The 57671-nt window shown below is 40.0% G+C and carries 47 protein-coding genes and 3 pseudogenes (1 of these 50 running past the window's edge); 40 read left to right on the top strand and 10 right to left on the bottom strand.

All coding sequences use genetic code 11. The features are described 5' to 3' along the window. From DXA18_RS10435 to DXA18_RS10355, 16 genes are all read left to right on the top strand, one after another. Positions 1–133, top strand: the final stretch of a protein-coding gene (locus DXA18_RS10435; protein ID WP_029730832.1) for a PcfB family protein. It extends 386 nt beyond the left edge of the window; only the last 133 of its 519 coding nucleotides appear in the window; the start codon falls outside the window, past its left edge; it ends in the stop codon at positions 131–133. Next, entirely contained in the window at positions 130–2067 is a 1938-nt protein-coding gene (locus tag DXA18_RS10430; protein WP_118383836.1) for a VirD4-like conjugal transfer protein, CD1115 family, read from the top strand. The genes DXA18_RS10435 and DXA18_RS10430 overlap by 4 nt, the downstream gene beginning before the upstream one ends. A gap of 147 nt (positions 2068–2214) precedes the next feature. Next, positions 2215–2427, top strand: coding sequence for a Maff2 family mobile element protein (locus DXA18_RS10425; RefSeq protein WP_005421639.1), 213 nt, complete (start codon positions 2215–2217; stop codon positions 2425–2427). A 27-nt stretch (positions 2428–2454) separates the two neighbouring features. Further along, on the top strand, positions 2455–3324 hold the full coding sequence (locus DXA18_RS10420) for a VirB6/TrbL-like conjugal transfer protein, CD1112 family (protein WP_055282538.1): 870 nt from the start codon (positions 2455–2457) through the stop codon (positions 3322–3324). Positions 3325–3348: 24 nt separating this feature from the next. Then, positions 3349–3717, top strand: a complete 369-nt coding sequence (locus DXA18_RS10415) for a PrgI family protein (protein ID WP_029730837.1) — start codon at positions 3349–3351, stop codon at positions 3715–3717. A gap of 93 nt (positions 3718–3810) precedes the next feature. Further along, positions 3811–6522 carry a VirB4-like conjugal transfer ATPase, CD1110 family gene (locus DXA18_RS10410; RefSeq protein WP_330424533.1) on the top strand — a complete coding sequence of 904 codons (2712 nt, stop codon included), beginning with the start codon at positions 3811–3813 and terminating at the stop codon, positions 6520–6522. Between the two features lie 16 nt (positions 6523–6538). Further along, complete coding sequence (srtB, locus tag DXA18_RS10405) at positions 6539–7309, top strand: class B sortase (RefSeq protein ID WP_118383835.1); 771 nt, start codon at positions 6539–6541, stop codon at positions 7307–7309. After that, complete coding sequence (locus tag DXA18_RS10400) at positions 7299–7745, top strand: hypothetical protein (RefSeq protein WP_055282532.1); 447 nt, start codon at positions 7299–7301, stop codon at positions 7743–7745. Before srtB ends, DXA18_RS10400 begins: the two co-directional genes overlap by 11 nt. 5 nt (positions 7746–7750) lie before the next feature. Then, positions 7751–10180 carry a C40 family peptidase gene (locus tag DXA18_RS10395; protein ID WP_118383834.1) on the top strand — a complete coding sequence of 810 codons (2430 nt, stop codon included), beginning with the start codon at positions 7751–7753 and terminating at the stop codon, positions 10178–10180. A 16-nt stretch (positions 10181–10196) separates the two neighbouring features. Then, the gene (locus DXA18_RS10390) at positions 10197–10532 is read left to right on the top strand and encodes a DUF4315 family protein (protein ID WP_029730842.1); all 336 of its coding nucleotides are present in this window, start codon (positions 10197–10199) and stop codon (positions 10530–10532) included. Beyond that, entirely contained in the window at positions 10522–11187 is a 666-nt protein-coding gene (locus DXA18_RS10385) for a CD1107 family mobile element protein (protein WP_118383833.1), read from the top strand. Before DXA18_RS10390 ends, DXA18_RS10385 begins: the two co-directional genes overlap by 11 nt. Before the next feature lie 72 nt (positions 11188–11259). Next, positions 11260–13374: a type IA DNA topoisomerase gene (locus tag DXA18_RS10380; RefSeq protein ID WP_118383832.1), complete on the top strand. Its 2115-nt coding sequence runs from the start codon at positions 11260–11262 to the stop codon at positions 13372–13374. Between the two features lie 27 nt (positions 13375–13401). Further along, positions 13402–21855: a DEAD/DEAH box helicase family protein gene (locus DXA18_RS16985; protein ID WP_330424532.1), complete on the top strand. Its 8454-nt coding sequence runs from the start codon at positions 13402–13404 to the stop codon at positions 21853–21855. Between the two features lie 58 nt (positions 21856–21913). Beyond that, the gene (locus DXA18_RS10365) at positions 21914–26650 is read left to right on the top strand and encodes a DUF3849 domain-containing protein (protein WP_118383831.1); all 4737 of its coding nucleotides are present in this window, start codon (positions 21914–21916) and stop codon (positions 26648–26650) included. Then, positions 26647–26880 carry a transposon-transfer assisting family protein gene (locus DXA18_RS10360; protein WP_029730849.1) on the top strand — a complete coding sequence of 78 codons (234 nt, stop codon included), beginning with the start codon at positions 26647–26649 and terminating at the stop codon, positions 26878–26880. The genes DXA18_RS10365 and DXA18_RS10360 overlap by 4 nt, the downstream gene beginning before the upstream one ends. After that, the gene (locus tag DXA18_RS10355) at positions 26877–27728 is read left to right on the top strand and encodes a YodL domain-containing protein (protein WP_117650084.1); all 852 of its coding nucleotides are present in this window, start codon (positions 26877–26879) and stop codon (positions 27726–27728) included. Before DXA18_RS10360 ends, DXA18_RS10355 begins: the two co-directional genes overlap by 4 nt. 82 nt (positions 27729–27810) lie before the next feature. Here DXA18_RS10355 and DXA18_RS10350 read toward each other — a convergent pair whose 3' ends face one another. Beyond that, the gene (locus DXA18_RS10350) at positions 27811–27993 is read right to left on the bottom strand and encodes a helix-turn-helix domain-containing protein (protein ID WP_278337070.1); all 183 of its coding nucleotides are present in this window, start codon (positions 27991–27993) and stop codon (positions 27811–27813) included. A 121-nt stretch (positions 27994–28114) separates the two neighbouring features. Between DXA18_RS10350 and DXA18_RS10345 the strand changes: the two genes are divergently transcribed. Then, positions 28115–28552, top strand: a complete 438-nt coding sequence (locus tag DXA18_RS10345; protein WP_055282517.1) for a hypothetical protein — start codon at positions 28115–28117, stop codon at positions 28550–28552. A 63-nt stretch (positions 28553–28615) separates the two neighbouring features. On the opposite strand, the gene DXA18_RS10340 is transcribed toward DXA18_RS10345, so the two are convergent. Both DXA18_RS10340 and DXA18_RS10335 read right to left on the bottom strand, forming a co-directional pair. Next, a complete protein-coding gene (locus DXA18_RS10340; protein WP_118383829.1) occupies positions 28616–30268 on the bottom strand; it encodes a relaxase/mobilization nuclease domain-containing protein in 1653 nt (550 codons plus the stop codon). Beyond that, entirely contained in the window at positions 30240–30632 is a 393-nt protein-coding gene (locus tag DXA18_RS10335; protein ID WP_118062420.1) for a plasmid mobilization protein, read from the bottom strand. Before DXA18_RS10335 ends, DXA18_RS10340 begins: the two co-directional genes overlap by 29 nt. Positions 30633–31011: 379 nt before the next feature. Between DXA18_RS10335 and DXA18_RS10330 the strand changes: the two genes are divergently transcribed. The 7 genes from DXA18_RS10330 to DXA18_RS10300 all read left to right on the top strand — a co-directional run bounded on the left by DXA18_RS10330 (position 31012) and on the right by DXA18_RS10300 (position 39666). Then, entirely contained in the window at positions 31012–31272 is a 261-nt protein-coding gene (locus DXA18_RS10330; RefSeq protein ID WP_226843799.1) for a DUF6870 family protein, read from the top strand. Between the two features lie 174 nt (positions 31273–31446). Continuing rightward, positions 31447–33102, top strand: coding sequence for a recombinase family protein (locus DXA18_RS10325; RefSeq protein ID WP_118383828.1), 1656 nt, complete (start codon positions 31447–31449; stop codon positions 33100–33102). Then, positions 33090–34589, top strand: coding sequence for a recombinase family protein (locus tag DXA18_RS10320; protein WP_118383827.1), 1500 nt, complete (start codon positions 33090–33092; stop codon positions 34587–34589). The genes DXA18_RS10325 and DXA18_RS10320 overlap by 13 nt, the downstream gene beginning before the upstream one ends. A gap of 3 nt (positions 34590–34592) precedes the next feature. Beyond that, positions 34593–36305 carry a recombinase family protein gene (locus tag DXA18_RS10315; protein WP_118383826.1) on the top strand — a complete coding sequence of 571 codons (1713 nt, stop codon included), beginning with the start codon at positions 34593–34595 and terminating at the stop codon, positions 36303–36305. Further along, a complete protein-coding gene (locus DXA18_RS10310; RefSeq protein ID WP_158567120.1) occupies positions 36280–37890 on the top strand; it encodes a recombinase family protein in 1611 nt (536 codons plus the stop codon). The genes DXA18_RS10315 and DXA18_RS10310 overlap by 26 nt, the downstream gene beginning before the upstream one ends. Further along, positions 37887–38225, top strand: coding sequence for a DUF6050 family protein (locus DXA18_RS10305; protein WP_118383824.1), 339 nt, complete (start codon positions 37887–37889; stop codon positions 38223–38225). The genes DXA18_RS10310 and DXA18_RS10305 overlap by 4 nt, the downstream gene beginning before the upstream one ends. A 121-nt stretch (positions 38226–38346) precedes the next feature. Beyond that, entirely contained in the window at positions 38347–39666 is a 1320-nt protein-coding gene (locus tag DXA18_RS10300) for a hypothetical protein (RefSeq protein ID WP_118316768.1), read from the top strand. 121 nt (positions 39667–39787) lie between these two features. On the opposite strand, the gene DXA18_RS10295 is transcribed toward DXA18_RS10300, so the two are convergent. Next, positions 39788–40366, bottom strand: coding sequence for a helix-turn-helix domain-containing protein (locus tag DXA18_RS10295; protein ID WP_118383823.1), 579 nt, complete (start codon positions 40364–40366; stop codon positions 39788–39790). Between the two features lie 251 nt (positions 40367–40617). Here DXA18_RS10295 and DXA18_RS10290 point away from each other — a divergent pair, with 251 nt between their 5' ends. The 4 genes from DXA18_RS10290 (at position 40618) to DXA18_RS10275 (ending at position 42592) form a co-directional block, all read left to right on the top strand. Further along, the gene (locus tag DXA18_RS10290; protein WP_118383822.1) at positions 40618–41022 is read left to right on the top strand and encodes a hypothetical protein; all 405 of its coding nucleotides are present in this window, start codon (positions 40618–40620) and stop codon (positions 41020–41022) included. 38 nt (positions 41023–41060) lie between these two features. Continuing rightward, on the top strand, positions 41061–41552 hold the full coding sequence (locus DXA18_RS10285) for a ParM/StbA family protein (protein WP_243007098.1): 492 nt from the start codon (positions 41061–41063) through the stop codon (positions 41550–41552). A gap of 12 nt (positions 41553–41564) precedes the next feature. Further along, positions 41565–41924, top strand: a complete 360-nt coding sequence (locus DXA18_RS10280; protein ID WP_117636444.1) for a hypothetical protein — start codon at positions 41565–41567, stop codon at positions 41922–41924. A 122-nt stretch (positions 41925–42046) separates the two neighbouring features. Continuing rightward, entirely contained in the window at positions 42047–42592 is a 546-nt protein-coding gene (locus tag DXA18_RS10275; protein WP_117636445.1) for a hypothetical protein, read from the top strand. Between the two features lie 58 nt (positions 42593–42650). On the opposite strand, the gene DXA18_RS10270 is transcribed toward DXA18_RS10275, so the two are convergent. The 3 genes from DXA18_RS10270 to DXA18_RS10260 form a co-directional block, all read right to left on the bottom strand. Then, positions 42651–43019, bottom strand: a complete 369-nt coding sequence (locus DXA18_RS10270; protein WP_118383820.1) for a hypothetical protein — start codon at positions 43017–43019, stop codon at positions 42651–42653. Between the two features lie 221 nt (positions 43020–43240). Beyond that, complete coding sequence (locus DXA18_RS10265; RefSeq protein WP_158567119.1) at positions 43241–44011, bottom strand: caspase family protein; 771 nt, start codon at positions 44009–44011, stop codon at positions 43241–43243. Between the two features lie 97 nt (positions 44012–44108). Then, entirely contained in the window at positions 44109–44462 is a 354-nt protein-coding gene (locus DXA18_RS10260; RefSeq protein ID WP_117636447.1) for a helix-turn-helix domain-containing protein, read from the bottom strand. Between the two features lie 176 nt (positions 44463–44638). Here DXA18_RS10260 and DXA18_RS10255 point away from each other — a divergent pair, with 176 nt between their 5' ends. From DXA18_RS10255 to DXA18_RS10215, 9 genes and pseudogenes are all read left to right on the top strand, one after another. After that, positions 44639–45610 (top strand): AAA family ATPase, encoded by a 972-nt coding sequence (locus DXA18_RS10255; protein WP_118383818.1) that lies wholly within the window; start codon positions 44639–44641, stop codon positions 45608–45610. Continuing rightward, a complete protein-coding gene (locus DXA18_RS10250; protein ID WP_158567118.1) occupies positions 45607–47460 on the top strand; it encodes a recombinase family protein in 1854 nt (617 codons plus the stop codon). Before DXA18_RS10255 ends, DXA18_RS10250 begins: the two co-directional genes overlap by 4 nt. Then, a complete protein-coding gene (locus DXA18_RS10245; protein WP_118383816.1) occupies positions 47453–48172 on the top strand; it encodes an integrase in 720 nt (239 codons plus the stop codon). Before DXA18_RS10250 ends, DXA18_RS10245 begins: the two co-directional genes overlap by 8 nt. A 43-nt stretch (positions 48173–48215) precedes the next feature. After that, positions 48216–48587: a hypothetical protein gene (locus DXA18_RS10240; protein ID WP_118383815.1), complete on the top strand. Its 372-nt coding sequence runs from the start codon at positions 48216–48218 to the stop codon at positions 48585–48587. 131 nt (positions 48588–48718) lie between these two features. Continuing rightward, positions 48719–48909 (top strand): annotated as a pseudogene (locus tag DXA18_RS17450) (sugar transferase); the annotation flags it as partial. 24 nt (positions 48910–48933) lie between these two features. After that, the gene (locus DXA18_RS10230; protein ID WP_118383814.1) at positions 48934–49209 is read left to right on the top strand and encodes a hypothetical protein; all 276 of its coding nucleotides are present in this window, start codon (positions 48934–48936) and stop codon (positions 49207–49209) included. 132 nt (positions 49210–49341) lie between these two features. Beyond that, complete coding sequence (locus DXA18_RS10225) at positions 49342–49692, top strand: type II toxin-antitoxin system RelE/ParE family toxin (protein ID WP_118383813.1); 351 nt, start codon at positions 49342–49344, stop codon at positions 49690–49692. Next, positions 49679–49981 carry a helix-turn-helix domain-containing protein gene (locus DXA18_RS10220; RefSeq protein ID WP_044952070.1) on the top strand — a complete coding sequence of 101 codons (303 nt, stop codon included), beginning with the start codon at positions 49679–49681 and terminating at the stop codon, positions 49979–49981. Before DXA18_RS10225 ends, DXA18_RS10220 begins: the two co-directional genes overlap by 14 nt. 217 nt (positions 49982–50198) lie before the next feature. Continuing rightward, a pseudogene (locus tag DXA18_RS10215) lies at positions 50199–50720 on the top strand (AAA family ATPase); the annotation flags it as partial. 108 nt (positions 50721–50828) lie between these two features. On the opposite strand, the pseudogene DXA18_RS10210 reads toward DXA18_RS10215, so the two are convergent. Then, positions 50829–51536: pseudogene (locus tag DXA18_RS10210) on the bottom strand (helix-turn-helix domain-containing protein); the annotation flags it as partial. A gap of 274 nt (positions 51537–51810) precedes the next feature. Between DXA18_RS10210 and DXA18_RS17640 the strand changes: the two are divergent. Genes DXA18_RS17640 through DXA18_RS10195 form a run of 3 tightly spaced genes read left to right on the top strand, consistent with a single transcriptional unit; the run spans position 51811 to position 55018 of the window. Then, positions 51811–52350: a hypothetical protein gene (locus tag DXA18_RS17640; RefSeq protein WP_243007096.1), complete on the top strand. Its 540-nt coding sequence runs from the start codon at positions 51811–51813 to the stop codon at positions 52348–52350. Positions 52351–52403: 53 nt separating this feature from the next. Continuing rightward, on the top strand, positions 52404–53465 hold the full coding sequence (locus DXA18_RS10200; RefSeq protein WP_118383811.1) for a toll/interleukin-1 receptor domain-containing protein: 1062 nt from the start codon (positions 52404–52406) through the stop codon (positions 53463–53465). A 26-nt stretch (positions 53466–53491) separates the two neighbouring features. Next, positions 53492–55018 carry a sel1 repeat family protein gene (locus tag DXA18_RS10195; protein WP_118383810.1) on the top strand — a complete coding sequence of 509 codons (1527 nt, stop codon included), beginning with the start codon at positions 53492–53494 and terminating at the stop codon, positions 55016–55018. A 375-nt stretch (positions 55019–55393) separates the two neighbouring features. Here DXA18_RS10195 and fliB read toward each other — a convergent pair whose 3' ends face one another. Together fliB and DXA18_RS10180 are read right to left on the bottom strand one after the other, a co-directional pair. Next, positions 55394–56494: a flagellin lysine-N-methylase gene (gene fliB, locus DXA18_RS10190; protein WP_118383809.1), complete on the bottom strand. Its 1101-nt coding sequence runs from the start codon at positions 56492–56494 to the stop codon at positions 55394–55396. Between the two features lie 359 nt (positions 56495–56853). Continuing rightward, the coding region (locus tag DXA18_RS10180) for a tyrosine-type recombinase/integrase (protein ID WP_207661820.1) at positions 56854–57671 on the bottom strand (818 nt) is incomplete at its 5' end.

The following is a 57671-nucleotide window of genomic DNA, read 5'->3' as shown; positions in this document are numbered from 1 at the left end:
CGGAAAGACACTGAATAAAACCAAGAAACCATCTGTCCGTAAGAAATTACAGCAGGCAATCACAGCCCGTAACCAGGACAAACAGAGAGAACGGGAGAAATCAAAAGAGAAGCAGAAGGAGCCAACATTATGAGTGGGATAAAAAATATAAAGAAAAAACTGAAAGGTTTTCAGGTGCGTCCCCCGAATGTGGAAGTAATAAAAAAGGTTCTGCTACATATACCGTATGTGATTGTGTTTTATGTGGTAAATAAATGTACCTGGCTTTATCAGTATTGCAGGGGCAGTACAGTAGTAGACAGGCTGATGATTCTTCTTATGAATTATCCATTAGCTTTTAAGAAGCTGTTGCCAAGCATGAAGCTGAAAAGTCTGGTTGCGGGAACAATCGCAGCAGTTGGCATATGGGCAGTGGTATATTTCAAGGGAAAGAATGGAAAGAAGTTTCGCCAGGGGGAGGAATATGGTTCTGCCAGGTGGGGAAATGAAAAGGATATAGCACCTTTTATTGATCCGGTTTTTGAGAATAATATTCTGCTGACACAAACGGAACGTCTGACCATGAACAGTAGACCAAAGAAACCGAAGTACGCCAGAAACAAGAATATTATAGTGATAGGTGGATCTGGTAGCGGTAAGACTCGATTTTATGTAAAACCGCAGCTTATGCAGATGCCGGACAATGTAAGTTTTGTGGTCACCGATCCAAAGGGAACGATTATCGTGGAATGTGGTAAAATGTTAGCAAGAGGGACACCGAAGAAAGATAAAAACGGAAAAATTTTGCGTGATAAAAATGGCAGGGTGGTAATGGCTCCTTACAAAATCAAGGTGCTGAATACCATCAATTTTTCCAAGAGTATGCATTATAATCCATTTCATTACATTCGTTCTGAAAAAGATATTCTGAAACTGGTAAATACAATCATGGTAAATACCAAGGGCGAGGGAGAAAAATCTTCCGAGGATTTCTGGACGAAAGCGGAACGTCTGCTGTATTGTGCTTTGATTGGTTATATCTATTATGAAGCACCAGAAGAAGAACAGAATTTCTCAACCCTGCTGGAATTTATCAATGCCAGTGAAACCAGGGAAGAAGATGAAGAGTTTAAAAATGCTGTGGATCTGTTATTTGAGGAGTTGGAAAGGGACGAGCCGAACCACTTTGCAGTAAGGCAGTATAAAAAATACAAACTGGCTGCAGGAAAAACGGCAAAGTCGATTTTGATCAGCTGTGGTGCCAGACTTGCTCCGTTTGATATTGCGGAACTTAGGGAACTGACTTCTTATGATGAAATGGAACTGGATATGATTGGAGATCAGAGAACGGCACTGTTTATTGTAATTTCGGATACAGACGATACTTTTAACTTTGTGGTTGCTATGATGTACAGTCAGCTTTTCAATCTGTTATGCGACAGAGCCGATGATGTTCATCATGGAAGACTGCCTTATCATGTGAGAATCCTTTGTGACGAGTTCGCAAATATTGGTCAGATTCCGAAGTTTGACAAGCTGATTGCAACGATCCGAAGCAGGGAAATTTCTGCTTCCATTATACTCCAGTCCCAGTCGCAGCTCAAGACAATTTACAAGGATGCAGCCGAAACCATTACGGGAAATTGTGACACAATGTTGTTCCTGGGAGGTAAGGAAAGTACCACTCTGAAAGAAATTTCAGAAACACTGGGTAAGGAAACCATTGACTTATATAACACTTCTGATACAAGAGGACAGAGCAGATCTTACGGTTTGAACTATCAGAAAACAGGAAAAGAATTGATGAGTCGGGATGAACTGGCAGTCATGGACGGTAACAAGTGTATTTTACAGCTTCGTGGTGTCCGTCCGTTTTACAGTGATAAATTTGACATTACAAAACATAAACGGTATAAGCAGTTATCCGATTATGATAAAAAGAATGAGTTCCATGTGGAAGAATACATGAAACATCAGATGGAAGTCCGGTTAGATCCGGAAGAACAGTTTGACCTTTATATGTATGAAGGCAGTGAACTGGAAGAACAATCAAATAATGAAAATGAAGGCACAGGGCATGTAACGTAAAACATACATAGCTCTTTTTTTATGCCCTTTTGGGAGGTAGCGATATGCACAAGCATGAAAGACCGCCCATCAGGGCGGAACCCTCCGAGTAGTAACCAGTAAAAAATCACAATGAAAAACAGGAGTTACGAAAGGAGAACATAGATTATGGCGTTTTTTACATCAGCAATTAATATTTTACAGACACTCGTTGTCGCAATCGGAGCGGGACTTGCAGTTTGGGGAGTTATCAATCTTCTGGAAGGTTATGGTAATGATAATCCGGGTGCGAAGTCACAGGGAATCAAGCAGCTTATGGCAGGTGGAGGTGTCGTTTTAATCGGTACACAGCTTGTACCATTACTGGCGAATTTATTTTAGCCGGGGCAGTAAGAAAGGAGAACACGCATGGATAAGATTTTTGAGTCCATAGAAGAATGGATGCGTAACCTCCTTACAGGCATGGTCAGCTCAAACCTGACGAACATGTTTACCGATGTAAATGAAAAAACCGGTGATATTGCAAGTCAGGTTGGGCAAACGCCCCAGGGATGGAATGGCAGTATATTTAGTCTGATTCAGAATCTGTCAGATTCTGTGATCGTGCCGATTGCCGGGATGATTATAACCTTTGTGCTGTGTTATGAGCTGATTTCCATGCTCACAGAGAAGAACAACATGCATGACATTGATACATGGATGTTCTTCAAATATTTTTTTAAAATGTGGGTTGCAGTCTGGTTCGTAAGTAATGCATTCACAATTACTATGGCAATTTTTGATGTGGGACAGAATGTAGTGAACCGGGCATCAGGAGTGATCAATCATCAGACAGCAATTAATATTGATTCGGTGGTCACTTCAATGGAAACGGCAATGGAATCAATGGAAGTAGGGGAACTAGTCATACTGGCACTGGAAACACTTCTGGCAAGCCTGTGTTTAAAGGTTATTTCCGTTTTTATAACGGTCATTCTTTATGGACGTATGATTGAGATTTACTTGTATTCGTCAATCGGTGCAATTCCGTTTGCAACAATGAGCAATCGGGAATGGGGACAGATTGGCAGCAATTACTTAAGAGGATTGTTCGCATTGGCATTCCAGGGATTTTTTATCATGGTGTGTGTGGGCATTTATTCCGTACTGGTTGCTAATATACAGGTATCAGATAACGTGCATACAGCATTGCTCAGTGTAATGGCTTATACGGTTGTACTTTGCTTCAGCCTTATGAAAACAGCCAATTTCTCAAAGAGTGTGTTTAACACACATTAAATATAAAAAAGGAGATGATAGAAAATGGCTTTTGTATCAGTACCCAAAGATCTGACGAAAGTTAAAAATAAGATTATTCTGAACCTCACAAAACGTCAGCTTATCTGTCTTGGCATTGCAGCAGCAGTAGGGCTTCCATTTTATTTCCTGGCAAGAGGATTGATTGGTTCAAGTAATGCGGCAACCGGAATGTGTTTGTTGATGCTTCCGGCTTTTTTGTTTGCCATGTATGAGAAAGACGGACTTCCTTTAGAAAAAGTCCTGAAAAATATGATTACAGTAAAATTTATCCGTCCTCCGTTGCGAAAGTATGAGGTGGAAAATATGTATGAGAAAAGAAAAATTATAACAAAATCGAAGGGAGGTACAGTTCGTGGAAAGAAGAGAAAATGATAAATTGCTGCCAGAACATGCCAAAGATGCTTCTTATCCAGAGGCTGGTGGTTAGATGAAGCAGATTCTGCTGATGGTTTACCAGTGTTTGCCATGGATGAAGCAGAAGATTTTGTCAAGGACAGACAGCGTTTGAAGGGAGTACCTATGGTTACAGGGTATGAAGCACTGGAGCGACATCGGGGTATCCGCAGACCAAGACGTAAATTAAGCAGACGAGAGCAGCGAGCCTGGGAAAAAGCACAGAAGTATGAAGCAAAACTTCATAAGGCACACGAAAAAGAAGATAAAAAACGTGCAAAGCAGGAGGCAAAGCTGGCAGCTCGTGAAGAAAAAGCAGCAAAGAAACAGGCGAAAAAAGAGAATAAATATAAAAAGAAGACGAAACCAGCAGTGTCATTTTCTGTAAAATCCAATGGTAAAAAGGGAGCTGTAAAAAAAGTAAACAGGAATACGAGTGGTGGAAATAAAGAAAAGAAGATTACCGCACAACAGTCTATTCCATACAGAGAAATGGGAAAAGACGGTATCTGTCGTGTGGAAGATGGTTATTATTCCAAGACCATCCGTTTTTATGATATTAACTATCAGTTGGCACAGAACGAAGATAAAAATGCGATTTTTGAAAACTGGTGTGATTTCCTGAACTATTTTGACAGTACGATTCATTTCCAGTTGTCCTTTATCAATCATCACAGCAATATGGCAGAATATGAAGATGTGATTCGCATTAAGAAGCAGAATGACAGTTTTGATGATCTGCGTATGGAGTTTGCTCAGATGCTCAGAAACCAGTTGGCAAAGGGAAATAATGGTCTTGTCAGAACAAAGTATCTTACATTTGGAATCGAAGCAGACAATATCCGGGAAGCAAAACCGAAACTGGAGCGTATCGAAACGGATATTCTCAATAACTTTAAGGTATTAGGGGTGTCTGCTTATCCGTTGAATGGCGTGGAGCGTTTGCAGATTATGTATGAAACGTTCAACCAGGACAATAAAGTTCCGTTTCGGTTCAGCTATGACGATGTGCTGCGTACCGGACTGAATACCAAGGACTATATCGCACCATCCAGTTTTGTGTTTAAGAACGGAAAAGATTTTCAGATGGGAGATACTATCGGGGCAGTATCCTACCTGCAGATTTTGGCACCGGAGCTGACTGATAAAATGCTTGCGGAATTTCTGGAAATGGACTGCAATCTGCTTGTGAATCTTCACATCCAGTCCATCGACCAGATGAAAGCGATTAAGTTGGTAAAAGCAAAGGTTACAGATATTAACAGGATGAAAATTGAGGAGCAGAAAAAAGCAGTTCGTTCCGGATATGATATGGATATTATCCCGTCTGATTTGAATACTTACGGAGGGGAAGCAAAGAGGCTTCTGGAAGATTTGCAATCCAGGAATGAGAGAATGTTTCTTGTGACGGTGGTGTTTTTAAATACTGCAAAAAATAAACAGGAACTGGAAAATGTGGTATTTCAGACCGCAGGTATTGCACAGAAATATAATTGTGCATTAAAGAGGCTTGATTATCAGCAGGAACCGGGACTTATGAGCAGTCTGCCACTTGGAAAAAACTGGATTCCTATTAAAAGAGCATTAACGACAACTTCAACAGCGATTTTTGTTCCGTTCACGACACAGGAATTATTTATGGGTGGAGAATCCATTTACTACGGTCTGAATGCCTTGTCTAACAACCTGATTATGGCTGACAGGAAGAAACTGAAAAACCCGAATGGCTTGATCGTGGGTACTCCGGGAGCTGGTAAGTCCTTTGCGGCAAAACGTGAAATTACCAATGTTTTTATCGTGACAAAGGACGATATTATTATCTGTGATCCAGAAGGCGAGTATTTTCCCATAGTCCGGGCATTCAATGGACAGGTTGTTCGTATTTCGCCAACTAGTCATGATTATATCAATCCGATGGATATTAACACCAATTATGCGGATGATGACGATCCGTTATCTCTGAAATCAGATTTTATTCTTTCACTTTGTGAACTGGTAGTAGGTGGGAAGAATGGCTTGGAGCCAGTAGAAAAGACGATTATTGACCGTTGTGTCCGCTTGGTATATCAGGACTATCTTGCAGATCCGGTTCCAGAGAAGATGCCGATACTGGAGGATTTATACAATCTGCTTCGCAAGCAGGAAGAACCAGAGGCACAGCGTCTGGCAACGGCACTGGAAATCTATGTTAATGGTTCTCTTAAAGTATTCAACCATCGCACGAATGTTGAGTTGAATAACCGTCTGGTATGTTTCGACATTAAAGACCTTGGTAAGCAACTTAAAAAACTTGGTATGCTGATTGTTCAGGATCAGGTCTGGAACAGGGTAACAGTCAATCGTGCTGCACATAAATCTACCAGATATTACATTGATGAGTTTCACTTGCTGCTGAAAGAAGAACAGACAGCAGCATATAGCGTGGAAATCTGGAAGAGGTTCCGTAAGTGGGGCGGTATTCCGACTGGTATCACACAGAATGTAAAAGACCTGCTTGCTTCAAGAGAAATCGAGAACATCTTTGAAAACTCTGATTTTATTCTGATGCTTAACCAGGCATCCGGGGACAGACAGATTCTTGCCAAACAGCTTAACATCTCTCCGCATCAGCTTTCCTATGTGACAAACAGTGGAGCAGGAGAAGGCTTGATTTTTTATGGAAATACAATTATTCCGTTTAAGGACAGATTTGATAATTCTCTTATGCTGTATGCGTTAATGTCATCGAAACCGGAAGATGTGGAAAAACGTGAAAAACTTGGCATCAAAGACAGGGACGATTAACAGGAGGAGTGGCAGAGTGAGGCGGTTTATAGCAGGAATATTGATGATTGTTTCGATTATTTTGCTTACTATCAGTATTTACTTTCTGATGGGAATGTTCATACATGAAAGACAGGACAATCAGTTACAGCAAGAGTTGCAGGAACTTATGCAGGAGAAAGAGGACGAGCCGGGAGAAAATTCTTCCGGCGATTCTTTTATAGAAGTAGATGCTGGAATACTGGCATTGCATGAGGAAAATCCAGATTGTATTGGGTGGCTTACGATTGAGGGAACAAAGATAGACTACCCAGTTATGTACAGGTCCGGAGATAAGAATTATTATCTGCATCGGGATTTTAATGGGGACTACTCAGCAAATGGCTGTCTGTTTCTTGCTGAGGAATGTGTGCCGGGAGATTCAGACAACCTGATTATCTATGGGCATCATATGAACAGTGGGAAGATGTTTGCTGATCTTGAAAAATATAAAGACAAGGGATTTTATGAGGAGCATCCAACAATCCTGTTCCGTACCATATGGGGAAATGAACAGTATCAGATATTATCAGCATTTACAACACCGGTTTATACCGGAAATGACTTTAACTATTACAGTTTTATAAAAGCACAGAAAGGGGCAGATTATGAGTACTTTATTAGAAAAATTAAGCGAAAAGCAATCTATGAAACCGGAATCACAGCAGAATATGGGGACAAGCTGCTTACATTGTCCACATGCGAATATTCACAGCGGAATGGGCGTATGGTCGTGGTTGCAAAAAAAATTCAGCAAAATGAAAGCTGAGAAAGAACCGGAAGAATTTGAATTTGGCTGCGAAGATCTGACGAAGGACTGGTTTGATGAGATAAGTGATATGGAAGAACCGGAAGAGAAAATTAAGTGCGATGAAAATGATTTTTTTGATAATGAGCAGGACAGTGTAGAGCCGGATTCTAAACCAGATAAAGCAAGAACAGGAGGTATCTGGGACTGGGACAGCGAAGACTACTGGGCTTATGGGGAATCTGAAAGATCACTTTTAGAAATGGCGCATAAGGATATGCTTTGCATTGCTGGTCTGTTAGAAGTAATGGATTCATTGGCTCTGCTTGCAGATACGCAGGGGCGAGAGTTACAGAGTGGTCTTTCTGATGTTTCAGTGAAATTAAAGGATAAGGCGATTGCCATTGAAAACAGATGGAACACGTTTCTGAACAAAAATTATGAAATCAGGAGATGATGACCATGCAGGAGCATGAATATAAAGCAAGGGATAAAACTGTCCAGAAGATGAGCCGGGATGGACTTCGGGAAGAAAATCTTCGCAGTAAAAAGGAGAAGCGAATTACCAGACGTGAGGCAGATGAGAAGAAAACAGCCGGACACAGGGAACAGGAGCTGGATTTTGGAAAGGCAAGAAAAGCTCATACTGCAGAAGAACCAGTAGAGGAAGGAACAGAGGGAAAACACAGGTTACAGTCAAGACACGCTTTTCTGGAACAGGAAAAAATTGCGGAAGCGGATGAAATGGAAAACTCAGAAATGAGTGAGGATAAGGCAGACGGGGAGAAATCTCCGTCTGTTTCACGTTCCAGACTTCGTAAAGAAAGTATCCGGGGACATCCGGGACAGGATGCCGAACGTGATTCTGAAACACCGGAACCAGACAGGCAGAGCCGAAAGAAAAAGATGGTCATAGCCTATGCAGCAAAAGAGCAGAAACGCTACCATGAAAAGTCAGAAGTTGATGAAAAATCAATGGAAGATTTTCGGGAAGAGATCAAAGGCAAGACGAAAAGGGAACAGACGCTAAAAGAACAGAAGAAATCAAAATCCCGTCTTTCCTTTGAAGATGAAGGCAAAGGTATGATTCCAGGCAGTGGAATGGCAAGAAAGGGTGCAACCGTTGTTTCTGAAACGGCATCTGCCTATGGTCAGAAAAAGATCAGAGAGGATACCGACGATAATGCGGCTCTTGATGCAGCAGAGCAAATGGAACTTGCGGGAGAAAGTCTTGCAAGAAAGTCAATTTACGTCCGGGAACGGTTAAAAGAGAACCGGCAGAGAAATAACCGGTTAAGGGAATCTGTGCTGGAAGAAATGGAAAAATCCCGCTTGCAGTTTGGAACTAGTGCTTCCAATGAGGCAAAAAAGGCGGTTCAGAAAGAAGCAGAGCAGAAAAAACAGTCTGCCTTAAAGAAATTACTGCAGAAAAAGCGTTACCAGAAACAGTATCAGGCTGCGAAACAGGGAAAGGCTGCGAAAGATGCAGTGTTTGTAAATGCACAGCGATTTACGGAGAAAGCCAAGGCAGCAGTCAAGGAGATTGTGGCGCAGAACCGGAATATCCTTCTGACGATAGGAGTTATGGTTTTGCTTTTTGCATTGATGGCAACGAGTCTGTCAAGTTGCGCTGCATTATTCCAGGGAGGTTCCAATGCCATTATTTCTACCAGTTATTCCAGTGAGGATGAAGATATTTATGCTGCGGAAAATGCTTATGTAGCATTGGAAAATGCACTGAATGAGCAGATCAATCAGATGAAGGCAAACCATTCCGACTATGATGAGTTCCAGTTCCAGATTGATGAGATTGGACACAACCCGTATCAGCTTATTTCTTACTTGACAGTCAAGTATGGCGGTTTTACCTATGCAGAGGTTGCGGATGAGATCCAGGAGATTTTTAAGGAACAGTATGGGTTGTATACGGACTCGACACGAGAAACTGTAACAGAAAAGAAAAAGGTCAGGGTTGGGGAATCACTGGGACAGGTGGTGACCAGCGGATATTGTAACTGTTCAATCTGTTGCGGGCAGTGGAGTGGTGGTCCGACTGCAAGTGGCGCATATCCACAGGCTAATCATACGATTGCAGTAGATGCTTCCAATCCATTTGTGCCAATGGGAACCCATGTCATTATGAACGGAGTGGAATATGTAGTAGAAGATACGGGAGCATTTGCAAAATATGGTGTTCAGTTTGATGTATATTATGGTGATCATGCTTCTGCATCAGCACATGGGCATCAGACCTGGGAAGCGTACATAGCAGACAGCAACGGAAGTCAGGAAGTAGAAGTAACAACGACAAGAGAAGTGAACCGTTTGGATGTAACACTCACGAACCATAATCTGGATGCAGTTTTAAGAAACCGTATGACAGATAAGGAACAGGAGCAGTATGACGCTTACAACAAATACTATGGAAATCGTGATTATCTGTTTGACCTTAACTCAATTCCGACAGGCGGGGCAGGCTTTGGATATGATATTCCGGCAGAAGCACTTTCTGATCCGCAGTTTGCCAAGATGATTCGGGAAGCAGAAACATATCTGGGTTATCCGTATGTGTGGGGCGGTGCATCTCCATCTACCAGTTTTGATTGTTCCGGTTTCGTATGTTGGGTAATCAATAACTGCGGAAATGGCTGGAATGTAGGAAGAACAACGGCAGATGGGCTTCGGTCTTATTGCTCCTATGTATCTCCATCTGATGCAAAGCCGGGAGATCTGATCTTTTTCCAGGGAACTTATGATACGCCGGGAGCGAGCCATGTTGGAATTTATGTAGGAAATAATATGATGATCCATTGTGGAAACCCGATTCAGTATACGAGCATTGCAAGCTCTTACTGGCAGCAACACTTTATGGCATTTGGAAGGCTTCATTAGAAGGGAGTGATGGAATATGAACATGCGATTAAAAAAGGTTCTGGATGATATTCAGAAAACTGAAGATAAGATTCTGGAATTACAGGAATATGTAAAGAAACTAAAAATCCAGAAAAAGCAGATGGAGGATGCAGAAATTATCAAGGCGATTCGTTCCATGAAAATGGATAGTCGAGAGATGTTGACTTTTCTGGATGGGATTCAGAACGGAACAGTTACCATGCAGTTTGATGAGGAGGGCAATCTCTCTATGGATAGTTCCGAAACAGATGCAAAGAAAGAAGAGAGTCTGGAGAGAAATGTGGCAACCGGACAGGTAGAAGAAAGTGAGGATTTGGAAGATGAAGAATAAGGTAATGAAAAAAATTTTGATGGTCATGCTGTCAGCTACGATGCTGATTGGTTCTGCCAGTGTGACTGCTTTTGCACAGGCAAATGAAAATGCAGAGCAGACCGAAGCAACAGAGCAGGTCATAGAAGAACAGCCTGCAGAGCAGCCTGCCACAGAAGGAACACCGTTTTCTACACCGGGAAACGGACAGCTTGTGGATGATAAGGAGAATGACAGTACCAAGCAGTTTCTGACTGTACAGACAAAGAATGGAAATACCTTTTATATGGTCATTGACCGTTCCGGTACTTCTGAAAATGTGTACATGATGTCACTTGTGGATGAAAATGACCTGGCAGAGTTCTTAGATGAAACCAAAGAAACGGAAAAGAAAGAGGAATCTGCGGTTGTTCTTCCAGAAACGACTACAACACCAGAACCGGAAACTACAGCACAGTCGGAAACAGAGGCAAAGCAGGAATCTGGCATTAACAAGATGATTGGATGGATTGCTTTGGGAGCAGTTGCAACGCTAGCATTGGGTGGTCTTGGCATGTTCGCTTTTGGAAAATTGAGAAAGAAAAAAGAGGACGGCATTGTAGAGGAAGGTCTGGAATTTGCTGATGACAGTTACATCAATGAAGATGAAGAAAATGCAGAGAATCAGCAGAAATAACAAAAAATCATAAAGTATGGAGAAAGGGCAGTTCTTTTGGGACTGCCTTTTTGACAGGAACAGGAGAAAAATATGGCGAAATTTTTAGTGATTGCAGAGAAACCAAGCGTGGCACAGAGTCTTGCAAAGAATTTATCTGCATATCAGAGAGAGGACGGCTATCTGGAGGGGAACAATTGTATTGTCAGTTGGTGCTTGGGACATCTCGCAGAATATGCACCACCAGAAATTTATGATGAAAAATATGAAAAATGGCAGTTTGAGGATTTACCGATCATTCCGGAAGTATGGAAAGTGCAGGTATCAGAGGATAAAAAGAAGCAGTTTGAAGTATTGTGCAGCTTAATGAATCGGGAAGATGTGGCGTATCTGGTCAATGGCTGTGACGCCGGGCGAGAGGGAGAACTGATTTTTAAAAGAGTTTATGATCTGGCAGGCTGTCAAAAACCAGTGAAGCGTCTGTGGATCAGTTCAATGGAAGATGAAGCAATTCAGAAAGGCTTCCAGACCTTAAAGGACGGGAAAGAATACGCAGGTCTTTGTAATGCTGCGGTGTGCAGAGCGCAGGCAGACTGGCTGATCGGAATGAATGCAACGAGAGCCTATACAACCAGATATTTTAAACGCCTGGTGGTCGGCAGGGTACAGACACCAACGCTTTCCATGCTGACAGAAAGAAAAGAGAAAATCGAGCATTTCAAGAAAGAAGCCTATTATAAGGTTTCTCTGTCAGATGGGAAACTTACAGTAACATCAGAAAATATCCAGTCTGAAGCAGAAGCAGACGAATTAAGAAAACTTTGTGATGGGGAAGAAGCAATGGTTACAAAAGTAAAAAAGGCGCAGAAACGAATTTCACCGCCGAAACTTTATGATCTGACCAGTCTGCAGAGAGAGGCGAACCGTTATTTTGGATACACCGCTCAGAAAACACTGGATATGCTGCAGGAACTGTATGAGGAAAAGATGGTTACATATCCGAGAACGGATAGCCAGTATGTAACGGAAGATATGAAAGAAACGGTAGAAACACTTGCAGATGAAATGACAGATTTTCTCCCATTTTTGAAATCTGAACAGTCTGGAGGAAATGCAGAGCGTGTAATCAATAATACAAAAGTATCAGACCACCATGCAATCCTGCTGACAAAAGAGGCAGTAGAAAAAGGTATGGGAGGACTTTCAGATGGAAAGAAAAATCTTATGATGCTGATTGGACAGCAGCTTGTACAGGCAACCAGAGAAGATTACCTTTATGAGCAGACTGAAATTTCTGTACAGTGCAAAGAACATGAATTTGCTACGAAAGGAAAGCTGCCTGTGCAGATGGGATTTAAAGAAGTGGAAGAAGCCTTTCGGAAATATTGTGTGAAGGATAAGAAATCTGATGAACCAGATAATAAGACAGGACTTCCAGAAGTGTATGAGGAGGGAATGATTCTTGTTTCTGTGAAAGCAGAGAAGAGTACCCATTACACTTCCCCACCGAAGATGTTTACCGAAGATACTCTGCTTGCTGCGATGGAAACAGCGGGAAATAAGGAATTTGATTCTGAAACAGAGAAAAAGGGACTTGGGACACCGGCAACCAGAGCTAATATTATTGAGAAACTGGTATCTTCCGGGTATGCAGAACGTAAAGGAAAACAGATTCTTCCTACGGCGGCAGGCTGTGAGCTGATTCATGTAATGACGGAGAATCTGAAATCTGCAAGCCTGACAGCAGAATGGGAGAATCAGCTTCTGATGATGGAAAAGGGAAAAATTCGGGATGATGAATTTATGGATGGGATTGTATCTATGATTACTGAGATCCTTTCTGTATGCAGGGCGATTCCGGAAGAAGAACGAAGTCGTTTTCAGACTGCAAGGGAAGTAATAGGGAAATGTCCAATATGCGGTTCCGATGTATATGAGGGTAAGAGCAATTATTACTGTTCTGACAGAAGCTGTTCGTTTGCTTTATGGAAGTCAAATAGGTTTCTGGAAAGTATGAAAAAATCAATGGATAAAAAGATGGCTGTGGAGCTTCTGAAAAGGGGACGTACTCATATAAAAGGACTGTATTCCAAGAAAAAAGACAGCAAATTTGATGCTGACCTTGTACTTGGGGTGGAAGATGGAAAAGCCAGATTCAGTCTGGAATTTCCTAAAAAGAAAACAAACAGCAACAAAAAGAAAAAATAAAGAACTGACGGAAGGAGGAATAAGGTTATGGCTCGATTGGAAGATATAAGAGGTCTTGCAGAAGCACATGCATCCAGTATCAGCAGTTCGCCCAGGGACTGGATGAACTATCTGGATACCGCAGCCAGATTATACCGATACCCATTTATGGATCAGCTTCTGATTCATGCACAGCGTCCACAGGCAACTGCCTGTGCGTCGCTGGAATTATGGAATCAAAAAATGTTCCGGTGGGTAAACAGAGGGGCAAAAGGAATTGCCCTTATAGATGAAACCACGCAGAAAACAAGACTTCGATATGTATTCGATGTTCAGGATACCCATATGGTAAATGGTGGAAGAACACCGTATCTGTGGAAACTACAGGAAGAACAGCAGGAAGAGGTATTGCTTCACCTGGAAGAAGTTTATGGATTGGAAGCGAAAGATACGAAAAATCTTTCTGACGCTTTGATGGCAACCGCTAGGTATATGGTGGAGGAAAATCTGGAGGAGTATCTGGATGGTCTGTTGTATGTGACAGAGGGAACCTATCTGGAAGAACTGGAGGAAGATACCATCCGCAGTGAGTTCCGAAGTCTGTTGACGGACAGCATTTATTATACACTTGCTTCCAGATGCGGACTTGCTCCAATGGAACGGCAGGAGGAAATGGATTTTGTACATATTACAGATTACAATCGCCTCTCTGTGCTGACATTCATTGGAAATGCCACAAGCAGAGCGAGTGAATCAGTTCTGGTGGATATTGGAAGATATGTACATCGCATTTCATTAGAAGAAATGAAAAAAGGTATTGAAAATTCAGAAGAAAGGAATTATAATAACTTTAACACGTTAATTCGCGAAAGCAAAGAAAACAACGATACTATTACAGAAAAAGAATATTCACAGGAAAATGAAGGAGGAAATGAGTATGGCACTGACATATCATCGAAAAGGGGATTATCTGTTTCCAAACCTGACAATTCAGGAAACAGAAGCACAGATCGGGAAATACGGAATGCTGCGGAGGACATTTCTGAAGGAGTACAAGAACAGCCTGTACCAGAGCCTGTTGCTGACCGGGAAATTGAACAGCCATCTGGAGGAGATCGAGAAAGCGGCACAGGAGAGATTGGAAGTACTGATGGAGAAACTGTTGGAGAAGAATCCGGCACCGTCGAAAGAGGAGAACCCGATGGCGTGGGCAGCACATATGAACAGTCTGACGGCAACAGCGGAAGAGAGCATCTTGACGGAATTGGTATACAGTTAATTGAAGATACAAGTGAAGATCAGTTAAGTAAAGCAGAGGAAGAAATTGCCTCTGCTTTATCTTTGCCAGAACTTCCGTCTGTAAATGAACAGAAACGAGAAATTGAAAACAGAGTAGCTGCCCTTTATGCAGGAGAGATTGCCATTCCAAGTGAAGTGGTCGATGAGGTTTTAAGAACCGGGGGAAACCGAAGTAAAAGCCAGCTTCGTATTATCTATAATTTTATGAGTGAACAGACACCGGAAGAATATACGGAGTTTGTAAAGCGGGAGTATGGAACTGGTGGAAAAGGTTTTGAAATCAATGGAATGGAATATTCTGTCTGGTTTGACGAAACCGGATTGCAGATTGCAGTAGGGCATACCGTTACTGATCAGATTCTGGATAAGGCGTTTTTATCCTGGGAAGATGTGAGTGGACGTATCCATCAGCTTTTGAAACAGGGTGAATATGCACCGCAGTCTGTACTCGATGTTGCAAGGGAGAACGCAGTAAAGGAACATGCCCAGTCACTTGCCTATATGAAAGCAGATATGGCAGAGGGTGTAGAAGAACTTGTTTTTGATGAAGAAGATTTACCGCATCTTCGCAGTATTTATCCAGAAATAACAGATTACCTGGAAGAAAAACTGGTAGATCCACAGTGGCTGTCAGATCTGAATGAGCGTTTGGAAGGGCTGGCAATGGCTTATGAGGAAGATAAAAGCATTATGCGGTTCCGCACCTATAATCCAATCAGAATATCTGGTCAGTTCCAGAAATTTGCGGCAGAAGTAGTTCCTTACAATGCAAGGGCTGGCTTTACATGGCAGGAGCATAAGGTGTTTATTACTCAGGATGAAATAGATGCTTTTCTTTCCGGGGGAGGACCGTATTCAGATGGCAGGCTTTCTACATATTCTTTTTATCTTCTGAATGAAGATGAGAAAGCCAGAACGGATTTTATTAAAGAAAGATACGGAACAGGTGGTTGTAGCCACGCTTTATGTGGTGCAGATAATTCCCATGCAGATTATGACGGAAAAGGGTTGAAACTGGAGAGAGGAACCTATGGGAATCCAGATACTTCGGTGTTGCTTCCCTGGGCAAAAGTGGCAAAAAGAGTTGGCTATCTGATTGACAACCAACAGTTTTTACATTCTGCTGATTATTCCCGTATGCCAGATTATGAAAGGGAACGAATTGCAGGGAAAGTGATCAGCTTTTATGCAAGACTGCCAGAAGAAATTGAGCGTCCATTTAAACAGGATTTCTTCAATGAAGAAGCAAGAAAAGAATTACCTGCTATGCTGAATGATTCAGAACAGGCACAGAAACTGTTACAGGCGATGGACGATGCACTGGCGATGCTGCCATTGGATTTTGAATCAGTGAATGAAACTTATGAGAAGAAATTACAGCTTTTAACAGAAGTACATCAGTATGTGGAGGGCAGCTATACGATTTTCCCGGCACAGGAAGTAGCAGAGCAGACGGAAGGCTTGACAGGATACCAGATGTCTTTATTTGACATTATGAGTAATTCTGAATCAGAGGAACCTACGGAAGAACTGGAAGTAGAAGAATCGACTGCAGAAGCGGAAGAGATACAGAATGAAGAACCAGAGGCAGATCCTCATATGTACTTTGAAGAAGCAAAAGAATTGTGGGAAGATGGCTTTTATGAGGATGATTATGTATTAAAAAGTCGTGTAGGCGAACTGATTTATGACAGCATGGATACAGTTGGAAAATCTGTAGAGGATTTTTCCGAGGAACAGATGGCTGTTATCCGAAAGCTGGCTGAACAGGAGCGTATGTTAGAACCAGTACTGAATCCAGACTTTTCACCGGAACAGATGCAGTTGGTTTCTGACATTTCAGAAAAAATCTGGAATGATAATGGCAGATGGCAGGAGGATATGATCGAGCCATATACAGATCATGTCATGAATCCAGAAGAAATTACCAGAGTACGACAGGAATTGGATTTACAAGAATCAGATTTTGAGTTAGAAGATGTAGTTGTACAGGAACAGTGGGACGAGAATGTATTTGAATATCAGGGGTATCATTTTGAAGCAGTGGGGATTCTTCCGCAAGGTCTGGAAGGAAAAGAATTGGTAAATCAGACAAGAGGAAATACAGAATTGCACTTGACTACTTACGAGCGAGAAGATGATATTTTATATTCTTATGCAGGATTCTACGAAGCGAGTGGTTCATCAAAAGCTGATATTTTCCGGTGTATGGAAACCGGACGAAATTATATTCCAGGGGAGAACGAACTGTTTGGCTATGAGGGAGAATTTTTACCATATCTGCAGAATGAACAGGTGCAGGAACAGGAACCTCATAATTTCCATATTACAGACGATGACCTTGGTGCTGGCGGTCCGAAAGCAAAGTTTAAAGCAAATATGGAAGCTATCCGGCTGCTGAAAGAACTGGAACAGGAGCAGAGATTAGCAACACCGGAAGAACAGGAAGTGTTGTCAAGATATGTTGGATGGGGCGGTATTCCACAGGCTTTTGAAGAAAGAAACAGTGCCTGGGCAGAGGAATACACGCAGTTAAAAGGAGTCCTCACGCCAGAAGAATACAGTGCAGCAAGGGCATCAACGCTAAATGCTTTTTATACTTCTCCGACGGTTATCAAGGCTATGTATGAAGCACTTGGAAATATGGGACTGAAACAGGGAAATATCCTGGAGCCATCCTGTGGAGTTGGTAACTTTATGGGACTTTTACCGGAAAGCATGAGTGCTGCAAATATGTACGGCGTGGAGCTTGATCCGGTTTCCGGGCAGATCGCGAAACAGCTTTACCAGAAGAACAGGATTGCAGTACAGGGATTTGAGGAAACCAGTTACCCGGACAGCTTTTTTGACTGTGTGATTGGAAATGTACCGTTTGGGGCATATCAGGTCAGTGACCGCAAGTATGACAGATACCATTTTATGATTCATGATTATTTTATTGCAAAATCCTTAGACCTGGTACGCCCGGGAGGAGTGGTGGCAGTTGTTACATCAAGCGGTACAATGGATAAACAGAATCCGGAAGTCCGACAGTATTTTGCAAACCGGGCAGATCTGCTAGGGGCAATCCGCTTACCGAACAATGCTTTCCAGAGAAATGCCAATACCAGTGTGGTTGCGGATATTCTGTTTTTCCAGAAAAGGGACAGGGCTGCGATCACAGAGCCAGACTGGGTACAGTTAAAAACCACGTCAGAAGGCTATACAGTCAATTCCTATTTTGCAGATCATCCGAAAATGGTGCTTGGGGATTTCACAACAGAAAGTACCCAGTACGGAAAACAGGAAGTGACGGTAAAGGCAAAAGAGGGAGTAGATCTGGCAGAGCAGTTAAAAGAAGCGGTAAAGCATATCCAAGGAACTATTACAGAGCAGGAGATTTCGGATACGGAATTGGAAGAACAGGTGGTATCCATACCGGCAGATCCGAACATTAAGAACTTCAGCTTTGCACTTGTCGGAGAGGATATTTATTACAGGGAAAATTCTGCTATGAATAAGATGGAACTTCCCGTTGTGACAGGCGAACGTGTCAGAGGTATGGTTGCCATCCGGGATGCAACAAACAGGCTTTTGGAACGGCAGTTGGATGAATGCAGTGATGAAGAGGTTGCCAGCTTACAGGCTGAGTTGAATCAGGTTTATGACAGTTTTACTGCCAAGTATGGACTACTCAGCAGCAATGCAAATAAAAGAGCGTTCAGCATGGACAGCAGCTATTGCCTTTTGACTTCCCTTGAATTTCTGGATGAAAAGGGCGAGTTGAAGCGGAAAGCAGACATATTTACGAAAAGGACGATCCGCAGGGCAGAGCCGGTAACATCGGTAGATACTGCAAGTGAGGCACTGGCGGTATCTATCGGGGAAAAGGCGAAAGTGGATATTCCTTATATGATGGAGCTTACAGGGAAAACAGAGGAAGAGGTCACAGAGGAGCTTACAGGTGTTATCTTCAAAAATCCGCTTACAGATAAATGGGAGCCATCCGACGAGTATCTTTCTGGGAATGTCAGGGAGAAGCTGAACGTTGCAAGGCAGTTTGCAGAAAACCATCCGGAATATATGGTCAATGTGCAGGCACTGGAACGGGTACAGCCGAAAGACCTGGACGCTTCCGAGATTGAAGCAAGGCTTGGTGCAACATGGATTTCTCCGGACTATATTACAGAGTTCATGGCAGAAACATTCCATACACCACGACACCATATCAATTATGAGCGTATTAAAGTGCAGTATGCGGAAGTGACTGGACAGTGGAATGTAAAGGGAAAGAATGTGGATAGCAGCAATAATCCACTTTCCACATCAACTTATGGAACACAGAGGGCAAATGCTTATCGCTTGTTGGAGGATGCACTGAATCTGCGTGACACAAAAATTTATGACACAATACATGATGCGGATGGGGAACACCGGGTACTGAACCGAAAAGAAACTACTCTGGCGCAGCAGAAGCAGGAACTGATCCGGGAGGAATTTAAAGAGTGGATTTTTAAGGATATGAGCCGACGGGAAACGCTCTGCAAAATTTATAATGAACGGTTTAACAGTGTAAGACCAAGAGAATATGATGGCAGTCATATCCAGTTTGTCGGAATGAATCCGGAAATTAAGCTGATGGAGCATCAGAAAAATGCAGTGGCACATATCCTTTATGGAAATAATACACTGCTCGCACACTGCGTAGGTGCAGGTAAGACATTCCAGATGATCGCAGCCGGTATGGAGAGCAAGCGTCTGGGACTGGCACAAAAGAGCCTTTATGTGGTTCCAAACCATTTGCTGGAACAGTGGGGAAGTGATTTTTTACGCTTATATCCGGGAGCAAATATTCTGGTGGCAACGAAGAAAGACTTTGAACCGGCAAACAGAAAACGGTTCTGTTCCAGAATCGCAACAGGGGATTATGATGCGGTCATTATTGGACACAGCCAGTTCGAGAAAATCCCGCTTTCCAGGGAAAGACAGATTGCATTGCTGGAAGATCAGATTGCAGATATTACATTTTCTATTGAATCAGCAAAGACGCAGGTCGGGGAGCAGTATACCGTTAAACAGATGGAAAAGACGAAGAAAACCCTGAAAGCAAAACTGGAAAAATTAAATGACCAGACACGAAAGGATGATGTTGTGACTTTTGAGCAGTTAGGCGTGGACAGGCTGTTTGTGGACGAGTCACATTATTATAAAAATCTTTTTTTATACACTAAAATGCGGAATGTGGCAGGCATTTCACAGACCGATGCACAGAAAAGTTCAGATATGTTTATGAAATGCAGGTACATGGATGAGATTACCGGGGGAAAAGGAATCACGTTTGCAACGGGAACACCCGTATCAAACAGTATGACCGAATTATACACCATTATGAGATACCTCCAGTATGATACTTTAATGAATATGGGAATGGGACATTTTGATTCGTGGGCAGCGACTTTTGGAGAAACAGTTACAGCAATCGAATTGTCACCGGAAGGGACGGGCTATCGTGCAAAAACACGATTTGCCCGTTTTTTTAATCTTCCGGAACTGATTTCCATATTTAAGGAAACAGCAGATATTCAGACTGCGGACATGTTGAATCTTCCTGTACCGGAAGCAGAATATATCAATGAAGTATTAAAACCGAGCGATGAGCAGAAAGAAATGGTGGAAGCATTTTCAGAACGTGCAGAGCAGGTTAGGGGAGGTGCGGTAGATCCAAGGGTAGATAACATGCTCAAAATTACCAATGATGGAAGAAAATGTGCATTAGACCAGAGGCTTTTAAATGATATGCTGCCAGATGCAGGGGAAAGCAAGGTAAATGCCTGCGTGGAGAATGCTTTCCAGGTATGGAAGGACGGAAAAGATACACAGGCTACCCAGCTGATTTTCTGTGACCTCAGCACACCGAAAACTGACGGAACATTCAATGTTTATGATGATGTGAGAAACAAGCTGGTGGAACGGGGAATCCCGAAAGAGCAGATCGCATTTATCCATGAGTACAATACGGAGGTGAAAAAAGCGGAGCTGTTTGCAAAGGTGCGGGCCGGGCAGGTAAGAATCCTGATGGGTTCCACTCCAAAACTCGGTGCTGGTACCAACGTCCAGGACAGACTACTTGCACTGCATCATCTGGACTGCCCTTGGAAACCGTCAGATCTGGAACAGCAGGAGGGACGTATTCTCAGGCAGGGAAACCAGAATGACAAGGTAAAAATCTTCCGGTATGTAACGGAAAATACGTTTGATTCGTACATGTGGCAGATTCTGGAAAACAAGCAGAAGTTTATTTCACAGATCATGACCAGTAAATCCCCGGTGCGTGCCTGTGAAGATGTAGATGATACAGCCCTGTCCTATGCAGAGATCAAAGCACTGGCAACAGGAAACGAGTACATCAAAGAAAAAATGGATCTGGATGTGCAGGTAAGTAAACTGAAACTTCTGAAAGCAAACCACACCAGTCAGATCTATCGTCTGGAATCGGATATTGCAAAGCGGTATCCGGTACAGATTGTAGCATTGAAGGAGAAAATTGCCGGTATGCGTGTGGATGCAGATGTGGTAAAAGAAGTAGATTTACAGGATAATGACCACTTTGCAATGACAGTCGGTGGAAAGCTGTATACCGATAAAAAGGAAGCGGGAGTTGCACTCATTTCAGCAGCATCCGGTTTGAAGTCCGTAAAATCAGCCGGGCAGATTGGGGAATATCATGGTTTTGCACTTTCTTCAGAATATAATTTTCTGTCGAATACTTATACCATGACGATCAAGGGAAAATGTTCTTATAAGATTGAGTTCGGAAAGGATACTCTGGGCAATATCCAGAGGATTCATAATGCACTTTCTGCAATCGAGAAAAAGCTGGCAGATACCGAGCAGAATCTGGAAACGGTACAACAGCAGTTAAAGACCGCACAGGAAGAGGTGCAGAAGCCATTCCCGAAAGAAGCGGAACTGAGTGAAAAAATGGAACGTCTGGCAGAACTAAATGCCATGCTGAACATGGATGAGAAAGGGGGAGAAAATCTTCTGGCAGACGAGGAAATCGGGGAAAACCCGGAAGTAAACGTGCCGGAGGAACGACAGGACAGAATTGCTGACAGTGTTCATAAAACATCTATTCTGGAAAGAATGAAAGAACAGAAACAGCAGGAGCAGACAGGCGAAAAACAGCAGAAACCAAAAAAGAAACATGAACAGGAGTTATAAAGGGTATCCCGTCAGAGTGACAGAGCTTTGGCGGGATTTTTCTATGGAGGATTTGATTATGGCAAACAGAGAAGAACAGTTAAAGCAGATTACAGAGCAGTTGGAACAGGGTGTTGCAGAAATATTCACATCAGAAAAATATACGGAATATCTGAACACAATGGCAAAGTTCCATAATTACAGTTTTAATAATACATTGTTGATCGCTATGCAGAAACCGGAAGCAACACTGGTAGCGGGGTATCAGGCATGGCAGAAGAAATTCAACCGACAGGTAAAAAGAGGGGAAAAAGGCATCCAGATTATTGCCCCGGCTCCGTTTAAAGAGAAACAGGAGATTGAAAAAACTGATCCGGAAACAGGCGAGATTGTGATTGGAAAAGATGGACAGCCGGAAACAGAAGTAGTAGAGCGTGTCATTACAAAATTCCGGGTTACGACAGTATTTGATGTCAGCCAGACCACAGGAGAACCGATTCCAGAGTTTGAGGTATCAGAACTGGAGGGAGATGTTTTGATCTACCATGATTTTATGGAATCATTAAAAATGGTTGCCCCGGTTCCTATCCGTTTTATTGAGATTGATGGGGAGGCGAAAGGCTTTTATCAGCTTGTCGATAAATATATTGCTATCCAGCCTGGCATGAGTGAGGCACAAACCATGAAAACAGCGGTGCATGAAACCGCACATGCAGTATTGCATGATCGTGATCAGATGGAAGCAGAGGGCATCGTAAAAGATCAGCTTACAAGGGAAGTAGAAGCAGAAAGTGTTGCCTATGTGGTATGTAACCATTTCGGACTGGACACATCGGAGTATTCTTTTTCCTATATTGCAAGCTGGTCTTCCGGTAAAAATATGAAAGAGCTTCGTGCTTCTATGGACACCATCCGTAAGACTTCTGCTGATATGATTGGACAGATTGAGGAAAAACTCAAAGAACTTCAGATAGAAAGAGCAGAGCAGGAAGCAGATGTTGTGGAGCAGACAGAAGAAATGAGTGCCATGCAGTATGCAGAACAGACTATTAATCGTCTGGAGCAGGAACGGACGATTTTCAGCAATGACCAGAGAAATCTTATCGTGAATTTTGCTTATAAACTGGATGACAGGGAAGCAACGGAAAAACTGGCAGAGAATCTTGCGGAATCTATTCTGGATGGAAACAGAGAAGCGGTACTAAATCTGATTGGAGAAGCGGAGGAACAGATTGACAGTCTGCCGGATTCGATGATCGGGTTATCTGAACTGCATGAGGCTGGATTCTATTCGGAAAGTATGCTGCCGCTTACCAGGGAACGGGCAGTGGAGCTGCACCATGAGGGAGTAACGGTTTACGGACTGACCGGAGCAGTTGGCGGTCAGGAGCAGTCGCAAAGGGTTATGGATCTGGAACTGGATATTTTACAGCATGACGGATTATTCGGAGTGACAAAATTTGAATGGAAAAATTACCGGAGAAGTCAGGAAACGGTTATGACACCGGAAGAAAAAGCAAAGATCAAAGAAACGCTTCTTCTGGAAAGTGATGGAAAACGTTATGGTATTTATCAGATTAACAGTGGACAGGAAGAAAGAGGGTATCAGTTTTTAAGTCTGGAAACGGCAAAAGAAATGGGATTTACCGTAGATGGCAAAGACTATCAGATGGTTTACAGTGAAAGACTGAGAGATGCTACGACACTGGACAATCTCTTTGAGCGATTTAATATAGAGCGTCCAAACGATTTTACCGGGCATTCCATGTCAGTCAGTGACGTGATCATTATGAATCGGGGTGGCAGATTAACCGCATACTATGTGGATTCCTTTGGATTTACAGAACTGCCGGACTTTGTGGCACAGAGAGTTGAAATGTTAAATGCCAATTCTGTAAAAGCGTATCCGGATGTTTATATGGGAACTTTGGAAAATGCTATGCAGGAAAGAAATATAGACGCTTACCTGGATTCCAGAAAACTGAATATTGACTGTAAAAATGCAATCGAACAGGCAATCACTGAAAACTTTGATGGCATGAGCCTGACCCCGGATACTGCGACAGGAGTGATTGAAAAATATGGAGAAGAACGGGTTGCCTTTGTTCTGGCAAATACATTGAAACAGCTCTCCTATGATGGAAGATTTTCTGATGGCAATAAACGGTGGGCTGATGGTATTGATGTTCCAGAAAATATCAGCCGGGGAATAGATTTGAACAGGGATTACATTGTGAGCAGCCACCCTGCAGTCTTGAATGGCTTCATTGATATGGCAAGAAACGAAATCCGCACCCGGAAACTGGAAGAGATGCTTGGCGTGAAAAATCAGCATATCACTGAAAATACAAGAGGGTATGAAGCAGACGGACATACAGGCACCTGGTATGCAGTGGATATGAAAACGTATCATGGTGAGCGATTCTTCCAGATGCGGAGTGAGGAATACGGTCAGGAAGTGGCAGATATTATTGTGTCGGAGAATGGAACACTGGTGTCAGAGGACATCTGGCATGGATTTGATGAAGGAGCCAGGGAAGCTATTTCAGAATATCTGGAAGAAAAAGGTGCAACAGTATATGACCTGATGAATATTTCGGACCAGGCAACAGTTATCTTAGCAGACGGGACAGTTATGAAAATAACGGAACAGCAGACGATCAGTAAAGATACATGGGAACCGACACTGACCGGACAGAATCTGCAGGGGGAAGAACAGAAATTTAGTTTCTTCGAGATACATAAAGTCAGAGAAAAAAATGGCATTGACCTGAAAATGCCAGAAAATCATTATATTGACCAATATTATGTGATCGAAGATCTGGCAGCAAAAGGTGGGATGAAGATCGAGAGATATAAGGATTTGGGAGCTGCCCTTGGAGCATATTACTCTCTGCCTAATCATAAAATGAAAGCTCTTGGAATTGAAAATACAGCACCGCTGCGAGGCAGTCTTGATTTTATCCAGTGCAAGAATGGAATAGATACGCTGATCTATGATTGTCAGAAAGTGGAGGGATGGCTGAATCCGCAGATATACAATACTTTTAAAGAGATAGGTAACAGTCTGGAAGTGCATGATACAGAGATAGCATACCAGATTGGAGAGCGGTATTTTACAATTCAGACAGTAGAAGATGGTTATGATTATACATTTTATGATAAGGATTATCTGGAACTGGATGGCGGTGTTTATGATGATCCGACTATCTCTATTTCTGAGGCAATGGAGAATATTTTAGAAGAGGAAGGACTTTCGGTAGAAGATGCAAGCGTGATGGATTATGAAGAAATGTATGCAGAAATTGAATATGCAGAAGAAGAGAGACTGGAGAAGATACAATTTGAACGTACTTGCCCAAAGGCTTTTTTTGATGGTTATGACAGGGAAGCGGCATTAAAAAGTTATGAGGGAATAACCGTACAATTTAAAATGTCTGGTATGTATTTAACAGTGCAACCGACGGAGGATGGCTATAAATACCTGGTTTATGATCAGGAACTTCATGAAATTTCAGGAGATGCCTGTGGAAATCCAGAAGATTCTATTCAGAAAGCAATGTATTCCAGCTTGAAAAATGAAGGATTGGAAGATGTTGAATGTGTAAAAGTTGATGACAGGGAGTTTCGGGATAAGGTAATCAGTCATTCTAAAGAAGTGCTGGCCAGTGGAGATGTTCGATTCACTTCGGAACTTGGCAGATGTGAAACAGCATTGAATGGGATGGACAGGGCAGAAATTGAATATGAAGTTTTATTTCATGCAAGAGCTGTTCTGGAAGAAATGGGACTGGAAAATGAAGTTACATTGATTGGGGCGAGAGTACATGGTTCCAGAAGCAGAGATGACCTGTATCGTGCAGATTCTGATCTTGATGTGGTGCTTTCTTATCGAGGAAATATTCGAGAGGATAGTTTTTTTAACGAATTGAATTCGTATGGTATGGCAATAGCAGGCATTAAAGTAGACATTAACCCAATCTTAGAAGAAAGAATTACTTTGGCAGAGTATATAAAGGAATCGGAAGCCTATCTTGATCAGCAGGAAATCAGGAAACTCGCAGTGGACTTGGATAATTTTAGTTATGAATATGATACTTATGAATATAAAGATACCGTTGAAAATAGGGAAGAACAGGTTGAGAAACTCACAGAGGATATTTTGAACAAGGAGACAGCAGGTTTAAAAGACTGGCTGACTGAGGTGACAGAAGAATCGGATATAGACAGCGATGTAGTCACTGCCCAGTCATTACTTTCACGTCTGAAAAATGCAGAAACACTTTCTGTTTTTACCAGACAGCCAGAGCAGAAACAGCCGGAAGACACGATCACTTTTTATGTTGCGGAGTGTATGGAATTTCCTGTTATGGGTGAGTACCACGAAAATCTTACTTTGGAAGAAGCCTTACACATTTATGAAACCATTCCCGCTGAACGTATGAATGGGATAAAAGGTGTTGGATTTGAACTGCATGATGGAAGCGATTATGACGGACCGTATGATCTTATGCGACTGGGAAAAGTAGACCGGGAAGGTGTGGAGATGATTAAACACTATAAGGAAAGTTCATTAGTTCAGAAAGCAATGGATGATGTGGAAAAATATTTTGCCAGGAAGCAGGAACTTACAAAAAGAACAGAACAGGTAGTTGGAGATAAGCCTATACAGAAAGAAAATGTTTCACATCCAAAGAGCAGAAAAGAATCTGTTCTTCAGGCACTCCGGGAACGTCAGGCAAAAATAAAAGAGCAGGAACAGACTGCAACGAAAGAAAAATCCAGAACACATAAGAAGGGAGAGGTGTCATTATGATGGTAAGATTTGAGGAAGATGAATATATTGCTGTTGCGATTTTTGATGCGGGTGACAGGATTCAGACAATGAATGCTATGGATGAAATTTTTTCCTATCTGGATGAAGATATGAAGTATCTGATATTTACAACAATTCAGAAGCTGTATTATCTTAGCGATGAAGGATACAAAGAGCTGGAAAGAACCGTAGAGATTTATAAAGCAGACTTGGAGGTGGATGGAGAATGAGTAGAAGTCAGTTTGCAGTTTATCAGTTAAAAAAGAAGCCGGAATTGAGAAACCTTCTTTTCCGTACCTATGAAGAACTTGCACAGGATCAGATTCCTGTGCAGGTGAAAAATTATGAACAGGTGTATCTTGGAACAATGAAACCGGGAGAAACGCCAGAGCAGATAAAAAAGGAGCTGGAGAAGAAACAACCACATAATTATAAAGGTCATGCAATCAGTACCAGTGACGTGATGATCTTGAATGATAATGGGATCACGACTGTTTACTATGTAAATAAAGATGCTTTTATAGAGATTTCTGATTTTATGAAAGTTGCATCTTCGGAAAACGGTGGACTTACGAAGGATACGGTTGGCTATGAAATAGAGGGAAAAGACGGATCATGGGAAGTAATAGATTATCTGCTGGTAGAAGGCAAGAATTATTTCCTTATGGAACATGAGCAGTATGGGAAAGATGTTGCGTATGTAGTTTTGAACCAGGACGGCAAAGTGATTGTAGATAGCACCTATAATGGATTTGATGATGCGGTAAAACAGAAAATTCTTGATTCTCTGCATCCGCCAGTGCAGGAACAGACAGAAAATAGTAAACCGAAACTGGATAACTGGCAGAAGTATCTGGAAAATGGGGAATACCTGAGAAGTGCGGAAATTACAGAGGAAGCAAATTATAATATGATTGACGGACTTAGAAATAATTCTGCACCGAAAGATAAAAAGAAGCGTCCAAAAGAATCCGTTCTTGCGAAGCTGAATGAGAAAAAGGAAGAAGTTGCCAAGCGTAGTGGACAGAAAGCAATGCAGCAGATAATGGGACAAGACGTGGAGCGTACAAAAAAATAAAAATGAGAGGCTGGTCACAGTTGTGGCTAGCTTCTTTTTTTGCATAGAAAAAGACTGGCCAGTGCCGAATAATCAGTTAGGGCTAGTCTTTATAGTGTGTTGCAATATCTTCAATTTTACAATCCAGAATATTACAGAGAGTGTTGATGGTGTTCATACTGACACCTTCATTATTCTGCAAACGATGTATCAGGGACTTACTGAAATGATATTCTTTGTGAAGAGTGTATTTTGTGATACATCTTTCTTGCATGGTAAGCCACAATTTATCATATTTAATCAACGGCTATCTCCACCTTTTTCTTGTCTTTCCCTCATTATAGGGTTAAGATAGAAAGTAACAAAGGTTCTGTTTTCGGAACCCATATCAATGAGGAGGAGATGGATTGAAAAAGCAGAGGATAAAAGGAATTGTACTGGTAGTTGTTTGTTTCATATGTGTATTGTGTATATGTAGTGGGTTTTATAGAGTGCAGTCGAAGGAACTTTCGGAAATTCCTGATGCAGTCAATAGTACGAGATTTAACACTACGGAACATTTAACAGTTGTAGCAAATCAGGAGGAAATTGCTGATAAAAAGGAACTGGCAAAACAGATTATAAAAATGTGCAGGGAAAATTCTTTTCAGTCTATAAAGTTTTCTTATGATATGGTATGCCCGACAGAATTACAGATCAATGTATATAAGACGGAAAACGACTTTAACGATAATAAGCAATTCTGTGAGATAGCGTATTTATCAGATGAAGAAAATGGGGAATATGATATTATCCACAACCCTGAAAAATTTATATTGTATGTAGATGGAGAAAAGGTAGAATAGAGAAATAGAGGTTTGCTTCCCTGGATTTAAGGAAGAACCTCTATTTTTATGAAAAAAAGTCGGTTATGATTTTTCTTGTGTATGTTCACGCTGGCGATTTTGAGCTTGTGAGGTTCCAAGAATAATATCTACATTGGAACACACTGTACGGAGTTCCCGTTCATGTTCCCGTCGGGCATTAAAGTCTTCACGTTGCATCGTCTGTAATTCTGTTAAGCGATTCTTTTCCTCACGCAGCATTTTTAATGTAGGAAGTTTATTGCCCTGTGATTTTTCTTTGAGTATTCGGAGGGCAGATTCATAGAGTGTAAGTTCTGCCCGGTGATCATCATAAAATTTTTCTTTGTTCCGACTTTTGCGGTAATCAGAATATATAGATTTATTGGCAAGATACTGTCCGGTATAATGAATCTGTTCATTGACATTCTTCAAAGTATTCTCTGTGGATTTTAGTGTATTTCTTGCATCAGTGCTTTGAGCAGAGGCATCGGAAAGAGCTGCATCTAAATCTGCCTTGGATTGAAAGCCATGTTCCTGTACATAGGCAACTGTCTGAGCCATCATTTTCAGGTTAGACAGTTTTACTTTTTGAGCATACGCCTGACTTTGCTGTGCTTTAATACAATGCTGCAAATCTGTTACCAACCGTAAATCAGATTTTATAAAGAGGAAAGTATGTGGAGCTTCTGTAGTTGTAGCAGTGTAGGCAGAAACTGTTGGAGTTGAAGAATTAACAACTTGAGAAATATCAGGAACCGGATTTTCAGTAATCTGTGCGGTAGAATTTTCTTGAAATATTTGCAGAAGATGTTTTTCCTCATAAAGTGTACCAAGGCTTCTTCCAGTAATGTATTTACTGCGGTTGGGATGCAGGTAGCTGTATCTGCCACGACTGACTTTGAATGTAATATTATATTTTTCAGACAGCAATCTGGAAAAATCTTCTTGTGATATTGCCTGTGAAGCAACTGTATCAATCGCATCACGAAGATATTGCTTCTCGGTTTGAAAAGTAGTCTGCCTTGGAGTCAGTCCTTTTTTTTCAAGCTCTGCATTGTGTTTATCAAGTTTTTTTTGTCCTCTGCGTTTTGCCCAGTACTCTTTTTCAGATATTTTCCTTTCCGCAGGTGTTAGAAGGTCTACCTGGTTCAACCCATTGGCGGTACACATATCCATGACTTTTTGCTTCAAATAGATTCGGTATCTATCGGAAAGATGATGTTTATAGCCAGCTTTTGAATCCCGGTCAAATTCCATATAGGGCTGAGGCTCAGTGTCATATTTGCGGATACTGTTGATTACGATATGCACATGAATATTTCCACTACCATTATGACCGTCAGTGTGAGTACAGACAAGTGCCTGGTGTCCGGGAAAATTCTCTTTGGCATATTCCAACCCTAACTTTTGAGCCTGTTCACCCGTCAGACCATGTTCGTCCCTGTCCTTGGGATCGAAGCTGATAATATAATGATGAGATTTGATTTCGTTAAAAGACTGATTTTTATGAAAATAGGCATTTGTTTCCATGCATTCAGCAGCAAAACTGAACGGATCACAGTTTAAGCCGTCAAGATAATATTCTTCACGAATGAGCATATGCCCTTCATCATCAAGAATAGGTTTTTGCGTATATTCGTCATGCTGAAAAATCAGATAACGCTCAGCTTCTCCGTAATCAGCATTTTTACTTGCGATATGTTTCAGTATTGCCACGAAAATCACCTGCCATTTCCATTACCTTGTATTTCATTTCATATAAATCCCGAAGACGCTTATTTATTTCTCCACGCATTTCCTGTGAAAGAATTCCGCCCTGGTTAAAATATTTTGCTATCTGGTTGAGGTTACTGCCTATTTTACCGAACTCTGCAAGCAGACTTTTAATTTCTGGAACATCAGCAACAATCTCGATTTTTGTATGTACATTTCCCTTTAAGGTTTGAGTTCGTACATAAGCTGCCAGCGACAGGTTGGCTTGCTTTGCGGCATTTTCAATAATGGCAAATTCAGTGTCCGTGAATCGGACAGTAATACGTTGATTGCGGGACATTTCTTTTTCTTTCTTTGGTCTTGTCATAATTTCTATTCCTTCCTTCGTTATCTCCCGATGATTTACAGACAGGCAAATTTCACGTTTACAGTGAAAGGCAAGTAATAAAACTTTATTACGCTGTGACCATGCAAATGGGAACCAACGAGACAATTTTTAATTGTATTTGAGGGTATGGGGAGCAAAATCCCCATCAAGTTGCCTGCTGGCAAAACTCGGTATCCGAGTTTTTGGCTGCCAAGGCGAAACTTGCTCTAAGAAAGAAATCCCTCTACTAATAAAGCGTGAGAAAGCTGTTTTACAAACCCCTAAAATGAAAAAAGTAAAAAAATCTGAAAAAGGGGGTTGGTAAATAACCTCTGCCGGGCTTTATAGGTAGAAGAAAATTTTCAGGAGGTGTAAAAGAATGTCAGCAAAAGAATTACCAACACCGGAGGAAATGCAGGCAATGGCAGAGGTAGACCTCAAAAATATAGATACCAGTAATCTGATTGATATAGAGCAGGTAAAGATAAGAACGGAGTTGCCACAAGAGGAACGGATTGCAGACTATATTCATCAGATTAAGAATCCATATTGTTATATTTCTCATGGGGTGGCAGTGAAAATCAGTTTTACCGGAAAATGTACGCTGGAAGAAAGTCTGAGCAGGTGTATTTCATTATGAAGAACGAAAAAACAGGTCAGAAAGAAATTTGGAAAAGAATGAAAAAAGGTGTAGCAGTGAGCCAGAAGTTATGTTAATATGGTGTTGGGTCAAAATTTAAGAGCATTCAAGAAGCCATGAATTTCTTGGTTTACACTGCCGGACGGCATAGTAAATTAGGAGGTTGATGGCTTTATGTATTTTAATCAAAAGTCTATATTAGCGGCAGACTATTTAAGACTTTCCAGAGAAGATGGAGACAAGCTGGAAAGTGATAGTATCCGCAATCAAAGAAGTCTCATTAACGATTTTGTAAAACAGCACCCGGACATTACCCTGGTCGATGAATATATTGATGATGGTTACAGTGGAACAAATTTTGAACGTCCAGCATTTAAAAGGTTGCTCGAAGATGTGAAGAAAAAGAAAATCAACTGTATCATCGTTAAGGACTTATCCAGACTTGGAAGAAACTATATCGAAACAGGACGATACCTGGAAAAGATATTTCCGTTTCTTGGAGTCAGGTTTATTGCCATTACAGACCATTATGACAGTGCTGCGGAATCGGATGATGCAGATCAGATCATAGTTCCCTTTAAGAATCTGATAAACGATGCTTATTGCAGGGACATCTCAATTAAAATCCGAAGTCAGTTAGATGTGAAAAGAAAAAATGGGCAGTTTATAGGAAGCTTTGCAGGATACGGGTATCAGAAAGACCCAGAGAACAAAAATCATCTTATCATAGATGAATATGCAGCAGAGATTGTTCGGTTTATTTTTAATCTGAAAATGGGCGGGTACAGTTCTCAGAGGATTGCTACAAAATTGAATGAAATGGGAGTATTGCCACCACTGGAGTATAAGCGAAGCCGTGGAATGAAATATAACAGTGGATTTCGTTCAGGAGCTAATCCCAAATGGGCAGTTACGACAGTGAAACGTATTTTGACAAATGAGCTTTATACCGGGACGATGGTTCAGGGAAAAAATCGTAAGATCAATTACAAAGTAAAAGAGTGCAGACCAGTAGCGGAAGAAAACTGGATTCGGGTTGAAAAAACTCATGAAGCTATCATAGCAGAAGAAATATTTCAGTATGTACAATCACTGCTAGAACTGGATACCCGTACTGCACCGGATGAAGATTCTGTATATTTGTTTTCGGGATTTTTACGCTGTGGAGACTGCGGACAGAACATGGTAAAAAGAAGCACATCTAAAAAAGGAAAGAGATATTATTATTACCATTGTTCTACATATAAAAACGGAGATGGGTGCAGTTCACATCTGATCAGTGAAAAAATTGTACATGCAGTTGTGCTGGAAGCGATTCAGAAGCAGATTGTATTATTAGTAGATGCGGAAAACATTATCCGGGACAGTGGAATGGAAAATTATAAGAAAACAGAATTTGATTCACTGGAAAAGCAGTTGACTGTTCTCCATGAGGAAGTGGAAAGATATAAAGATTTAAAAACTCGTTTATATCAGGATATGTTGGATAATATTGTGACCAGAGAAGAATACCATGAGTATAACCAGAGATTTTCGGATAAGTTGCATAATGCGGAAGAAGCAAAACGTGAACTGGAAAAAAAGAAAGAAAAGGCAGTAGTGGAAGGGAAAAGGGAACATCCCTGGATAGAAGATTTTAAAAGCTATCAGAATATCACACAGCTTGACCGTAAAGCAGTAGTCACATTAATTGATAAGATTATCGTTTATGGAAAAGACCGTCTGGAAATTCAGTTTAAGTATGCCGATGAAATACAGGAAATGACGGAGGTAGCTCAAAATATTCGGGAAATAGAAGAAAAGGAAGGTAGATTCAAATGCGGTGCGTAAGTTACACAAGAACCACATCATGCAAATCCAGTGAAAGCATTCCGACAGATATTATTCAGCAGCAGAATGAACAGATTCAAAAATATATACAATCGCATGGCTGGAAGCTGGTTGCGAAATACAGTGACAGAAAAAGGGATGATAACGAGAATACTGCATTTGAAGAAATGACAGTGGATGGTATCAGCAGGAAGTTTGATATGGTGGTGGTAAATAGCATTGATCGCTGTGGTAAATATATTTCCTGTGCTGAAGATGTCCTTGCAAAAACATTCTTCCCGGCAGGAATCCATTTTTCAGTAGTACAGGATGATTTTTGCAGTATCGGAAAAAGCAGAGAAGAAATTGGTGAATATTTCAGAAAAGAAAAAATTGCGGTACAGATAAAGAGTATGCGGGAGTTCGCTGTGCGAGAGCAAATTGAAGGATATTATAACGTACATGATGAAAAGTATGGATACATACTTTCAGAAGACCGGAAAGAGTTACTGGTTGAAAAAGAAGCAGCTACGATTATACGTGAAGTGTTTCAAATGCTTTTGGATGGTGTATCAGTAAAAAAAATAGCCGATATTATGAATGAGAGAGGTGTTGAATCACCTATGGTACATAATGCCAGGGTGGGACATAAGCATTGGCCACATTATGAAAATAAATGGAGTGAAGGATCGCTTCGGAGAATCTTAGACTGTACAGCGTATGACGGCTATTGGAAGAAAACAATCAATGGAAAACTCTGTACAATTCCAATTACTCCGATATTGGAAAAAGGCGTATTTGATAAGGCAAAAGAAATTGTAAAAAGCCGGTCAACGACAAAAAACCGCAAAGGCGGAAAACTGGGACCGTATGTTCATAAAATATTTGATGAAGAAACAGGAAAACCACTGTATTTGAGAAATTTTCAAAGCGGAGAGTCTGTATTTGTATTGAATTCAAAGATAAATGAGCTACCAAAGAGCAAAAGAATTTATATAGAAGTAGACGTAGTTACAAGAGCAGTAAAAGAAGCAATTCAATCGGAAATGGATATGGCAGAAAGAATGACCAGATATTTGGAAACGGAAGCTATACAGAAACTGTTACAAAAAGAACAACAGCAATATTCAGAAAAGGCTTGGATGATATTTCAGGAAATGGAGCAGGTAGAAAAAGATCGTATTCCGATATATGAGAAATTTAAAAATAATGAGCTTACAGAGACAGAGTATCTGAATAAAAAAGAAGAAATACAGTCACAGCTACAAATGTATGAAATGGATTTTGAAGGACTTATGGAGCGGTTTGCCGAGATGAAGAAAGCATTCAGCAATGAAAATGAATGGATAAAGACGTTTCAGAGAGTGGAGCTTCCAGAAGATCTGGGATTTGAACATGTGAAGAAATGGGTAAATAAAATAATTGTTTCAAATTTCAAAGAGGTGCATGTGTATTTGACAATGCAGAGATGGAGAGATTATTTTCCAGAAGAATGGTTGGAGGAATAGTTTATGGCGAGAAAAAGCAGAAGAAATAAAAGTACTGAAGTAAATATTTCTCAGGACATAGTCAAAAATAAAAATCTGTTAGATACAGCAATATATGTTCGTTTGTCTGTTGAGAACGGTGGAAATGAGACAGATGAAACGCTGGTAGTACAACAGATGTTGGTTGAAAAATATATTGAAGAACATCCTGACTTGCGACTGGCAGGTACATATAGTGACAATGGATTTAGTGGAACCAATTTTGATCGACCTGGATTCATAAAACTTATGGAAGATGTGAAAACAGGAAAAATTCAATGCATTGTTGTAAAAGACTTATCACGTTTTGGCAGGGATTATTTGGAAACAGGATATTATCTGGAAACCATTCTTCCAAGACTTAATGTAAGGTTTATTGCAATTACGGATGATTATGACAGTTCCAGAAAGGAAGATCAGGAGAATATCAGTGTACCTCTGAAAAATATGGTTAATGCCATGTATGCAAAAGATATGTCAAAGAAAATATTGGCTGCAAAGGATGCACAGAGGAGAAATGGAAATGTGACATTGAGTAAGGTGGCGTTTGGGTATATTCGCTCAGAAGACAGGCACAGACAGATTGTGGATGAGGAGACAGCCCCATTTGTAAGAATGATATTTCAGTGGTACATGATGGGAGTCAGTAAGCCTAAAATTGCAGACAGATTAAATCTTATGGGTATTGCAACACCAGGGCAGAGAGAGAAGATGGAAAATTTAACGGTTCCCCTGGAAAAGACAAAATGGCGTGCGGACAGTGTAGATAAAATTTTGAATAATCCGACATATGCCGGAGATATTGTGACAGGAAAATTGAAACAAGCGTTGTATAAAGGCGTCAAACAGTATAAGACAAGTCCGGAAGACTGGAATATTCAAAAAGATATGCATCAGCCTATGATTGCCAGAGACGATTATGAAGAATTGCAGGAAAGAGCAAATGCAATGAAAAAAATAACGAAGGACTGGCGTGTGAAATATATGAAAGATCGGGAGAAATACAAAGATTACTTTGCCGGAATGGTACGGTGTGGAGATTGCGGTCGGACGATGTATTGTGTCCGATATACGCATAATTATAAAACGATGGAGAAAGTTGGAATGTATTACACGTGTTCCGCCCAAAATCATGCTAAAAATCATTGTGATCAGAAAATAGAAGAAAATTTACTGAAAATGCTTGTGATGGATCAGATTCAAATTCTTATAAGGAGTTTATGCGACAGGAAAAAGTTGTTACAGAAAATGAAAACCGATACCAGTGAAAAAAATGCTTTTTATGAAGCCGGTGCAAATGTGCGGATGTTGGAAAGAAAGGTATCGCAGGCAGAAGAAAAGAATGCAACATTATATGAAAATTATGTATGTGGTATTGTTGAAAAAGAAGATTTTGACATGATGAAGGAGCGGTACATTCAGAACTTACAGGAATTAAGGGATGAATTGCAAGCTGCAAAACAGAAACAAAGAATGCTGGAAAAGAAAGCCGACAGATATATGGATATGGTAGATAATCTGGAGCCATATTTGTCTGAACGAAGTTTCAATGAAAAGCTGGTGCAGGAACTTGTAGAATATGTGGAAGTATACAAAAATGGGAACATTCATGTATGTTTCAAATGTGATGATAAATTCCAGCAGATAATAGAATTGATAGAGGGTGTTAAGAGTGCTGAAGAACGCATTATATCTTAGATTGTCACTTGCAGATGGTGATCTGGGAAAAAATAATAAAGATGAAAGTAATAGTATTGAAAATCAGAGAACGCTTCTTGTGAACTTTTTGCAGGACAGGGATGATCTGGCTGACGAATATATAGAATACGCCGATGACGGCTATACGGGAACAAATTTTGAACGTCCGGAATTTAAAAGAATGATAGAAGACGCAAAGGCAGGAAAGATAGATACGATCATTGTAAAAGACTTTTCCAGATTTGGAAGGGATTATATTGGTGTTGGAGATTATCTGGAGCAGATACTTCCAATACTGGGAATTCGTTTTATTTCAGTCAACAATAATTATGACAGTAATGATTATCTTGGGAAAACGATGGGAATGGATATGGCTATTCATAACCTGGTTAATAATCTTTACAGCAAAGATATTTCGAAGAAGATAAAAAGTGCGTTGAGAGTGAAATGGAAAAACGGACAATGGACGGGAGGAAAACCGCCATTTGGATATTTAAGAGATACTGAGACGGGAGAATGGGTGATTGATCCGGTAGCAGGAAAATATGTAAGAGCTATTTTTGACAAAGCAATAGAAGGCTGTAATACTACGCAGATTATGTATTATATGAATGAGCAGAAGATACCTACACCGGGAAAATATAATAAAGAAAATGGTCTGACACATTATGGATATAATCAGAAATTACCAGAGACAGAAGTATTATGGGATTGTGGAATGATTCGTACAATCCTTTGCAGATATGAATATACAGGAGCATTAGTACAGGGAAAACGACAGAGTGTTGCAGTTGGAAGTAAAATAACCAGAAAATCAAAATATGGGGATATGGTTATTACAAAAAATGTTCATCCGGCAATCGTATCAGAAGAAGAATATGAACTGGCAAAAGCAACGATCATGTTTATGAATAAGCCAGGATACCGAGGAACAAGAAAATTTGCATTGAAGGGGAAATTAAGATGTGGAAACTGCAGACGTTCGATGGTTCTGATGGAGTCTGGTGCAAATGATAAAGTGTACTGTCCGCATAAAAAACTGACGGGGAAGTTTTCAAAATGTTCAGATGAAGCGGTTCCTGTTATGATTATAGAGGGGCATGTATGGTATGCACTGCAACAAGTTCTCTATGTACTTGATATGATTCGGGAAGATATTGAGGAAAAAGCAAATGCGTTAGATGGTGTAAGGAAAAAGAAGCTAAAGCAATTGGAATTAGAAAATGACAAATTGAAAAGTGAGCGAATGCGGCAATATGAAGCATATGCGGAAGGAATTATTACAAAAGATAAATATTTGCTTATGAAGCAGCAGCTTACAGATAAAGTCAACCGCAATGAGACAGAAATGGAAAGACTTACTCACTTATCAGTAGAGGAAAGTGCTTATAAAAACAAAGTAGCGTCTGCGATAGAGCTGCTTGATGGAGAAATGCAGCATGAAAAAATCACACAGGAGCTGGTTGATGCCACGATTGATACAGTATATGTGTACGATAAAAAACGGATAGAGGTTGTGTTTAAGTTTGATGATATTCTCATGCGGGCAATCGAAAAATACCAGAAGGGGGAAAAAGAAGCATGACATTTAAGAATTTTATATGTAAAGGGGTTTTAGTATTCACAGGTTTGTTGCTGATCGGCTGGCTTGGACAGTATATTTATATAGTGAATGGAGAAATTGACTGGTTCCGCTTGATGTTGGTGTATGGAGTTCCGGTAGGAATACCGCATATGTTTATTATTGTTCCATGGCACTGGGATTTATCCGGTATTCTTGGAATGGTTGCCCTGTGCGTAATTGTAGGTGGCGTATTTGGATGTGTGATTGCAGCAGGTCTGGCAGTCAGAGCAATTTGGTACATAGTAGGCTATCCGATCAGCAGAATGCTAGCCGGATATAACGGAAAAAGAATGTAAAGGAATAATATGGTAGAGAATATGACCACGGGTTGACAGCCTGTGGTTTTATTTTGCCATTTCTTGATGCAGAAAGATGTGGTAGAATATCAATCAGTACATAAACAGGGAGAGAAGAAATATGTTAGATGATGAAAAATGTCTTTGCGGATCAGGACGAATATATGGGATTTGCTGTAAACCATTCAGTGGAATGAAAATAGAGGATTATAAAAGGGAGCGTGAAAGTAAAAATTATATAAAAGCATATTACATAGCAATTGCTATGCTGACGGATTATCTGGTGGAAGTTAAGAAGCATACAAATAGAATTTTAAAGGATAATCCGGCAATTGGGAAATTCATACTTCATCAAGATATAAACACATTATCGGAACTGGCAGACCGCATTTTTTGCAGCATTCCGGAAGGAAATACTGATAATTGGGGAGAAAGATTTGAGACTATAAATAAATTGGTTGATGCGGAAGAATGGAAAAATGAATGCGAATACTACCAGTTGTTGTATTATGATTTGAATAATGAAGATGGCAGATTCACAGAACAGATTGAAGCTATTGCAAAGAATATAAAAGTCGATGTACACACAGATCAAAGAATGTTGGAATTACTGCGGTCAGTAATATTACCAACAGGCGAGTTGACAAAGTTGCTGAAATTAGATGACATTTTGACCGAAAAATCAGAGGATTCTCTGATGAAATTAAAATATCAATTTGACAAGGCAATACAGCTTTCGTTAGTATCCGATAATGAGGGTGCAAAAAAGATTGCAGATGAAGTGATTGAGAAATTGGAAAAAGGAGTACCTTATACGGAAATTGAGCTGTATTCACAGGATATAACTGCTCAAATGTATGAATTGTATTATAATTTTGAGCCAGATAGAAAATGGCTCGATAAAGCTCTGGAGATCCGCAAGCAAATGAAGGTTGATAATTTCAATAGTTCTGGCAAGGCAAAATATTTTTCTGACATAGCCTATGTAAATTGGAAGTTGGGAAACTATGAAGTGGCAGAGCAACATTTTACTACAAGTCTGGGATATGAAGAAAACGCATTTGCACAGATTTATTTGTTGGATTGCTTGGTAGAACAAAATAAGATTAAGAATTTAAAAGAATATCTGGAAAATGTCGAGTTTAATACATTGGGCGTGGATTGTATAGATTTTCTGATAATATTAGGAAATGCAGCCATACGTTTGAATGACACTTCAAGCATAGAAACACTGAAAGGTTATTTGAAGGAAATAAATATTGCAGTCCCATATTATAAATTGTGCTTGAAGGAGCTGGAATTAGAGCTGGAAAAGAAAAGTGGTCGGATTAGGAAGATACTTGGTAAGCTTTCACCGTTGAAAGAGTATTTGATTTTACAGCCACAATTTAATGGAATGGGTATTAATCTGGAAAAGATCATAGAAGATTTGAAAAAATGATAGTACGAAAATGAGAGGATGCAGCATGACAACTGTTTTCCTCTCATTTTGTATTTGGTTGCGGAAAATTATAGCTACTCAGGAGTATTACGCATACATTCTTTTATAAGTTGTACAGACTTTAAAATCCATTCCATTTCCTGTGAAGTACAATCAGATAACAGGTTCTGTATTTTCTGATAGGAAGGATCGGAAAAAGCAGAATCAGAAGCTGGAGCAGATGCTCCTTAATCGGAGCTGTTTTTTGAATATCTGTACTGTCATCAAGAAGGTGGTTCTCTAATTCCTGAAGTGCTTGGGTGTATTGTTCCTTTTCTGAATCTGCCATTTTATTTAGAAAAGCAACGTAAGTAGAAAGTTTTTGGTTAATTACCGGATTTCCAAATGAAAGCGTCAGGGTATCGGGCAGAATATTCCCATTGCTGTCCTTTTGAGAATTAAAGTTTAAATCCAGTTGCTCATTCATTTTGAAAATAAGTGAGAGCAGATCAGAAACGGTATGAATATCAAAATCCATGAAAACATTTATGCTGATGCCGAGTGCCTGGGATATTTTTAAGAGCTGTTCCGGTTTAGGTTTGCGTTCATCAGATTCATATTTTTGCAATGTACTTATGCTTAGACCAGTAGCCTGTATAAGCTGATCCTGGGTAAAACCATGTAAAGTTCTAAAATATTTAATTTTTTCACCAACAGTCATTATGCTACCTCCATAGCTGGATTATATCATATTTCCTATCATAAAATACACAAAAATATATAAAAATGTATTGACACATACAAATGTATGGTGTATATTTAAAACACATACAAAAGTAATATTTAAGTAGAACAAGACATACAAAAGTGATAGCAGATTACAGATAAGTGCTACTTAAATATTAGTAAAATTGAAACTGAGAGATATACTGATGTTACTTAAAGTACAGTTAAAAAACAGGAGGAAAAGCAATGGCAGAGCTTATTTTTGGAATTGACCATGGAAACGGAAATATGAAGGGAGAAAGTGTATGCTTCCCATGTGGTCTTGTTCGATATGTGTCAGAACCGGGAAGATTTATGAATGAGGATATTTTGGAATACCAGGGAACCTATTATACGTTGTCTGATACAAAAATGCCATTTAAGGCAGACAAAACAGTAGATGATGATTATTTTATTTTGACATTATATGCTCTTACAATGGAAGCCCGGAATAAGGGAATTACGTTGACGGGAAAAGATGTAGTACTGGGAATCGGATTACCTCCGGCAGATTATGGGCAGCAGGCAACATCATTCAAGAAATATTTTTTAGATTATGCAAAACATGGAATTACATTTAAAATGAATGGAAAAACTGTAAGTTCTATTTGAAGGATGTATTTGTCAGTCCTCAGAACTTTGCGGCTGTTATGTGCTTTAAAGCAAGCCTTTTAAAGAAATACCGCACAGTAAACTGCATTGATATTGGAGACGGAACGGTTGATCTTCTGGTGATTAGAAATGGAAAACCGGATTTATCTGTCCGTGTCAGTGATCGTTCAGGTATGGCAGTTCTCAGGTCGGAAATTTCCAATGCAATACAGCAGAACTATGGTATTCACTTAGATTCTTCTGATGTGGAACAGGTGTTAATGCAGGAGGAAACCATTCTGGACGAGGAAGTAATTGTGGAAATTCAGAGAATGGCAGAAAACTGGTTACAGAGAATCATTAATAAACTACATACTCATGTGACTGATTTCAGAACTAATCCGGCTGTTTTTCTTGGTGGTGGAAGTTTGCTGTTGAGAAAGCAAATTGAAAATTCCTCAGAGTTTAAATATGTGGAATTTATTGATGATGTGCGTGCTAATGCTATCGGATATGAAAAATTGACAGCAGCTCGCCTGCGTAGAGGGTAGGAGGTGCGGTTCATGGGACAGATAAAGGTCGTGCTGATTTTCAATGAAGATGATGAACGCCAAAGAGAAGCGGGAGAATATTTAAAGACCAAGAAAAGATGCAAGACGGCACTTGTGACAGAACTGGTTCATGCCTGGATGAAAAACGGAGAGACAGCAGTGAATACGGTTTCTTCCACCGGAAACATAAATATAGAAGATATTAAAAGGCAATTATTGCAGGATAAAGATTTTTTATCAAGAATTGAGAAATCTATGACTGAGACAGGTAATCAGAATGAGCCAGAAGCGGAGTCGGAAGATAATGAAAATTTAGATATGGATGAAGATATGATGTTGGCAGGGTTGTCAATGTTTGATTCGGAAATTTAAAATTTGAAGTATGGTATAGGGAAGTTGTGCTGAAAAAGATAGGCACTAACTTCCCTATATGTTGTATATTTGAAAATAATATGTTAGCATATTTAGTATGAATATTGACGGGAGGCGGTAAAATGCGATGGGATAAGAAAGGCATTCCACACAAAGGATGGACGGAAATAGGAATAGAAGATTTGGGGGAGGAAGTAGACTTTGGCGAAGAAATAAGATACGAACGATGTGAAATGTGTGGTAATGAGAAGATACGATATGTGCATATTATGACGCATCCGGAATATCGAGGAGAACTGAGAGTAGGGTGTGATTGTGCGTGCAAGATGACGGATGACTATGAAAATCCGGAAGCAAGGGAAAGAGATTTGAAAAATCGAGTACAACGAAAAAAGAATTTTATGAAAAAAGAATGGCGTCAGGTAGTTAGATCTGGGAACTTTACATTAAAGTATAAAGGCGAAAACATTACAATCATGCGTAGCAAATACGGCACGGGATGGGGTGTTTGCTATGCAGGAGAATGGCGTTGGAATTATCATGGGAAAAAGATTTCTGATTTTGACACAGCAAGATTAGTAGCTTTTAATTTGTTTGATGAAATGTATAATTCCAGAAGCGAAGCACAGCCATATTGGGATGGTGATCGGTGGCTGTATTGTGAGTAAGTATATATGTTACTGCTGATATGCAATGATTGTATATCAGCAGTAATGAGTAATTCTGTTAAAAGTTAAAAACAGCACTTATTTGATTTCCACAAACAGGATCGTATTTTACATATTTGCCAAGAAGGTTTCTGGCTCTTTTTCCTAGTTGTTCTTTAACAGAAGAATCGGTGATAAAAGCGGAGCCGATGGTTATGGATGAAATATTTTGGGCATTTTCAATCATTACAGAACCATTTGTTACTGTCTTGCGGTCTGAATTTTTGGAAAGATTGCTCTTTACTAGGAGGATATAATTATCAGGCAAGTTGGTGGTTATTATGATAGAATTGTCATATTTTTGAATGTCAAAGGTGACATATAATTCTTTTCCGACTTCAGGAGCTTCGGGATGCATACTTGCTGGTAATGGTGGAATTTCTCCCATACGGATTTGGCGTCCATTATAATACCAAGTATGATTTTCATCACATGTAAAATATTCTTTGCCACGGAATAATCCGTGAAAGGTGACAAATTTTGATTCATCTTCTGGAAGGAGGGGGATTTTTGCACCTCTATCAGTATATACCTTATTATCTACTTTCCTAAATTTCCATACGGCATCTAAAAAACTGATATTGAAATATTGAGCGGCGTCTATAAAAATCAGATCATCACCATGAAAGTATCCATATTTATTGTTGTAATCGTCCGCATATTTTTTACAAATTTGTACACTTCTTCATCGAAATTCGTATAACTTAACTGTTTATGTAAAACAATTCTATTGAGAAGGGCATTAACACTGGCAGGGATTTGAATTTGATATTTGGAATACACATTTCTGCGTACTCGTGTAAATAACTCATCTACATCAATGTTTGGTTCTAATATCTCATCACAGATAGCCTGGGTAAATGGACTCATTTGATTGGCAATACCGATAGAAGTATATTGAAACTGAGTTCCGTAAGCAATATATACATCTTCAGCAGCAGTTATCTCAGAATAATACCTTTTAGATAAGCCAAAATCTGAACGACAGGCATCCAGAATGAGGATAAGCCGTCCTTTTCCTTTATATAGAGAGATAATATCTTGAATATTCATTGCGGATGCTTCAATATCTTTGCTTTTCTCAAACTTGGATGCAAAATCAACTGGATAAATATAATTATTACCGTTATTATGTCCGCCGTGTCCGGTAAAGTATACGATATGGATAGCATCACAAGGCGAATGGGAAGCATTATCTTCTAAAGCAGGAATGATTTGATCTTTTGAGACGTTTTCGATTTGTTTGACATCAAATCCGATTTGAACAAGTCGTTTATGCATAGCCTGAATATCATATTTTACACCAGGAAGATCGTCTGTTCTGACTAGAGACGATTTTTCATAATTGCTTGCTGAGAAAAGTATAGCGTTTTTTTTCATTTGAATCCTCCATCGTTTATTATAAGAGTGCAAGGAAGCAAGACCGCAAAAGTATAAAAGAAGGATGCAGAAATAAAGAAGTTTCTGCATCCTTGAATTATTTGACGGGCTTGTAGTTGCGTAATGCAGTTTTTGTTGATTTTATAATTTCCAGTAAAAATTCTTTTTCCTGATTGCTGCAATCAGAAGTAAGTTCTTTTATATCAGCATCGAACTTGGAAACCAACACAGGGGTATTATCGTATAAGAGCTGATCCACGGTTGTATCAAGACTCTGTGCAATCCCTAACAGAGTAGCCAGACTTAACTTGGTATGTCCGTTTTCGATACTGCTGACATAGGTAGGGGCAACGTCAATCATATTTGAAAGTGTTTCCTGAGTCATTTTTTTTGACAGACGTGCAGTGCGGATTCTCTTTCCAATAGCAAGATAATCAATTTCTACTTCCAAACCTGTCACCTCCTAGACTTTGACTATTAGTTAATGTTTACAATGAAACTCCACACACATTTGATATTCCTTATTGTATTCCTAAAAGAGATATATTATAATTAAATATAAGTAGAACTTTAGTGCGATTATTCACATGTAGTAGAAGAATACATAAAACACCGGGGGTATCAAATTTGGAAGATACAATTACAGGTGTTGAATTTTATTCCAACGTGAAAACCTCGGAGGTGGAATGGATATGGTATCCATATATTCCCTGTGGGAAAATTACAATGTTACAGGGTGATCCGGGAGAAGGAAAATCAACATTAATTATTCATATTGCAGCTATATTGACAAAAGGCGGATATTTACCGGACGGTCAAAAGATAAAAGAACCGGAGATTGTGATATATCAATGTTCAGAAGATGGAAAAGGCGATACGATAAAACCAAGACTTGAACAGGCAGGGGCAAATTGTAATAGAGTTGCATTTATAAAAGACGATAATGGAGAACTGACACTGGAAGATGAACGCATAAAGACTGCAATTAACCAGATTGGTGCAAAAATGGTTGTGCTTGATCCGATACAGGCATTTATTGGACATAATGGAAATATGACCAATGCCGTAAAAATGCGGGAAACACTGTCAAAACTATCCAAGGTTGCAGAAGAAACAAACTGTGCGATTGTTCTGGTGGGACATATGACAAAGAATAGCGGTGGAAAGCAGATTTATAGAGGATTAGGAAGTATTGATATTGCCGCAACAGTGAGAAGTATTCTTATGGTATCAAGAGACAAAGAAGAACCATGGAAAAGATATATGTTTCCGGTGAAATCGAGCCTTGCACCAGAAGGCGAACCAATCGGATTTGAACTGGATAAAGAAAAAGGTTTTCACTGGATGGGAAAATGTCAGATAAATATAGAGGAATTGCTGGCTGTGGAAAAAAGTACCGCCAAAAAAGATGTTGCGGTTGAATATCTTCAAACGTTGTTGGCGGTGGAAGATCTGCCAAGTACATATATCTATGAAAAAATGAAAGAATATGGTATTGCCAAGCGAACGGTACAGGAAGCAAAGAAAATTGCGGAGATTAGTGCATATAAAAAAGGCAAGATATGGTACTGGCATATGGAAGTGGGGGACAGCATATGAATGAACAAGAAAAACATGCTGTAAGCCAGGAAGAACGAAAAGAGAAGATTCGTGCAAGATACAAGGGCGTAGATCGTAGTGAATTGGAGTTCATTCCAGCGAAACAGAAAGAAAAACTATTTGAGGATGTAGGCACAAAAAGAGTGTGTGCATATTGTCGTGTGTCTACGGATGATGCTAATCAGACATCTTCATATGAACTGCAGAAAAATCATTATGAAGATATGATAAAAGAACATGCAGGGTGGAACCTTGTTGGAATATATGCAGATGAAGGTATTTCAGGAACATCCTTATTGCATAGAGATGAATTCAACCGTATGATTTCAGACTGCCAAGCTGGAAGAATAGATTTGATAGTTACCAAAAGCGTATCCAGATTTGCCAGAAATATTGTTGACTGTATTGCTAAGGTTCGTGAACTGGCAAATATGAAGCCACAGGTGGGTGTATTTTTTGAGACAGAGCACATTTATACGCTTGATAATACAAGTGAAATGATGCTTGCAGTGTTGTCGGCAGCAGCACAGGAAGAATCGCACACGAAAAGTGAAATTATGAACATCTCTATTGAACAACGGTTTTCAAGGGGGATTTTTCTGACACCAAAACTTTTAGGATATGATAAAGACGAGGATGGAAATCTTGTTATCAACGAAACAGAAGCAGATACGGTCAGACTGTGTTATTATCTGTTTTTAAGTGGTTTTCCGACTTCTGAAATAGCTGAGGTATTAATGGATTTGGGACGGAAAACAAAACTGGGAAACACAAAGTGGACAGGAAGTGCAGTTGTAAATATTCTTCGCAATGAAAGACATTGTGGCGATGTTTTGTCCAGAAAAACATTTACACCAAATTATCTGGATCATAAGTCAAAGAAAAATAACCATGACAGAAATCAATACAGGCAAGCAGATCACCATGAGGCAATAGTAAGCAGAGAAATTTATAATGCGGCACAAAAACTGTTAGAAGCAGGAAAGTATAGTAGAAAAGGGTATCCTTTGCCTACATTACAGGTAGTTGATCAAGGGGTATTAAAAGGATTTGTGCCGGTAAACCGGGCATGGAATGGATTTTCAACTGATGATTATAAAAAAGCATCATTAAGTGCATATGATGAAGATTCAAACGAGATTCATGAAGAGAAAACGATCAAAAGTACTTTCGACTTGAGCGGATATGAGATCGTAAGAGCACAGTTTTTCTCAACAAGATTTGATCCGGCAGTTACAATATCTTCTGGAAAGATTGCGTTTAATACTGCATGTATGAAAAAATTTGAAAATGTAGAATATGTGGAGTTGCTATTTAATTCAGTAGAGAAATGTATTGCTGTTCGTCCATGTGAAAAAAGTAATGTAAATGCGATAAAATGGGGAACTATACGAAATGGACGTTGGGCAGTTCTGCCTAAGAGCTGCAAAGGCTTCTCGGAACCGTTATTTGAACTTATGAATTGGGATAGCGATTGCAAATATAAATTACGAGGACAATTTTGTGGCAACTCAGACGAACAACTATTGATATTTGAATTAGAAGAACCAGAGGTATTCGTACAAGAATATGTTGACGAACAACATATAGACTCATCGGTAGAAGCCCCATCTGAAAATATGAAGACTGTTAAGAAAGTACTTTATCCAAAAGCATGGATTCATAATTTTGGAGAAACAACAAACAGAACAGTTTTTCTTCAACGAGTAGCATATAAAGGAAATTGGGAAATACTACGCCCGGCAAAGACGGTTGAAGGCATGGAAATTATAACCAGAAAAATATTGGATGATTTGATAGATGAAGCTGAGAAACTGATAGATAGAATGAGGTGTGCTACATATGAGTGATATAACAAATTACACAGATGAGCAGGAGATTGTTGATCAAAAAGCGATAGAGTTGGCAGAGGATTTCAGTTATGACGGTTATCAGGTTGTCAGACGTGAGTTGTTTGCACATTTAAGGGAGCCTGCTGTTGTGATCCGGAGAGACAGCGTAACATTTAATACAGCCTGCATTGCCGGATTGGAGGATGCAGTTTATATACAGATACTTGTAAACCAGGAAAATAAAAGAATGGTTGTCCGAAAGTGCGAAGAAAATGATAAAGACGCACTTCGCTGGTGCGTGGCAAAACCAGATAAAAGAAAAAGCAGGAAAATGACAAACAAAATCTTTTCTGCCATGATGTATGAAATGATGGGGTGGAATCTGGATTGCCGTTATAAGATTTTAGGACATAAGATTTCATTTGAAGGTGAGACAATATATGTATTTGATTTGATGGAGACAGAGATATACCTGGATACTAAGGGAAAACGTCAGAAGAAAAATGCAGAAAATCAGGAAAATGCAGAGAGTAGCAATAATATAGAAGGAACGTCATTATCAAATGCATCAGAGGATAATACTTCTACTGAAGAAATAAATAAAAAGACTCGTACACCTTTTTATCCGAAAGAATGGAAAGATTCTTTTGGATTGCCAGTAGAGGAACATAAGAAAGCCTTGGAAATAAATATGCTGAAGGGATATGCGGAATTTACAACACCAAAATAGATGAAGACAGGGAAAAGTCTGCTCTGAGATTGGAGGTATCAATATGCAGGAAAACAATATGATGATACCAGGGATTTCTTTGTGCCAAAAATGGGGAAAGATAAGAATTTTTCATTCAACAATAGTGGCACTGGGAGAGCCGAGGTACATACGGTTCCTTTTTAACTCTGATAAGAAAGGATTAGTGGTACAGGCATGTGCCAGAAAGGAAGCAGAATGTTTTCGTGTGCCTAAATACAATCCGGAGAATTGGGAATTTAAGATCAGTAGTGTGCCAATGTTACGGATGATCTGGAATACATGTAATTGGGACAAGGAAAAGACATACCGATTGACTGGAATGTGCCATATAGAGCATAATCTGGTTGAATTTGATATGAAGCAGGCAACAGTGCAGACAGCAGATGAATTTTAAAGAAATGGCGTAAAATAAGGACTTCTGAGAAATCGGAGGTTCTTTTTTGTGCGATTTTTTGAGGGTAATTGCATGGTTTTGTGATGAAAAATTTTCTTTGAAAAAAAGTTGTTTCTACCTTTACATCAGGAGGCGATATGTCGATTGTAGGTACTCGCCCACCCCTCATCTCAGAAACGAATTTGTATGAGCTTCACCATCGTGCAAGGCTGGCAATTAAGCGGGAATCACCGGTATGTGGCAGGTAAGTGGTCGAAGCGATATTACTGATTTTGAAGAAGTAGTTCGTCTTGACAAAGAGTATATCACAAACTGGAACATGACGGGTGAAAACAAGAGAAAATAAATGCCGTGTGTGAAACACAGGCTTCCCGGAGCTGAGGCGCACACGGTATATTTTGAAGACTGTTATATAGTTTGTAACGGAAATAAAAGAAGAACAAAACTAAATGAAATGGAGCGTGAGAATAATGAACTTATGTCCTTGCAGGCCATCGGTGATGCTCTGAACCTAAATCCTATCAAAGTCCGGAAGCTCCTCATCACAGCTGGTGTGTATGAATCAGAAGTGGCGGAGAAGGTACAGGATACATTTGAGAAGTACCGAGAAACGCAAGACTAGGATGGGACGAGGAACAGGAGCTATAGTAAAACGTTTAAAAATGCGTAATATTATATGAAAAAGTGTTTGGAACCATCTTGACAATATGTTGAATACGACATATTATAATTATAAAGAGGAAGGAGTATACTAATGTACGAGATCATTTTATATGATACAGAAGATGGAAGATGCCCTGTGCAGGAACTACTAGATTCCCTGGAGCCTAAGTTGCTGGCAAAAACATTGCGGACAATTGACTTACTGGAAATGAACGGTCCATTGCTTCGTGAGCCATATTCAAAACCATTGGAGAATGGGATATTTGAGCTTCGAACCAAGCAGGGATCAGATATTACAAGAGTACTGTATTTCTTTATCGTAGGCAAGAAGGCGGTACTGACCAATGGATTTATAAAAAAATCGCAGAAGACACCAAAGGCAGAAAAAGAACTGGCAAAGAAGTATAAAGCAGATTATGAACGGAGGTATGGCAATGAGTAGCTATAAAGATTATAAAAAAAGAGCATTGCAGAATCCGGAGGTAAAGGCAGAATATGATGCATTGCAACCGGAATATGATATTATCCAGGCGATGATTGATGCAAGAGTGCAGCAGAATATGACACAGAAAGATTTATCAGCTAAAACCGGAATTACGCAGGCAGATATAAGCCGGATCGAGAATGGAACAAGAAATCCCAGTCTGAGTATGGTGAAAAAACTTGCACAGGGATTAGGAATGCAATTAAAGCTGGAATTTGTTCCGATGCCAACCAAAAATAAAATGTAAAGAGTATGAGAAAATAGAAACCGCAGGAATTTTCACCTGCGGTTTTTCTCTGCCCTGCTATATACAGAAATACCGCCATAGAAATATTGCTATACTATGACGGTATTACAAATCTTTTTCATCTTTGAAAGCGAACACATCATTGGGTGTACAGTTAAGAATATTGCACAGTTTTTCAAATTATTATTATTATTAGGTGCCAGACACCTGGTACTAACTTGATCCGACCATTGAAAAATTGTGTTTTGAAGAAACAGATGGAAAAACCTTTATTCATCTGAAGTTTAAGGGTGAAGATGAAATTATCCTGAACAATGCAGTGGATCTTGAACAGTACCTGTCTTCCGGCACAATCAAGGGTATCATTACTTTTTCAATGGTAAAAGAGGTTCTTCAGTCCGGCGGATACCTTCTGGTGGATGAAATCGAAAACCATTTTAACAAAGAAATTGTAACGACTCTGATGCGTTTCTTCATGGACAGCCGACTTAACAAAAGAGGCGGAACGCTGATTTTCGCAACGCATTATCCGGAACTGCTGGATGAATATGACCGAAATGATGGAATTTGTATCGTAAGAAATCGAAATGGCATTACAGTGGAAAACTTGAGCTATATTTTAAAGCGCAATGACATTAAGAAGAGCGATGCATATCAAAGCGGATTTCTGGAAGGAACAACTCCAGCGTATGAAGCATATATGCGTTTGAAGAAAAATCTGGCCGCTTCAATTAAATAAGGGGGCGGTATCCTGCATGAACCACAGACAGCACCCCGGTATACTCCGAAGTGCAGTTGTGGCTTATGTTGCGATTCTTCATCACATGGAAGGTATCAAATGTTTAATCACGTTTGAAAATATCACGTGTGTATACTTTGTCAACTCTGGGCTGAAAATGATATTTTTTGTATTGTATTTTGCTCGTACAGATGCTGTATATCCAACTGGGATTGTGGATTTGATGATTATTGTCGCATCTGGATTTACTTTTAATACAAGTTCAATAACTGCTTCTACTGCAGAACAGTCGAAGAAGTTTTTCTTACTGTCGTAGTTGGTCGGAGCTGCGATTACAACGAAGTCTGCATTTTTGTATGCTTCTTCTCCGTCCAGTGTAGCTGTAAGATTCAGTTCTTTTTCAGCAAGATACATTTCAATATAGTCGTCCTGGATTGGAGATTTTTTATTATTAATAAGCTCTACTTTTTCTGGAATGATATCAACGGCTGTTACGTGGTTGTGCTGTGCAAGCAGTGTGGCAATAGACAAACCTACATAACCGGTACCTGCAACTGCGATGTTGTATTTTTTGTCAAGAACAGGCTTATAGGAAACAGGATTTTCTTCTTCAAATAAGTCTGTAACTTCGAATCCTAGTGCTTCAGCAACTGCTTGAAGCTGATCGATAGAAGGGATGTAATCTAAAGCTTCTAATCGGCTTACCATAGCTCTATGGATGCCAGTCATTTCTGCAAGCTGGGCTTGGGTGAGTTTTTGTTCTTTTCTTTTGGCGACTACAAGATTCGCCATTTTCTGGTAAGATATTTTCTTCATATCCATTTCTCCAATGTTATTATTAGTGACATCTATAATGTCAAATTCATGCTGCTCAAAACATTTTTTATATTAGCAGAATTCAGAAGTGACGTCAATAAAAACAGATTTGGAAAAGAATAACCAACTATTGATCGTGTAAATGTTATTAATAGTAGAATTGGCTATTGATAATAGAAATATGAATATAGCTTATGTGACATGCTTAGTACATTAGAAAATATAAGCATGCGCACAATTGTTAGTTGGTTTATATCCAGTGGATGCGCTATGAATGCTAAAAACAATTGTAAAATTTTACGATTGTTTTTTGTACATTTATGCATATCATATAATCAATAAAGATGGAAAGGATGTAAAACAATCCTGTCTGGATATCGAAAATAAGATTAATGATAGTATTTCACCGCAGCCTGATTATACTCTTGAAATACAGAACAATGATCAAACGATAAAACTTATAGTAAAAAGCGGACTTCAAAAGCCGTATTTATATAAATCAAAAGCATATAAACGGAACGATACTGCAACGATAGAGGTAGATACACTTGAATTTTCAAGACTGATTTTGGATGGTAAAAATATCAGATTTGAAGAACTTCCATGCAGAGATCAGAATTTGACATTTGATGTGTTGCATCGCAAATTAGCAGAAAGTATTCAAATTTTCGCAGGCGGATTTCTCCGCCTGCTTTTCTTCTGTTTTATCCAGATTATCAGGGTGCTTGTCAGCATTGCCGACTGCGATCGGCTCAATCGGATGACCATCTGTACAACACCCTTGACCATACTTTGGCATACCAATACAATATAAGAGGAAGGAATAGGCGATCAAGCGGCTGGAGAAATGAGGAGAGGATTAAAATTATGTTATTTATCGTATATGGAGCGACGCTCGATCTGGGATATGAGACGCGGGAAATTTTCCGAAAAAAAGGATTTTCCATTATCTCAAAATACAATTATGTGCGGGATGATGCTAAAGTAGACAAGAAGAATTATGAAAACACGGCTGACAGTAATGAATGGTTTCAGAAGTGGTATGACGACAAAGTTTACATTTCTGAGGAAGAACTGGAAATGCTGGATTTTACATATGGACTGGATGGCGTGTGTGTCGGGTTTAATCAGAAGTGGATTGTCGATGCGGTTAGAGGTGTGACGGACTCGTTGATCACACTAGGGGCTTCTTCGCTTGGGTTCATTGCCGAGTTGAAAGCTGCGTACGGAGATTATGTGACGGTTATTCATTTGTTTGAAGATGTTCTTACGGTGGAGCAGAGCGTTGTGAAATACGGCGTATTCTCAGAGTCGGAGAAAGTGACCAGAGTTGCGGCGAATAAGAAGATGCAGAAAATGTATCTGGATAACAAAGAAATCTTTGACGAGATTGTGCTGTATACCGGAGAGGATTCGGTATATGATCTGAAAGCTTTGGATAAGCAATATGAACAGATCATCGAGAAACGTGGGGAGATTCAGAAGCGTCTGAATAATAACAAATATGTATCGCTGCCTTATAACGGAGCAGATCCGTACATTTTTGTCAGTTATGCACATGCTGACAGAGAAGAAGTGTATAAGGTACTGTATTTTCTTCAAAGGCAGACTTACCGCATCTGGTATGATGATGGTATTACCTGGGGTGCCAATTGGTCTAAGATGTTAAAAGACAAGATTGCAAATGCGGAGTGTGTGATGTTGTTTAGTTCGGAAGCAGCGGTGAATTCTGAATTTGTGCAGGATGAGCTGTTGGATGCGTGGACGAATGGAAAGCAGATTTTTAATATTCAGCTGGATGATGCCAGATTTATACCGATGTTTGAAAAGAGATTAGCAGATAATCAGAGAATCTCGATTGATAGCTATCAGGAGAAAATTGTAAGTGCATTGCCGATGTGCACGAGAAACGACAAGACAGAGATGTAATTATTATTCAGTGAAGGAGACTGGTCATGGATATATATTCAAAAGTAGCGGGAATTACACAGGAGTCGGTAAAGGATCACAAGCATCATACATTGCCCAATCATGTATTGAGCCGTCAGGAGATGAAAACAAAGCAGATTGAGAATGCGCTTCGGGGATTTGCGACGGGGTGTGCGGAGGAGGATATAGAGGCTTATTGCAATACAGGTGCATTTTCAAATGGTAAAAAGGGATTCCTGTTTTCGAAAAAAGGGCTATATGGCAGCATGTTTGATCATTTGAGAAAGAAAAATCCAATCCCGCAGCCGATATGCTATGATGAATTGAGCGATGTATCTGTCGCAGAGGATTCGTCAGATTATATGTGCTTATGTTATAAAGATGGACGCAGAGAGAGCGTGTGTGGGTCTATTTATACAGGATTTCTGGTGACTGCATTGAAGCTTATATTGGGAACCGGGGAGGAGAATTTATCTGCTCCAAATACAGACGGGATGTTGACAAATGATGAAAGCAGTGAATCAGAATATTCGTATGAGACTGCCCGGAGATGTCTGAAAGAAGGATTAGATGCCTTGGAAGAGAAAAATGAATTCGCAAAGGTTCATTATTATTATCAGGCAGCTAAAGAGGGAAACCCAGTAGCTATGGAAGCGATGGCACTATGCTATGCACAGGGAAAAGAGGTGCCACAGAGTTATGAAAAGGCACTCTACTGGATCGGAAAGGGGATGAAGGATGACCCGGAACATCTGGTGGAGACTGCGGAGCAGATTAAAAACGATGCGAAAGAGGAAGCGTTTATCCGTAATAATCCGTACATTCCTGAGTTGGGAAAAGTCATTCATATACGTGACAGTGCCTTTTTAGTATTATCTCGCAAATTAGTGAAAAACGTGCCGGGTCGAAGATGGGTGGAAATGTTTGTGCGTGAACTTGAAACTAGCGAGTCTGGTATATTGACGGTCGGATGGAATCCGCAGGATGAAAAGCTGACCTTTGTTTCTTCATATTTTTCAGGTTACTGGCCGGAGAAAGAAGACTTTGAATTCCCGGAGCAAAAAGTGATCGCAGAAAGATATGCGGATCGTCAGATAAAAGGTCCGGATCATGCGGAGTGTTATCTTGATCTGCAGTGCACTGCGTATAATATAGCGTATACAGGCTCTGATTGCGAGTTAAGGCTGTGTTATTTCGAGAGCATTGACACATTTCAGGATTGGAAGACGTACGAGCTGTATAAGATTCCGATATTTGGGTCGAATGTGACAGAACTGGACGAGTTGCGTTCTGAAGCTCCGGTTGAGGTATGTTTATGGCAGGGGAAAGCATATTTTGTAGCAACGATGGAGCGTCGTGTCATAGAAGAATTATTGGATGATGAGATAGTATTTACGAAGTGGGATCCGGAATTGGTGGATGTCTTTATAGAAGATGTGGGAAGAGCCTGGGAATTAGTGGAATTTTCATTTTTCTCAAAATATGCAAATCCGTTATATCCGGAGGAGACATGTTCACCATTGGGGATGATCGTAGGGAAATTTCATATGTAGATTTCATATGTAAAAGAATACATATAAAGCAGAGCTGTATTCGGATTTATAGGGGAAGCCACGGGAGACTGTGGCTTCTGTGTTTATTTATATAGAATGCTCACGATTCCACTGGCGGATAAATTGTAGTTGTTCTTGGTCACTTGTGTACAGATCATAGAGGGTATTCGTCTTTATGGCACAATATAATAGGAAAAGAATAGTTAACATAGCAATACTCCTATAAAATGGTATAATAAATTATATGCAGCTGATAGAAAAATAGAAGAATTGAAAAGAAATATTAAGGATAATTCGAAAAAACGACAGATTTCGTGAGATGAATTGTCTGCTTGACGGGGAGCAGTTCATCTATTTTGCAACAGCCTCATTTTATTATAGCCACGGCACCTTATGCCCGACCATAATCTTTTCTATTATTTTTAAATTCTCATCGGAATGTTCGATTTCTCTGGAGTATCGATATAACAATTCGATTTTTTCTTCTTCGGAAATGACATTCCCATTTTCAATGTAGCGTGCGAGCCACAGGTCGAAGATCTGTCCGGTACAGATGGCAGACATCTGTGCTTTGGCGAGGACTTCACCGTCATATACAGCTCCACAGAAATAGGTGGAGATGAAGTACACAAGAAGCTGTTCGAGCTGGATCATAACTTTGTTATTCAGAAATGCGCGACAGGCTTCTTTGTAATGTCCGGTTCCGTTCAAGTAGAGGATGGCTTCAGTTTCTAACAGGAGATTCGGCCAGTGTTCGTTTAACACTTCTAATCGGTGAAGTGATTTTAACATACTGTGCTGGAAAGAGAATGCAGCTTCGCCAAAGTGAATGGAGGCTGCTTTTTTTGCAGCACCCGGATTCTGATAGCGGGTTATTACGTTCTGGCAGTCGAATACATTTTCCTGATCAATACGTGTCTGGATATCGTGTGTCATTCCGAGGATAAGCACAGTTCTTGTCCAGAGGGAAAGAGAACGATCCTGCAAAATGTGATACATTTCTTCACGGCAGTCTAACAGCATGGAGTAGAGAAATGGATCGAAGTTATCGTATTCTTCTGTGCCCGGCTTCTCATAGGTGAGGAAGCGAACCGGTTCTGTTTTGGACAACAGAATCCTTGCTGCCTCCGGACAGGAAACGGACAGCGTGATCTCGCGTACATCCTCAAATTCTTCAATGTGTCTTGGATAATTCTTGCATGTCTTGCAAAGCGCAGATTCCCCAAGATTCGAATACAGATTACACAAATTGTTCTCATTTAAAAAGAAACAGCGTTTTTCCTTTTTTTGACGGAATGCGCCGTGGAGAAAATCAATTCCACGAAGCAGTGTCCATCTGTATGGACTTTTCGTGTGGATATATTTCTTAAGGGATTTCTTATCGATCATAATCTGCCAGCCGGCGCAGCAGGTTTCTTCGCATTGGCCGGCGATGCAGTGAAATTCTTTATAATAATCAGGGATGCTGTATTGCATGTGTGCTCCTTTGTTGTCAGGCAAAATGGTATGCCTGATAGATGTTAGTGTTTATATGATGTGTCGATATGGAGTATAGCACTCTGGATAGTGGAGCGCAATGAAGAGATGAAAATTATAAAACATATGGATTTGCTGGATGGACAGGAAAAGATGGAATAGAAAGGATTGCGTCTCCCTATGCTTTTATATAAATTATATATGTCTTTTTGACTATCTTTTTATATCTTCTTAAATGTCCGCAAAGCCTTATTTTATAGGCTCTACGGGCATTTTGCTTTTGTGGTAAACCTCGCATATCTAGGTCTATCTTCTTATATTTTCTCTATCAATCGTTGTTAAAATCGTGGTAAATACTTTTATGCGATTAGACGCTGAACCTCTGATTTTGCGGTATCTATGGACGCATGAGCGTACCAATTCATTGTGATACTAATGTTTGAATGCCCCATGATATACTGTAAATCTTTTGGGTTCATGTTCTTGCTTGCCAGCCTTGTGCAGAACGTATGGCGTAGCGTATGCGGTGTGATATGTGGCAAGGGATTGTCTTTGTGGTGCTTGTTGTATTTCTTTACCATACGGACAAATAAGGCGTTGTAATCAATCGCAACTTTTGGCTTGCCCTTATGATTGACAAATAGGAAATTGCCCTGTCCGTCTATCACAAATGGTTCTGCCTTTGGGCGTTTCTTCATAACCCGTTGAAATGCCTGTATCGTTTCTCTGCTTAATGGTACTTGCCTTATTCCGCTTTTCGTCTTAGGCGTTTCAATATAATAGCCTTGTTCCTTGCTCTTTAGTAACTGGTGGTCGATAATCACAACTTCATTCTTGAAATCAATATCGGCTACTGTCAGACCGCACAGTTCCGAGATACGAAGTCCTGTTTTTAACAGTATCAGCACATCATCATAATGCTTGTGATACACATTGTCCGTCTTAATAAATGACAATAAGGCTTGTTCCTGTTCCTCTGTCAATGCGACTTTCTCTTTGGTATCATTTTCTAGGACTTCATTTAACTTGAAATCAAAAGGGTTCTTCCTTACGCAATCGTCTTGTATAGCGATATAGAATGACGCTTTTAACGAGCGTTTATGGTTGTTAATGGTATTGTAGGAAAAGCCTTTGTCTTTCATGCGTAACGCCCATTCTTTAGCGTCAGAGGGCTTGA

Source organism: Dorea sp. AM58-8 (assembly GCF_003464045.1).
GTDB classification, from domain to species: Bacteria; Bacillota; Clostridia; order Lachnospirales; family Lachnospiraceae; genus Claveliimonas; species Claveliimonas ammoniilytica.
The sequence above is the reverse complement of the archived record's forward strand: the minus strand, read 5'-3'. Positions and strand labels throughout refer to the sequence as shown.

Coding starts and splice junctions, on each gene's coding strand:
- DXA18_RS10430 (WP_118383836.1), top strand. CDS start 130: ATGAGTGGGATAAAAAATATAAAGAAAAAACTGAAAGGTTTTCAGGTG.
- DXA18_RS10425 (WP_005421639.1), top strand. CDS start 2,215: ATGGCGTTTTTTACATCAGCAATTAATATTTTACAGACACTCGTTGTC.
- DXA18_RS10420 (WP_055282538.1), top strand. CDS start 2,455: ATGGATAAGATTTTTGAGTCCATAGAAGAATGGATGCGTAACCTCCTT.
- DXA18_RS10415 (WP_029730837.1), top strand. CDS start 3,349: ATGGCTTTTGTATCAGTACCCAAAGATCTGACGAAAGTTAAAAATAAG.
- DXA18_RS10410 (WP_330424533.1), top strand. CDS start 3,811: ATGGATGAAGCAGAAGATTTTGTCAAGGACAGACAGCGTTTGAAGGGA.
- DXA18_RS10400 (WP_055282532.1), top strand. CDS start 7,299: ATGAAAGCTGAGAAAGAACCGGAAGAATTTGAATTTGGCTGCGAAGAT.
- DXA18_RS10395 (WP_118383834.1), top strand. CDS start 7,751: ATGCAGGAGCATGAATATAAAGCAAGGGATAAAACTGTCCAGAAGATG.
- DXA18_RS10390 (WP_029730842.1), top strand. CDS start 10,197: ATGAACATGCGATTAAAAAAGGTTCTGGATGATATTCAGAAAACTGAA.
- DXA18_RS10385 (WP_118383833.1), top strand. CDS start 10,522: ATGAAGAATAAGGTAATGAAAAAAATTTTGATGGTCATGCTGTCAGCT.
- DXA18_RS10380 (WP_118383832.1), top strand. CDS start 11,260: ATGGCGAAATTTTTAGTGATTGCAGAGAAACCAAGCGTGGCACAGAGT.
- DXA18_RS16985 (WP_330424532.1), top strand. CDS start 13,402: ATGGCTCGATTGGAAGATATAAGAGGTCTTGCAGAAGCACATGCATCC.
- DXA18_RS10365 (WP_118383831.1), top strand. CDS start 21,914: ATGGCAAACAGAGAAGAACAGTTAAAGCAGATTACAGAGCAGTTGGAA.
- DXA18_RS10360 (WP_029730849.1), top strand. CDS start 26,647: ATGATGGTAAGATTTGAGGAAGATGAATATATTGCTGTTGCGATTTTT.
- DXA18_RS10355 (WP_117650084.1), top strand. CDS start 26,877: ATGAGTAGAAGTCAGTTTGCAGTTTATCAGTTAAAAAAGAAGCCGGAA.
- DXA18_RS10335 (WP_118062420.1), bottom strand. CDS start 30,632: ATGACAAGACCAAAGAAAGAAAAAGAAATGTCCCGCAATCAACGTATT.
- DXA18_RS10330 (WP_226843799.1), top strand. CDS start 31,012: ATGTCAGCAAAAGAATTACCAACACCGGAGGAAATGCAGGCAATGGCA.
- DXA18_RS10325 (WP_118383828.1), top strand. CDS start 31,447: ATGTATTTTAATCAAAAGTCTATATTAGCGGCAGACTATTTAAGACTT.
- DXA18_RS10320 (WP_118383827.1), top strand. CDS start 33,090: ATGCGGTGCGTAAGTTACACAAGAACCACATCATGCAAATCCAGTGAA.
- DXA18_RS10315 (WP_118383826.1), top strand. CDS start 34,593: ATGGCGAGAAAAAGCAGAAGAAATAAAAGTACTGAAGTAAATATTTCT.
- DXA18_RS10305 (WP_118383824.1), top strand. CDS start 37,887: ATGACATTTAAGAATTTTATATGTAAAGGGGTTTTAGTATTCACAGGT.
- DXA18_RS10300 (WP_118316768.1), top strand. CDS start 38,347: ATGTTAGATGATGAAAAATGTCTTTGCGGATCAGGACGAATATATGGG.
- DXA18_RS10295 (WP_118383823.1), bottom strand. CDS start 40,366: ATGACTGTTGGTGAAAAAATTAAATATTTTAGAACTTTACATGGTTTT.
- DXA18_RS10290 (WP_118383822.1), top strand. CDS start 40,618: ATGGCAGAGCTTATTTTTGGAATTGACCATGGAAACGGAAATATGAAG.
- DXA18_RS10285 (WP_243007098.1), top strand. CDS start 41,061: ATGTGCTTTAAAGCAAGCCTTTTAAAGAAATACCGCACAGTAAACTGC.
- DXA18_RS10280 (WP_117636444.1), top strand. CDS start 41,565: ATGGGACAGATAAAGGTCGTGCTGATTTTCAATGAAGATGATGAACGC.
- DXA18_RS10275 (WP_117636445.1), top strand. CDS start 42,047: ATGCGATGGGATAAGAAAGGCATTCCACACAAAGGATGGACGGAAATA.
- DXA18_RS10270 (WP_118383820.1), bottom strand. CDS start 43,019: ATGGGAGAAATTCCACCATTACCAGCAAGTATGCATCCCGAAGCTCCT.
- DXA18_RS10265 (WP_158567119.1), bottom strand. CDS start 44,011: ATGAAAAAAAACGCTATACTTTTCTCAGCAAGCAATTATGAAAAATCG.
- DXA18_RS10250 (WP_158567118.1), top strand. CDS start 45,607: ATGAATGAACAAGAAAAACATGCTGTAAGCCAGGAAGAACGAAAAGAG.
- DXA18_RS10245 (WP_118383816.1), top strand. CDS start 47,453: ATGAGTGATATAACAAATTACACAGATGAGCAGGAGATTGTTGATCAA.
- DXA18_RS10240 (WP_118383815.1), top strand. CDS start 48,216: ATGCAGGAAAACAATATGATGATACCAGGGATTTCTTTGTGCCAAAAA.
- DXA18_RS10230 (WP_118383814.1), top strand. CDS start 48,934: ATGCCGTGTGTGAAACACAGGCTTCCCGGAGCTGAGGCGCACACGGTA.
- DXA18_RS10225 (WP_118383813.1), top strand. CDS start 49,342: ATGTACGAGATCATTTTATATGATACAGAAGATGGAAGATGCCCTGTG.
- DXA18_RS10220 (WP_044952070.1), top strand. CDS start 49,679: ATGGCAATGAGTAGCTATAAAGATTATAAAAAAAGAGCATTGCAGAAT.
- DXA18_RS17640 (WP_243007096.1), top strand. CDS start 51,811: ATGCTAAAAACAATTGTAAAATTTTACGATTGTTTTTTGTACATTTAT.
- DXA18_RS10200 (WP_118383811.1), top strand. CDS start 52,404: ATGTTATTTATCGTATATGGAGCGACGCTCGATCTGGGATATGAGACG.
- DXA18_RS10195 (WP_118383810.1), top strand. CDS start 53,492: ATGGATATATATTCAAAAGTAGCGGGAATTACACAGGAGTCGGTAAAG.
- fliB (WP_118383809.1), bottom strand. CDS start 56,494: ATGCAATACAGCATCCCTGATTATTATAAAGAATTTCACTGCATCGCC.